The following is a 57671-nucleotide window of genomic DNA, read 5'->3' on the forward strand; positions in this document are numbered from 1 at the left end:
GCGCAATACGGCACGCAGTTGGCGTTCGATTCGGCGGGGTTGGCACTGTCTGTAGCCGGCATAGGCGCCGGCCTGGCCGGTGCCAGTACGGCGGCTGCGTTTCTTGGCGGGGCCGGTGTGATTCTGGGCGGGTTGGCCATTGGCGTGAGCGCGCTGGTCGAAGGGTTCAACGGCACATTGGAGCGAGGACGGCGGATCGGTCAGTACCTGAACCGCGTCGATAAGGCGTATCGCTCGGGCGGTCACTCGATCAGGGAGGGCGTGTTTTATCCGAACCCTTATGCGGTCATCCGCGAGATTGATTTACGCAACCAGCGACTGACGTTCGGCAGTCAGGAAATTTTATCGGCCAACACCTCTGCGCTGCACCCGCCGAATCACAATCTTGATCGTTCGAAAGCCATCAACATTCGACAACACCTCGAGTTGCCGGAGCATGCAGCTATTGGCGATCTGACGACCTTTCAGGCCATTGTCCTCCCGTGTGTGGCCAACACCTGGTTCGGTTTCGATTACTCGGCCCTGCCGTTTTCGACCACGCGTTCCGAGCATTTTGAAACTGCGCTGAAGCTGGAGTACGACGCAGCAGGCAATCGCCAGTTCTGGTTTACCTTTTACAAGTTCCCCTCCGAATACATCATGCGCGACTTGAATCCGATAGAAGCCGAGACGACGATCAGTGTCTTGCTGGATCAGGAGCCGCGTTCGTTGCTGGTACCCGAGCTGCCCAAAATGTTGCACGGCAAGCTGTCCTACAGCGTTGAAGGGGTGGGTGGTCATTGCGCGCTGACACTCGCTCCGGGCGTGCGTTCGGTCAATCTGTCACTGGCACAGAAGGCTCGCCCCATGGCCTGGACGCTGCGTGCGCTCTGGTTGAGCGAAGAGGATATCGTTGTCGGCGAAGGCCTTTTGAAGGTAGGGGCTGTCGACGTTCACGTCATGGGTACGCCTGAATTGGTTATCCAGACTTCGCATCACTCGTTTCGAGTCAACTGGGCGAAACAGCAGTTGCTGCTCGAAGAGCTGGAGAGCGACCCGACTGTCGACACGGCGATGATCCAGGCCCGAGTCAGGAAACTGGCCCGCACCAATCGTTTGGCCAGCCCGTTCACAGCGGTACAGAATTTCCCGGTTCCGTTCACAGACCCACAAGAACCACAACTCGCCACGGCTTTTTATGAGCAGGCCCGTGATCGTTTTATCTACGCTCGCGACCTCCCATCAGCACTGGCGAACCAAGCCAGGCTGGGCGCGGTTATCGCTGGGCAGGCGTATTTCTATTGCTCCCAGGAAGCACTCATCTGGCGCTCTGACGTGGTCACCGGGCGGGTCAATCGATTCTATAGGCTGATGGATCCGGTGCCCGGTTCGAGCATTTCGGTGTTTCAGGTCCTGGGGCAGGGGGTCATCCGGATTGTCCAGCAAGTGATCCAGCGCACTGGGCGTGAAGCCGAGGTGGTCTACCTGTTGGGAGGGGACGAAGTCTTGCTGCTGGCGATTGCAGGTCATCTGACCGACCGTCAGCAAGACCTGCTGCTCAAGGGCGCCATGCCAGGGTGGTCGAATTTCTTGTGGGATTACGAACTGTTGGTCAAGGACTCGAAACTTTGGCCTTTGACCCAAGTGAAAGTCGTGGATTATCAGCCTGCGGCGTTTGTCTCGATAACACCTTTGACACAGGGCAGAAAGGATCCGGTCAGCACGTGGGTCCGTGCTGCCGATGGCCTGCTGATTCGTCCCAATGTGCCGCAGATTGAGGGGCCGGGCGGCACGGTCAGCCCGATGTTGCTGACACCCGCGACCAGCACGGGCGATACCGTCCTGTTCTTTGACAAGCGCAATCGCACCCTCTATCGCCAGAAGATCGGGATGACCGTCACCGGTGTGGATGCCCAGGCTGAGCCTATCGGGCCCTGGAATGTGATCGAAGTCATCGCCAATGAAAAACGCTACGTTGCGTTGACCAAGGAAGGGCTGTATTTCGATATCAACGAGCAAGGGCAGTCGCAACTGGCCGGAGTCTCCGAAGACTGGCTGGAGGATGCCAGAGGACCGTTGGGCATTGGCTTTGAGTTTTGGGCCGACGTTGAGGCGCTTGCGAAGGCGCATCAAGCGTCGAGCTTTTCGATTCTTGGTCTGGGTAACGGCGTACGGGATGAAAAACTGTGTGCCTGGTACGTCGACCATCGATTGCTGATTGCTGATGTGGGCCCTGGCAAGGTAGCGCAGTTGGTGGCAACGTCGCCAGATGAGGAGGCGGGTTGGCTGCTGGATGTTTCCGTTGGGCAACTTTACCGCCAAGCGTTCCTTGAGCCTGAAAAACTACCGACACTCTTTGATAATGGTCTGCAGCTTCTGCGGCAGGACCTGTTGCCTGTGCCACAAAAGGTCTGGTCCGAATGGTCTTTTGCGCAAGTATGGACACATGGCGCCGGTCTGCGAGGACGGACGCTTGAAGGGGTTGAACTCGAGATGATGTTCGGTGAACCGGCACGTATTGTCGGCGTCACGGGAGATTGGGTTCTGGCGCAACAGGGTACGAATGACCCTTACGATGCGGGCGTGAGGCAAGCGTTGAAGGCGCTGGTGAGCAAGCATCCCCACGAAGCATTTGTATCGGTTGGCGGTTACTTGGGCTACCAATGGTACGTCGATGACATCGATCGAGTGGTGGGTGAAGTCAATACGAGCCTGGAAACCCGACTGCTGGGTGTTCGAAACAAAACTGTTGCCTTGCTCCATGAAACGCCCAGCCAATTGACCTACAGCGCTTCGAGGGATGTGTGGCTGGAGAACAGCGTTGCACGTCGTGAAGCCGAGGTGTTGATGCTGGAATTTCAGGGTGAGCTCAATGACGTTATGCCGTTGATACCTGACGGCGTTACCCAGTTGATCTTGAGTTATGGACCCAGAGCGATCAGCTGCAGCGTATCGAGCACTGTCTGGCAGCGGCTTGAATGCATTGTGGTTGATTGTCGTCGTTCGTTGAGTGCTGAGTCACTGATGCCGGGCACATTGATTCTGGATACCGGGGCGCAGGATGCGTGGCGGGTCAGCCTGGTTGAAAGGCAGTTGCTGCTCACCGACCCGAATACCGGGCACAGCCTGATCTTGCGCAATCACTCCGACGATTTGACCGCGCGCCGCTCGATGAGCCTGAGTCTTCAGGTTCATGGCGCCACAATGACCGTAACCCTTGATGAGTTAGTGCAGGCACTGGCCATTGATGGCGAGGACAGGCAGCTCGCCGCGCTAATGACGAAGGTGGGCGTTACGGAACCAGATAGCCCTTCACCCCGGTAAAGATGATCTGCGCCGCCAATGCGCAGACGAACAACCCCATCAACCGGCTGACGATCTGCAAGCCCTGGTCACCGAGAATCCGCTCGATGCGGTTGGACAGATAAAGCACCACGCCGACCGTGAAACTGGCCAGGGCAATACTGAGAATGGCCGTGAGTTTGTCGTCCCAATGCGGCTGACTCACGCCCATCACCAGCAAGGCGCCGATGGTGCCGGGGCCGACCGTCAGGGGAATGGTCAGCGGGACGATGGTCACGTCCTGCTGCACGTTGTCGGTTTGCACCGCCGACTTGCCCTGGGCCATGCCCAGCGCCGAGATGAACAACACACTGCCGGCGCCGATGCGGAACGCATCCACGGTGATGCCGAAGACACTGAAAATCACTCGCCCGAACAAGTACAGCAAGACGCTGGAGACCAGGGTGGCTGTCGCCACTTTCCAGGCCAGTCGGCGTTGTTCCTTGCGCGAATAACCGCGGGTCAGACTGATGAAGCAGGACAATACGAAGAACGGGCTGTAGAGCACCAGCATCTTCAGGTAAACGCTGAACAACACGTGGAGCATGGTTTCGGCTCGCATCAAGAGAGAGGATGAAGAGGAGTCTATCAGTCTGTTAATTGCTTGTGGATGTGAGTTATGAGATGCACGTCAGTTAATTTTCCTGTCAGGTGTTTTTATTAGTTAATTCGGGGTTGTTTTAACTTGTATGGGTGGGTGGATATAATGTTACAGGTTTAAGTTTGCGGTAGTTCGTTTGTTTGGTTATTGTTTTATCGCAAGTTCATGAGGAGCTTGTCTGATATTTTTATAAGGAATTCATTGTGTATAATCAAGCTATCCGTGAAAGTTATGTTGCTGCCTGTATTGAAGCGATTGAAGAGTGTGAGATCGACGAACAGGTAATTATTCGTCCTCGTGGCCTGGTGATGGTGGGCGACGAGATCGAAGCACCGTCGAAAGGCTCCATTGTGGGTGAAGGCGTGTTGGGCTTTTCTGGCAAACTCAATGCCGAAAACAGGTCGGATGCTCAAAACGCGTTTCTCTTTGCAACCCGTGCAGCGAACAAAAAATACCCGGAAGAACATCAGGGCAAAGAGTGGTATTTGAGGTTTCGGGAAGTCATGACCATTGCAGGCTGGACGCCTGTCAGCAAGTACTACAGTGACCTGGAAGTCGGCGGCACCAGCGTTCGTATGGACAAACTGGTGCTGGAGATTCTCGGTTCGGTGGTTGCCGGCGTTGCATTGCCTGGTCCGTCGACTGCGTTGATGCTCAAGGTCGCGAGTGATGCGATCGCGGCCCTGCAAAAGCGTGACACGGCTGCCCTGACTGTTTATGAGCGAAATCTGCTGCAACACGGCGTCGGCGGAGTCTCGGCCGCTGCGTGTGTCGAAGTCGAAGGTGAGGCAATCATGGCCGTGGGTGCCGTGCGTTTTCTTCGCAAGAACAGCTCCACCAAAGTAATGTTCGTGGATGTGGATATCCGAAATGTGAACCTGTATCGCGGCGAAACGGTATTTGCCAAAAATACATTGGTCGCTGATGCAGTTCGTGAGTCCATCAAGAGCAAACTTATCCCGCATAAAGACCAGATCGTAGACATTGAAATCTAATTGATCTGAATCGGCAGCCGGTTATCGGCTGCCTTTTTTTATTGTCGAGGGAGTTGATATGAGTTGCGAGTATTCTGTATTGATCGTTGGGGCTTGTGTCGTGATTATTCCGGCCGCGGATGAGGCGACCCAATATAAGGATCTGGTCGATTCCGTGTTGCTGGCGCAATTGATTGCCAATAAGAAAATCGAAAAAGCTCCGGATATCGACTGGTACAACGCTTATGTAGAATTTCTGGATGACTACTGGCTGCGACGTACAAGAGCGCGACTGGAATGGCCTGTCGCCCAAGACAGTGTCGAGTCTGTCAGCGACTGGGTCATTGCAGCGATTTCAAAAGATGCTGTGGATAAAGGCGGCGCTACGGCGGCAACATTGCAGCGGCTGGCAAGGTTGTCCGGCAACGAGCCCGCAATGGGTTTGCTGCGCGGTCACATGCAGAAAATATCCACGGACGAGTCGGGTGATGTTCTTGCGCCCGCAAAGGCTGTGCGTCTGCTGGTGGTTATAGCGCAGACGCCGACATCGCTCACAAGCGTGTACATCGAGCTTAAGACCCGCCAGATCATCAGTGCCAATCCGCTGGCCCAGCGACATCTGGCCGAGGATGTACAAGGCAGCGTTTGCATGCGCTACGCCAGTGCTAACTTGTCCGGAACCCTCTACGGACCCGTGCGCGACGCCATTGCCTTGAAGGTCAGGGAAAAGTATCAGGACAACGTAGCGATGGTGACGCTGACCGATGATGCTTCGACCATGGAGATCTGCGCAGCAGATTGAGTCATGCCGGAGTTGATTGCCCTACACGCCTGCCTGGAGCGTTGAGGCCGTGCGATTCTGCTGATCACGCTGGGCCACCCAATGCTCGATCAGGTCGCGCAGTTGCGACAGCTCCACCGGTTTGGCCATATGCCCGTCCATACCGGCCTGGCGTGCACGCTCTTTGTGCTCGGCGAGGATGTGCGCGGTCAGCGCCACCACCGGCGTGCGAGTCCGCTGATTACCGACTTCCCAGGCACGCAATTGCTGAGTTGCGGAGAAGCCGTCGAGGATCGGCATTTCGCAGTCCATCAGGACCAGGTCATAACGCTGGGCTTTCATCGCCTGCAAGGCTTCTTCGCCATTGCTGGCGGTATCCGGTTGCAGGTTGAGCTTGCCCAGCATGCCGCGAATCACCTTGGTCGAGATGCTGTTGTCTTCGGCCACCAGGATACGGAAATCACTTGGTACCTTCACCGGTAAGGTAGGGCCGGTGGGCAGGTGCTGCGAGATGGAAAGGCCCTTGTTTCGCTGGTTCAGTTCATCGGCCAACGTCGTCTTGAGGGTGTAGCCGGCCACCGGTTTGGCGAGGATGCGTTTGATCCCGGAGTTGCGCGCGATGATCTTGCTGGGCGCATTGCTGATGCCGGTGAGCATGATCAGCAGGATGTCGTGGTTCAGGCTCGGGTCTTCCTTGATCTTGGCGGCCAGTTGCATGCCGGTCATGCCAGGCATGTTCTGGTCCAGCAGGACCACGTCGAAGTAATCACGCAAGTGGGCCTTGGTGCGCAGCAGCGCCAGCGCTTCCTTGCCGGACGCTACGGCGCTGACATTCAGGCCCCAGGCGCTGCACTGTTGCACCAGCACTTTGCGACACGTGTCGTTGTCGTCCACCACCAACACCCGTGCACCCTGCAGCGGGCCATCAAGGTCAGACGTCGGGTGTTCGAGGCGGTCAGGGTCCAGCGGCAGGGTCAGCCACAAGGTGCTGCCCTGATTGGCGCCGCTCTTGACCCCGAACTCCCCTTGCATCAAGCGAATCAGCTGACGGGCGATCACCAGCCCCAGGTTGCCTCCCAAACGGGTGGCCGAGAGGAAGTGCTTGCTGTGCAGTTCGGCGTGCATCAATGCGTCGCGTTCTTCGGTGTCCATCGGCTCGCCGCTGTCCTGCACGGCAATGCGCAAGCGCGGTTTGGCACTGCGCTCATCGAGCGCGACGACGATCAGGATTTCGCCTTCGTCGGTTTTCTTCAGGGCGTTTTCCAGCAGACTCAGCAGGGTCTGACGCAGGCGAGTGGGGTCGCCGCTGATGACGCGCGGCACTTGCGGCTGGATAAAGCTGATCAGCTCGACGTTCTGCTGTTCGGCCTTGGCGCGGAAGATGCTCAAGCAGTCTTCGATCAGCGCGTTGAGGTCGAACTGCACATCGTCCAGTTCGATCTGCCCGGACTCGAGCTTGGAGATGTCGAGAATCTCGTTGATCAGTGTCAGCAGTTCGTTGCCGGCACTGTGGATGGTCTGTACATAGTCGCGCTGCTTGACCGAGAGCGGCGTGCCCAGCAGCAGCTCGGTCATGCCCAGCACGCCATTCATCGGGGTGCGGATTTCGTGGCTGATTTTTGCCAGGAATTCGGCCTTGGCGTTGATCTCGGCGTTGCTGGCGGCCAGGTCGCGGCTGACGCTGAAACGGTCTTCGGTGATGCTGCGCTGACGTTCGCTCAAGGCAATGCTCATTAACACGCCGCTGATGCAGATCAACCCCAGCAGCGTCATGATCAAGCCCTGCGGGGCGACCAGGGTCAATCCCAGCAGTGCCGGCAACATGATCAGAGTGCCAATGTTGAACACCACCATCGCCGCGACGAACAGGCGCGCCGGGCGATAACCTTTTTGCCAGTGATAGGCGCTGACGAACAACATGCTCAGACCTGCCAGAGCGACCAGGGCGTAGGTCATGATGTTCAGCGGCAGCGTGTTGACGAATAACAGCAGCAAGCCGCAGACCACGATGAACAGAATGTCCCCCAGCAGCAGCTTGTTTAGCGGGTGCGGGCCGAGTGGGGCGAAGAAGCGATAGGCGAACATCAGGCCGCATGGCGCCGTCAGCAGCAAGGCGAGGTAGGCGCCGGGTGTCTGCACCGCGTGCCAGTTCGGCAGCCAAGGCCCTGCCAGATTCAGCAACAGCAACAGGCTGAGCATCAACAATACTTCGCATCCGGCCAGCCAAAAACTGCTGCGTGAGCGGGTATAGGCGTAGCGGACGAGGCTGTGCAGGATCAGCATCGCGATACAGCCGAACAACAGTCCGTAGATCAACGTCTGATTCTGATTGGCCGCGGTCATGACCGCCGACTGCAGGGTGATGTAAGGCCGCAACTGATGGTCGGAGACCAGTCGCAGGTAAACGTCGAGAGGTTTTTCGTTTTGCGGCAGCGGCAACATGAAGTCGCTGCTGGGCAGTGGCCGTTCAGCCTGGGGCTGGCCGGTGCCGGTGTTCAGTTGCTCGATCAGCGTGTCGCCGTCCAGCACATACAGATTGAGGTGCGACAGGTCGGGAGCGAATACCCGCAGCAACTGTTCATGCTTGCCGGGAGCGAGTCTGAAACGCAGCCATAACGCGCCATCGGGCTCGGCGGCGGTGAGGCGGTCGAGTTCAATGGGGCTGAATTGATTGGTGTAGCGAGCGGAACGGATGTCGCTGAGCTGCAGGTCACCCTGTTCGTCGAGCAATACCGCCCAGCCACTGCCTTGCGCGGCCTGGGCCGGGAGCATGCAGAGCAAGGTCAGCAGAGTGACGGTGAAACCTATGGCAATCCTGAGCCAGCGCACGGCGAAATCCCTTCGTAGGTTAATGCCAGAATATAACTATGCGCGGCGCCGGAATAGTCCGGCAAGGGCCCGAAGCCCTTGCCTGGCCGAATGGCGTTCTTATTCCTGATTTTCGCCACGCTCGCGGGCAATGGCACGGTAGCCAATGTCCTTGCGATAGAAACAGCCTTCCCAGTCAATTTTGGCCGCCAGCTTGTAAGCCTGTTGCTGAGCGGCATCGACGCTGGCACCCATTGCCGTGGCGCAGAGTACCCGACCGCCGGCCGTCACCACTTGACCGTCCTTGAGTGCAGTACCGGCGTGGAAGACTTTGCCTTCCAGTGCTGCAGCTGCATCGAGGCCGTTGATGGCAACGCCTTTAGCGTAGTCACCAGGATAGCCGCCCGCCGCCAGTACGATGCCGACGCTCGGACGCGGATCCCATTGTGCTTCGACCTTGTCCAGGGCTTGCGCCAGCGCCGCTTCGACCAGCAACACCAGGCTCGACTGCAAACGCAGCATCACCGGTTGGGTCTCAGGGTCGCCGAAACGGCAGTTGAACTCGATAACTTTTGGGTTACCAGCCTTGTCGATCATCAGACCGGCGTACAGGAAACCGGTGTAGACGTTGCCTTCATCGGCCATGCCGCGCACGGTTGGCCAGATCACCAGGTCCATGACGCGCTTGTGCACTTCAGCGGTCACAACCGGGGCAGGGGAGTAAGCACCCATGCCGCCGGTGTTCGGACCGGTGTCGCCGTCGCCGACGCGTTTGTGGTCCTGGCTGGTGGCCATCGGCAATACGTTCTTGCCGTCGACCATGACGATGAAGCTGGCTTCTTCGCCATCCAGGAACTCTTCGATCACCACGCGCGAACCGGCATCACCGAATGCGTTACCCGCCAGCATGTCGCGTACGGCGTCTTCGGCTTCGGTCAACGTCATGGCAACGATCACGCCTTTACCGGCGGCCAGGCCATCGGCCTTGATCACGATCGGTGCGCCTTTTTCACGCAGGTAAGCCAGGGCAGGCTCGATCTCGGTGAAGTTCTGGTAGTCGGCGGTCGGGATCTTGTGGCGCGCCAGGAAATCCTTGGTGAAGGCTTTCGAACCTTCCAGCTGAGCAGCGCCAGCGGTTGGACCGAAGCAATCCAGGCCACGGGAGCGGAACAGATCGACGACACCAGCGACCAGCGGCACTTCCGGGCCGACGATGGTCAGGGAAACATTCTTCTCGGCGAAGTCTGCCAGCTGTCCAAGGGCCAACACGTCGATAGCGACGTTCTCGCACTTGGCTTCAATGGCGGTGCCGGCGTTGCCCGGAGCCACGAAAACTTTCTGCACACGCGGATCCTGAGCCACTTTCCAGGCCAGGGCGTGTTCACGGCCACCGCTGCCAATGATCAAAACATTCATTTCAAAAACCTCGGATGACGCTAATTCTGGAGGCAGCGTTGAAGCTGCTTTTCTGTGGGAGCGAGCTTGCTCGCGATGGCGGCGGCACATCCAGCATCAATGTGTCTGAAAGGGCGCTATCGCGAGCAAGCTCGCTCCCACATTTGATCGTCGTATCAGTGACGGAAGTGGCGCATGCCGGTGAAAACCATGGCGATGCCGGCTTCATCAGCAGCGGCAATCACTTCCGCATCACGCATCGAGCCGCCTGGCTGGATCACTGCGGTAATGCCAACCTTGGCTGCGTTGTCCAAGCCGTCGCGGAACGGGAAGAACGCGTCGGAGGCCATCACCGAGCCTGCCACCTGCAAACCAGCGTGTTCAGCCTTGATCGCTGCAATACGAGCGGAGTTCACGCGGCTCATCTGGCCAGCGCCGACACCGATGGTCTGACGGTTCTTGGCGTAGACGATGGCGTTGGACTTGACGTATTTGGCGACTTTCCAGGCGAAGATCAGGTCGTGGATCTCTTGCTCGGTCGGGGCGCGTTTGGTCACGACTTTCAGGTCGTCGGCACCGATCATGCCGATGTCGCGGCTCTGTACCAGCAGGCCACCGTTGACGCGTTTGTAGTCCCACGCAGCAGCGCGATCAGCCGACCACTCGCCACAGGCCAGCAGGCGCACGTTGGCTTTTGCCGCCACGATGGCGCGAGCTTCTTCGCTGACGCTTGGGGCGATGATCACTTCGACGAACTGACGCTCGACGATGGCCTTGGCGGTTTCAGCATCCAGTTCGCGGTTGAAGGCGATGATGCCGCCGAACGCCGACTCGGTGTCGGTGGCGTAAGCCAGTTCGTAAGCCTGACGGATGCCGCCTTCGGCGTCCGGGCTGACGGCCACGCCGCACGGGTTGGCGTGCTTGACGATCACGCAGGCCGGTTTGACGAAGCTCTTCACGCATTCCAGCGCGGCGTCGGTGTCGGCCACGTTGTTGTACGACAGCTCTTTGCCTTGCAGTTGGGTCGCGGTGGCGATACCAACTTCGGCAGGCTTGGTTTCAACGTAGAACGCCGCGCTCTGGTGCGGGTTCTCGCCGTAGCGCATTTCCTGAGCCTTGACGAACTGGCTGTTGAAAGTGCGCGGGAACTCGCTGCGACCTTCGGTGCTGAGGGTGTCAGCCGCCTGGTTCACGGTGCCCATGTAGTTGGCGATCATGCCGTCATAGGCTGCGGTGTGTTCGAAGGCCTTGAGCATCAGGTCGAAACGCTGAGCGTAGGTCAGGCCGCCGGCCTTGAGGCTTTCAAGGACGCTGGCGTAGTCGCTGGCATTCACCACGATGGCCACGTCTTTGTGGTTTTTTGCAGCTGAACGGACCATGGTCGGGCCGCCGATATCGATGTTCTCGATCGCGGTCGGCAGGTCGCAGCCTGGTTTGTTGATAGTCGCTTCGAACGGGTACAGGTTGACCGCTACCAGGTCGATCGGCTTGATGCCGTGCTCGTTCATGATGGCGTCATCGATACCGCGACGACCGAGGATCCCTCCGTGGATTTTCGGATGCAGGGTTTTCACCCGACCGTCCATCATTTCTGCGAAACCGGTGTAATCCGCGACTTCCACTGCGGCAACACCGTTGTCGCGCAGCAGCTTGAACGTTCCGCCGGTGGAGAGGATCTCGACGCCCAGGGCTTCAAGCTCTTTGGCGAATTCGAGGATCCCGGTCTTGTCGGAAACGCTGATCAAGGCGCGGCGGATCGGCAGGCGGGTAGTCTGGTCGGTCATTTCAATTTCCATCAAAAGCAAAGGAGTCAGCAAAAAAGGCGACCGTTTTTACGCGGGCGCCTTTCTGGTTTGATTGAATGCTTACAGCAAATCGTACTGCTTGAGTTTCTTGCGCAGCGTGCCTCGGTTCAGCCCGAGCAGCTCGCTGGCCTTGGTCTGGTTGCCCTTGACGTAGTTCATCACGCACTCGAGCAGGGGAGCCTCGACTTCGGAGAGCACCAGGTTGTACACATCCGTGACGGCAGCGCCTTCAAGGTGGGCGAAATAATTGTGCAGCGCCTTCTCGACACTCCCGCGAAGGGTCTGACCTTCTTCGCTCGGCGTATTGAGGTGCTGTTTCAAATTCACGTTGTCGCTCACGGGTGTTGTTCCACTCACTAAAGTCTCGGTCATCATCGTCATGCGGCCACCTCGTCTCCGTCCCCTGTCAGGCTCTTGTAACGTTCGGCGAAGAAGCCCTGAACGTTGGCGCATTGTGCTTCCGTATCTTCCAAACGATTGAAGTGGGCGCGAAACTCCCTGGCGCCCGGCAAGGTTGCGAGATACCAGCCCACATGCTTTCGAGCAATGCGTACGCCCATGACGTCTCCATAGAAGACGTGCAGCGCAGCCAGATGCTCTAGAAGAATGCGTTCCACCTCGATCAGTTCCAGTGCCGGGAGTTTCTCGCCGGTACGCAGAAAATGATCGATCTCACGAAAAATCCATGGCCGCCCCTGGGCGGCCCGGCCTACCAGCAGGCCATCGGCACCGGTCGCATCGAGCACGTACCGGGCTTTCTCTGGCGAATCGATATCGCCATTGGCAAAGACCGGAATCGACACGGCCTGCTTGATCGCGGCAATGGTGTCGTACTCGGCTTCGCCGGTGTACAGATCGGCACGGGTGCGGCCATGAACCGCCAACGCCGTAATGCCTGCCTGCTCGGCGATCTTCGCCACGGTCAGGCCGTTCTTGTTGTCCCGGTCCCAGCCGGTGCGGATCTTCAGGGTGACCGGCACATCAACCGCAGCCACTACGGCCTGCAGGATCTCGGTCACCAGTGCTTCATCTTTCAACAGTGCGGAACCGGCGGCCTTGTTGCAGACCTTCTTCGCCGGACAGCCCATGTTGATATCAATAATCTGTGCGCCCAGTTCAACGTTGGCCCGGGCCGCATCCGCCAGCATCTGTGCATCACCACCGGCGATCTGTACCGAGCGGGGCTCGGGATCACCTTCGTGGATCATGCGCATCCGCGATTTGCGGGTGTTCCACAAGCTCATGTCGCTGGTGACCATTTCCGAGACTACAAGTCCTGCGCCCAGTCGCTTGCACAGCTGACGAAAGGGTTGGTCTGTGACCCCCGCCATCGGGGCGAGAATCAAGCCGTTGTGCAATGTGTAAGGACCGATGCGTACCGCCGACATAGGACTTCCCTGTTGTGGGGTCGGATCATGAGAGTTCGAAAAAGGGTTGGCATGATACCCGCTCTCGATGACTGGATAAAGGCTGAATTGAACAAAATCTGAACAGTTATTCTGTTATCGCCAGCGGTTTGGTGTGAGCGGTCAAAGTCAGAAATATGCCGTCAAAGCCGTAACACTGAACCGTTTCACTCGGGCGAATGGAAGCTCAGGCTGTAATTCACCGCTTTGGAGCCTGGATCGAGGATATCCAGTGCGATGTGGATTGGCGTTTGCGGAGGCATCTCCGCCATCCCTTCGAGATCGCCGTTGAGGTACTCGCCGGGCTTGAAGCGACGGCTGGCGATCAGGTGGCCGTTGAGGTCGGCAAAACGCAACTCCAGCAGCGGGAAAGGCTGGGAGAAGGGCGCGCGGTTGTAGATGATCGCGTCGACCACCAGTGCGCCGTTGAAGTCCGGGTGACTGCGGACCACCAGGTTGCTGCTTTTGATTTTGGCGATGTCGACTTTGGATGGCACGGTGCAGCCGATTTGTGGGCACAGTTGCTGGAACCACGGACGGTACTGGTCCTGACGCGCCAGCTCCTCGAAATGGTAGGCGATGTACTGGCCGGCGAGCGCGGCGGCGCCGAGCAGGATCAACAGCAGCCAGAAAAATCGGCGCCCCCAGGGTGAACGGCGTTTTTGCCAGTCCAGTTGCAATGGGTCATCGGTCAGGTCTTGCAGGGCTTCGGCGCGGACAGCCGGCTCACGCTTTTTGCGCACAGGCTCGATCGAGGGCAGATCGTCGTCGATGTCATCGGTCGCCGACAGGCGTTCGTGATGCATCGGTACGTCGAGTGGGTCGTGCAGGCGCAGCTGTGGCGGCAGAGACTCGTCGTCCAGTTCCACCGGTTCCAGGGACAGCGAAGGTTCGGTGCGCGAGTATTTGCTCGGATCGAGTTCCAGCTCTGGCAAGTCGGCTTCAGTGGTCTGCGCACGATCGGCAGCCGATTCGCTGAACAGGCTGTCGGGCCACGGCGCTTCTTCGTGCTCGACGGTATCCCGGCTGGCACTCAGGTTGTCTTCGCGGGGCCGGCTGAATTCCGTGGTCGGCTGGATCTCCCGTTGTTCGAGGCGGGCGAGTTCTTCGTCCAGGTCCAGACTGTCCAGATCCAGCTCGGCGGCGGTCCATTGCTTTTGGCTGATGGCCCGCGGCTCCGGCGGTTCGACGATGGCCGGGGCAGCCGGCGTGATCGCGTCTTTGCCGGCCCGTTGCTCAAGTAGCTGCTTGGCGGCGTTGAACACCTGCAAACACGAGCCGCAACGAACCACCCCGCGGGCCACGCTCAATTGAGCATGGCTGACGCGGAAGCTGGTTTGGCAATGCGGGCACTGGGTGACGAAGCTGTCGGTCATGCGGCGATCCGGTTTATGCAGGCGCTCATTCTAGCGCCGACGGCCAGTGATGCGCACCCAGCCATCGCGATTGGCGATCGGGTCCAGATCGAAGTCCTGAGCGTAGGCTTTGGCGACTTCGTCACCTTGCTCCGCGAGGATGCCCGACAACGCCAGACGACCGCCCGGCTTGACCAGGCTGGACAATTGTGGCGCCAGGGAAACCAGCGGGCCGGCAAGAATGTTGGCCACCAGCACGTCGGCCTGAACCTGCGGCAAGTCTTCTGGCAGATACAGCGGGAACAGCTCTTCGGCAATGTTGTTGCGCCCGGCGTTATCGCGGGAGGCTTCCAGGGCTTGCACGTCGATATCGGTACCGACGGCTTGCTTGGCGCCCAGCAGCAGGGCGGCGATGGCCAGAATCCCTGAGCCGCAACCGAAGTCCAGCACGTTGCAGTCTTTCAGGTCCTGACCGTCAAGCCATTCCAGGCACAGCGCGGTAGTCGGGTGAGTGCCGGTGCCGAACGCCAGGCCCGGATCCAGCAGCAAATTCACCGCGTCAGGCTCGGGTGCGGCGTGCCAGCTCGGAACGATCCACAAGCGCTGGCCGAAACGCATCGGCTGGAAACCGTCCATCCAGCTACGTTCCCAGTCCTGGTCTTCGATGACTTCGCTGTGATGCTCGGGCAGCGGGCAGCCGGTCAGCAACTCAAGGTGGGCCAGTACGGTGGCGGCTTCGGTGCCACCTTCGAACAGGGCCAGCAGGTGCGTGTGCGACCACAGCGGCGTGGTGTTGAGTTCCGGCTCGAAGATCGGCTGATCTTCGGCGTCCATGAACGTCACCGATACGGCGCCCACTTCAAGGAAAGCGTCTTCGTAGGTTTCGGCTTGTTCTGGGCTGATGGCGAGACGGACTTGCAGCCAAGGCATGGCGGGCACCTTTGAAAAATATTGATTGCAGCCTAGCGGGCTGCGAGAAGCGCGCAAGTTTACGCGAGCGCGCGGCTTTTGTGGGAGTGAGGTAGCTCCGAACGCAGCAGCGATGTTGCAACGCGCACCTGTAGCAGCTGGCGAAGCCTGCGTTCGGCTGCGAAGCAGTCGTGAAATCAAGCGATGCGGTATTTCTGGAAGACCGCGCACTCAGGTTTTACGACTGCTTCGCAGCCGAACGCAGGCTTCGCCAGCTGCTACAAGTATGCGCGGTGGTCCATAGATCGAAACCTTCAGAAACAACAAAGCCGCCCGAAGGCGGCTTTGTTGGTCTGGATCACATATTAATGCTGATTCCCTGCATTATTGGCTGTGAGCCATTGCAGGCCTTTGTTTGTCAGACGATAGCGTTGCAGGCGGCTGTTGGGGCGTTCAGGCAGTGTCATTTCAAGCACCCCGGCGGCCATGGCCGGCAGTATGTAAGCCTTGCGGAAGTGGTCGGCGTTTTTCAGGCCCATTCTGGTTTGAAGTTCCAGCCTGCTCATGTTGCCTTCAATGGCCCTTAGCACCGAAGCGACTTCCATGTTGACTTCCATGTTGACTTCCATGGTTGTTGCTTCTGCTCTCTGTGACTGAGGGTGCGCTGGAAGCCGTACGACATACGAAATCCGATCATCGTCGGTTTCAAATAGTGGCGCAGGTGAGCCATTGACCGCCATGACCTTGAGAATTTTCGGGATGCCTGTCGAGCGGCCTTCGGTCAGACTCAGTTCTTTCAGGAACTCACCAATTCGCCGGTTACGGTAGCGGCGGCTCATGGCGCGGCCTATTCGCAGGTCCTCCATTCGAATCGAGCGGTCTGGCCCCGGAAAGCTCAGAATCACCAATTCTTCCTGGCTGATGCGGACCTCAATAGGTTCGCGTTCTTCATAGGACCGGTGATAAACGGCATTGACCAGCGCCTCTTCAATTGCTGCGAAGGGGAAATTCCAGATCCGTGTAGCTTCGGCGCGGTCTGCGTGTTTGATCACTGTTTCATGCAGGTAGTTGCGCTGGATATAGGCCAGTGATTCGCGGGTTATGGTTGCCAGTGGCCCCTTGAAGATCTTTTCGTCAAAGCGATCACCACCAGCACCCTCCGGAAACCACAGCACATCAATCTGTGTGCCGGGGAAGAATCGCTCTGGGGCTGGGCTAAAGAACATCAGGCCAGCATTTTTAGGCCATGGCGACTCGATCGGGCCTCCCACGACGTTCATTTGTCGCCCTAGCGCTTCGGTAGACAGAACTGCTGCATCCTCGGCCAAGGCACTGCCCACTTCTTGCAGAAAGCTTTGCATTAGAGGTTTGGACAGATCACTGACACGAGCGCCCAGATTGAAGCGATCATCAAAAGGCACCTTGGCAGTAAGGCTCAAGAGTTCTTGTTCGGTTTCGCCATTGGCTTCCACCGTGCTGCTGTAGCGACGGATGTAGTAATGCAAGCTTCTATGTTTGGCTGTCACAGCCGCCGGAGCTTTATAGGGGCGATTTTGCCCACCGGGCGCCCATAGCACGATTAACTTGCGACCCTCGACCTCTTCCATACTCAACACTGGAAAGTAAGCAGGCTGAATTGATTGGCAAGCCGCTAGCAGTTCGAGCTGGATCTTATCGAGCGCCTGATCGGAAAGCCCCTGTGGAGGAAAGATCGGCTGACCATTGGCATCGCAATCCTGCCCAATCACAACGTAACCACCGCCCAGGTTTTCGAAGTCGTTGGCGAAAGCGCAGAGCGTGCGAATGATCGGATCAGGATTCCAGCCTGATTTGTATTCGACTCGCTCACCCTCGACTGTCCGCTGGCGCAAGAGATCGTTGAGATTGATGGGCAGTTTTACAGGCATGGGCTGGCTCTGGTTCATCGGCGTTGCGCTGATAAGAGGGCGATTATAGCCAGCCCGGACAGACCGGTGCCTGTCAGATTAGCCCCGTAGGGATGGGTGAAACCTTCAGAAACAACAAAGCCGCCCGAAGGCGGCTTTGTTGATGGGGTCGAAGCTTAGTGCTTTTCGCCAGCCAGCTTGTGTTCCAGGTAGTGGATGTTGATTCCACCTTTGCAGAAGCCTTCATCGCGGACCAGATCGCGGTGCAGCGGGATGTTGGTCTTGATCCCGTCGACAACGATTTCGTCCAGCGCATTGCGCATGCGCGCCAGGGCTTCGTCACGGGTTGCGCCGTAGGTGATCAGCTTGCCGATCAACGAATCATAGTTCGGCGGAACGGCATAGCCACTGTACAGGTGGGAATCGACGCGAACGCCGTTGCCGCCTGGAGCGTGGAAATGCTTGACCGTGCCAGGGCTTGGCATGAAGGTTTTCGGGTCTTCGGCATTGATCCGGCATTCAAGTGCGTGACCGCGGATGACGACGTCTTCCTGGGTGTACGACAGCTTGTTGCCAGCGGCGATGCTGAGCATCTCCTTGACGATGTCGATGCCGGTGACCATTTCCGAAACCGGGTGCTCAACCTGAACGCGGGTGTTCATTTCGATGAAATAGAACGCGCCGTTCTCGTACAGGAACTCGAAAGTACCCGCGCCACGGTAGTTGATGTCGATGCAAGCCTTGACGCAGCGTGCAAGGACTTCAGCCCGTGCCTTCTCGTCGATGCCCGGTGCCGGCGCTTCTTCGAGAACCTTCTGGTGACGACGTTGCAGCGAGCAATCGCGGTCGCCCAGATGGATGGCGTGGCCTTGGCCGTCGGAAAGTACCTGAACTTCCACGTGACGTGGGTTGGTCAGGAATTTTTCCAGATAGACCATCGGGTTGCCGAACGCCGCGCCTGCTTCGGTGCGGGTCAGTTTGGCGAAGGAGATCAGGTCTTCTTCTTTATGCACAACGCGCATGCCGCGACCACCGCCGCCGCCAGCGGCTTTGATGATCACCGGGTAACCGACTTCGCGACCGATGCGCAGAGCGGTTTCTTCGTCTTCAGGCAATGGGCCGTCGGAACCCGGAACGGTTGGAACGCCAGCCGCGATCATGGCGTGCTTGGCCGATACCTTGTCGCCCATCAGGCGAATGGTGTCGGCTTTCGGGCCAATGAACGCGAAGCCGGAGTTCTCGACCTGTTCAGCGAAATCAGCGTTTTCCGCAAGGAAACCGTAGCCTGGGTGAATGGCGGTAGCGCCGGTCACTTCAGCCGCGGCGATGATTGCCGGGATGTGCAGATAAGAATGCGCGGCCGAGGCCGGGCCGATGCAGACGGATTCGTCTGCCAGACCCAGGTGCATCAGCTCTTTGTCGGCCTTGGAGTAAACGGCGACAGTCTTGATGCCCATCTCTTTGCAGGCACGCAGGATCCGCAGGGCGATCTCACCGCGGTTGGCGATCAGAACTTTTTCCAACTTCGCAGTCATCAAAGTTTCTCCGCGGTTCAAACGATGGTGAACAGCGGTTGGTCGTACTCAACCGGCTGGCCGTCTTCGACGAGGATGGATTCGATCACACCGCTGGATTCAGCTTCGATGTGGTTCATCATCTTCATGGCTTCGACGATGCACAGGGTGTCGCCTTTCTTCACGGTCTGGCCGACTTCAACGAAGGACGGCGAGGATGGCGAAGACTTGCGATAGAAGGTACCGACCATAGGCGAACGGGCAACGTTACCGTTCAGAACTGGCGCGGCCGGAGCAGCAGGTGCGGCGGCAGCAACCGGGGCAGCAGCGACAGGCGCAGGCGCCGGAGCATGCATTGGAGCCGGTGCGTAGTACTGCTGAGCCGGGGTCTTGCTGTGACGGCTGATGCGTACGGACTCTTCGCCTTCCTTGATCTCGAGCTCGTCGATGCCGGACTCTTCCAGCAGTTCGATCAGTTTCTTAACTTTACGGATATCCATGAATCATCAACTCCCAAGGGTCGGTCAGGGGCGTTACGCTTGTTGTTCAAGCTGTTGCCGGTCTTTCAAGCTGTTCTAGGGCGGCCTCCAGGGCCAGTCGATAACCGCTGGCGCCAAGGCCGCAGATCACTCCCACCGCTACATCGGAGAAGTAAGAGTGATGGCGGAAAGGTTCGCGTTTGTGCACGTTAGACAAATGCACTTCGATGAATGGGATGCTCACCGCCAGCAGCGCGTCACGTAATGCGACACTTGTGTGCGTAAAAGCTGCTGGGTTGATCAGAATGAAGTCCACACCTTCGCTGCGGGCAGCGTGGATGCGGTCGATCAATTCGTACTCGGCGTTGCTTTGCAGGTGCAGCAAATGGTGGCCGGCTTCACGGGCACGGCGTTCCAGGTCCTGGTTGATCTGCGCCAGTGTCGTAGCGCCGTAGGTGCCCGGTTCACGGGTGCCGAGCATGTTCAGGTTGGGTCCGTGCAGAACCAGTAGCGTCGCCATCTGCTGTTCCTTGTTATCTGTGTGCAATTGTCAGAACCCGGCGACTATGCCGCAAAGCCTTTGTGACTGTCCAGTTCTATGCAATAGCCAGCACGATGGCCGATGTTTGCGCGAAATATGTGACCGGGTTATTAAATCCGGTCATTTGCTTTGGCAACACGTTCGGCGAAGTCGGTGGCGTTGATCTCGCCGATCACTCGCACATCGGCGTGTTCGACGCCGTCCTTGCCGAAAAACATCAGCGCTGGCGGGCCGAACAGTTTGTAGCGGTCGAGCAGGGCGCGTTGCTCGGCGTTGCTGGCAGTGATGTCGAAGCGGATCAGGCGATAGCCTTTGAGGCGTTCGACGACCGTGGCGTCGTTGAGCACCTTATGTTCGATGACTTTGCAACTGATGCACCAGTCGGCGTACCAGTCGAGCAGCAGCGGGGTGCCCGATGATTTGGCTTCGGCGAGGACGCGGTCCAGGTCTGCCGGGGTGCTGACGGTTTGCCAGGCGCTGGTGTTTTGCGGTTGCTCGTTGCCGGCAACCGTGCGCGGCTGACCAATCGGATTGAGCAGGTCGGTCTGGCCGCTGAACGCTCCATACCAACACGCCAGCGCATAAAACAGCAGGAACATTCCCAGCAACTGGCCCAGGCGTTTTCTCGGCGGTTTGTAGACGAACTCCAGCGCACCCATGAACAAGCCAACGCCACCGGCCAACAAGCCGATCAGCAGCAGCGTGATCTGGCCCGGCAGTACTCGACTGAGCAGACCGATCGCCAGCCCCAGCAACAAAACGCCAATCGCGTTTTTCACATAGATCAGCCAGGGGCCGCTTTTCGGTAGCCAGGCGGCGCCACCGGTGGCGACCAGCAACAGCGGTGCACCCATGCCCAGGCCAAGCATGAACAATTTCAGACCACCGCCCAATGCATCGCCGCTGGCGCTGATGTACAGCAGCGCGCCGGCCAGCGGTGCCGAGACGCAGGGCGACACCAGCAGGCTGGAAACCACGCCCAGCACCGCGGCGCCCCACAACGAACCACCCTCGGTGCGACCGGCGATCCGATCCAGCCGACTGCTGATGGCGTGAGGCAGCTTGAGTTCGAAGACGCCAAACATCGCCAAGGCAAACAGCGCAAAAAACATCGCGAACGGCACCAGCACCCACGCCGATTGCAGCCGCGCCTGAAGATTGAGTTGTGCGCCGAACATCCCCATCAATGCCCCGAGCAGGGCGAAGCAGGCGGCCATTGGCAGCACATAAGCGAGGGACAGATTGAAGCCGCGTAAACCACCCACTTGGCCGCGCAACACCACGCCGGACAGGATCGGCAGCATCGGCAGCACACACGGAGTGAACGTCAGGCCCAGGCCTGCGAGGAAAAACAGCGCCAGTTCGCGCCAGCTCCAGGCTGGAGTCGTACCAGCGCTGCCATCAATGCTCAGGCGTTCGGTCTCGGGTGGATAGCACAAGCCTTTGTCGGCGCAACCCTGGTACGTAACCACTAGGATGAAAGCGCGTTGATCGGTGCGCGGCACCTCTACATCGAGAACCCCGTGGTAGACCTCGACATCACCGAAATACTCATCGTGTTTCTGTTCTCCCTTGGGCAGTTGCGCGGCGCCCAGGCCTGCATCGGCCGGGTCGGCGCGAAACTGAAAGCGGTGCCGGTAGAGGTAGTAACCCTCGGTGGCGACGAAACGCAGTTTGATCGATTTCGGTGTGCTTTCTACCAGGCTCAGCTGAAATGCTTCGCGCACCGGCAGGAAGTCGGCGCTGTTGTTGATCGAGCCCAGCGTCGAACTGGGCCGACTGTCCAGCAAGCCAGCGGCGGTGGCCGGCAGGGCGAGCACTAAAAACAACAGGCAGAGCAAACGGCGCATGACAATCTCGCGTATCGAAAGTGAGGGCATGATAGCGGACAGTCGCGGGGTGTGCAGGGTGGGGAGTCTTGCGGTGATTGTTCTGGCGCCATCGCGAGCAAGCTCGCTCCCACATTTGGAATGCGTTCCCCTGTGGGAGCGAGCTTGCTCGCGATGGCGATTTATCAGACGCGGAAGGCTTGGACGGCGGTATGCAGTCGTCCACCCAACACCAGCAAATTCTCTCCCTGTACGCGCCCTTCACCAATGCGCAGCAAATTATCCCCACCCAATTGGTGAATCCGCTCACTGTGATCGCGGATCTCGCTGACGGCGCCGCTCTGCTGGGCGGTGACATCGGCGATGCGCACGGCGGTGTCGGAAATGGTCTGGATCGCGCCGACGATTTTATCCAGCGCACCGTCGGCGGCCTGGGCCTGATTGGCAGTGGCTTCGGCGTGTTCGACCTGGGCGCGCATGCCTTCCACCGATTGTCGCGCCGCGGTTTGCAAACCGGCGATCAGGGTCTGGATCTCTGCTGTGGCGCCAGCGGTGCGTTGTGCCAGTGAGCGAACTTCTTCGGCCACCACCGCAAACCCTCGACCCATTTCCCCGGCTCGGGCCGCTTCGATGGCAGCGTTCAGGGCCAGCAGGTTGGTCTGGTCAGCAATCGAGCGGATCACCGTCAGCACGCCACCGATGGTTGCCGACTCTTCGGCCAGGTGTTCGATCATTTGCGCGTTGCCTTGCACTTCGCCAACCAGCGCGTGCAGACCGGTGAGGCTCAAACCGATGACTTTCTGGCCATGCTCCACCGCCAATCCGGCATGACGGCTGGCGTCGGCGGCCTGGCTGGCATCACCGGCAACCTGTTGAATGGTCGCTTCCAGTTCGCCGAGAGAATCACGGATCAGCGCTGTGTCGCCGGCCTGATGTTCGGCGCCGCTGTGCAGGTCATTGCTCAACTCGGCCAGGGTTCGGCTGCTACCGGCGACCTGCTCAGCGTTGAGGCGAATGGTCCCGACCAGGTCGACCAGATAGGCGCGCAAGCGATTGAGCGAAGCTTGAATGTCATGCAGTTCGCGATTGGTTTTACCCAGTTGAATGTCCTGGCTGAAATCGCCCTCGGCCCAGGTCGAGAGGGCCGGGGCGAGGTTGGTCAGCGTCCGGGCCAGTTTCCGTTGCAAGGTGTCGATCAGCAAAGCAATCAGCAGAATCAGGCCAATCATCACGCCTTGCATCAACCGCACTTCGCCCTGGATCTGTCCGTGCTGGGCGCGAACCACCGGCTCCAGTCCAGCGATGGCCTGCTGCACGGCGGCGATTTTCAGGTGAGTGGCGGCGCTGAGGTCGGTGCGTTTCTGGATCTGGTCACGTGTGCGCGCCAGTTCGGCCGGGTAGCGAGTGAGGAGGCTGTTCAGTTCACGCTTGAGGCCGACGCCAGCATCCTCGGCAACGGCTTTTTCAGTGTTCTCCAGGCCCATCATCGCCGCGAAATCATCCGTGCCCGATTCACTTTTGCTCGTCACACCCAGCAGCGGCAACGTTTCCAGAAGCTCAGCCTGGGTGCGGATGTTGGCGACTTCACGCTCGACATCGGCGGCCAATTCGCTGCGGCCGCTGCTGACCAGTTTGTCCCGGGCCAGAGACAACTTGCCCAAGTGCTGGGAGGCGGCGAGCAACGGCGTCAGATACGCCGCGTTAGCGCTGGCGTATTGGCTGAGCTGATCGAGGCTGGCGCCGAGTTCCCGTTCAGCCTGCAGCAGCAGCGCTTGCGGATCACCGGCCAGTTTGCCGGCCGCCAGCAGATCGGTTTTGCTGAATTCTTCGAGGTTCGACAAGCTCGGGCGCAAGGTGTCGGCCAACGCCGGCGGCAACTCGCCGAGTTCCTTTTGCACGCCGTCGATGGCCTGGCTGGCACTACTCAGGCGCAGGGCATCGCCGCTGGCGAGGTAGTCCTCGATGTTGCGTGCGACTTCATTTTGAAATTGCTGGGACAAGCCCAGGTAACGCTCCATCAATAGATAGGGGCGTTCCAGGGCCTTCTGCGACCACCAAAGCGTGGCGCCAAGGGCCACGCACACGGCGACTAAAAGGAGGGTATTGAGATTGGTCAGCAGCTTCAGGCGCATCGCGGGTCTACCAGCGGCAGAATGGTAAGCGCCTGAATTTATTGCGTTTGTGTTACAGGGTTATGACCGAATGGGTCGATTCCGATGAAAAAGTGGCACTTTGCTTTGACGTCCGCGCAGCCTGCACGCGGTTGCGTCCGGCGTCCTTCGCGCGGTATAGCGCTTCGTCTGCCTGGCTGGCCATCATCACGCTGTCGGTGTTTTCACACAGTTCCACCACCCCGGCGCTGAACGTGCACCAGAGATCCTGCGGTTGCGCCGGGTAGTGAATTTCGGCAAAGCGTCGACGGATTTCGTCGAGCACTTTGTGGGCCGATTCGAGATCGGTGTCCGGCATGACGATCGCGAACTCTTCACCGCCGTAACGGCCAATGAAATCGGTCTTGCGCAAGCGTTGCTTGAGAAACAGCGCCAGGCTCTTGATCACCCGATCGCCCATGGGGTGGCCGTGGCTGTCGTTGACCCGTTTGAAGTGGTCGATGTCGAGCATTGCAAAGCTCAGCGGCTTGTTTTCGCGGCGGGCGCGGAACGAACAATCTTCGAGCAATTGCAGAATGTGGGTGTGGTTGTACAAGCCGGTCAGGCTGTCGCGCACCATCCGCGCCTTGAGATTGCGCGCCCGCGCCGCGCGGTTGCGCACGGTGGTGATCAGGTGTCGTGGCTTTATCGGTTTGGTCAGGAAGTCGTCGCCGCCCTCGCTCATGGCGTCGAGCTGCTTGTCCAGATCGTCTTCGGCCGACAGGTAAATGATCGGCACGCTGACATAACGGTCGTTATGACGGATCACCTTGGCCAGTTCAGTACCGGTGCAGGCCGGCATGTACATGTCGAGGATGATCAGGTCTGGCTGGAAATCCGCGAGCTCTGCCATGGCCTGGATCGGCTCGATCAAGGTCCGCGTGACGATCCCGGCGCTGTTGAGCAGGCGTTCGGTGTGCAGGGCCTGGGCGCGGGAGTCGTCGATGATCAGCACTTTATAAGGTTCGTACTGGGCAACGCAGGTCAGGACTTCGATTTTCTCCAGCAGGCTCGAGGCTTCGAGGGTGCCGGTCAGGAATTCCTGGCCACCGGCACGCACGGCGGCGAGACGGGTCGGGGTGTCGGTTTCGTGCAAGCTGAAGAACAACAGCGGCAATTGATGATCGAGGCCTTCCTGGGCTTCGGCAGCCAGTTTCAGGCCGATGCCGGCGCCACTGAAGTCCACGTCCATGACGATCGCCGCAGGCAAGCGCTCGACCATCGAAGAGCGGAACGCCGCAACGCTGTCGAGGGCTTGCGCGCTGAGCCCAAAAAATTCCAGCTGCTTGGCCAGGCGCTCGGCGCGGTCGTAATCCTGCAGCATCACGTAGATCGGCTTGCGCAGCGGCGGCAGAAAGGTCTGGTCCAACTGATCGCCATGGCGCAAGCCGGTGCGAGACAGGCGCTGCATCAAACGATTGAGGTCAGTGATCAGTCCGCTGCTCAGGCGTCCGCGATTGGCGTCGACCGCCTCCAGCGACTGACCGATGTGGCGTGCCAACTGCGTGTGTTCAGGTTGTTCGAAGCGTTCGGCGAAACGCAGCAGGCGCAGGTTGGCCTCGCTCAGTTCCGATAAGTCGGTGGTGGACCACTCGCTGCGTTGCAGGCGCTGCCATATCTCAAGAATTTGACGTGCCTGATGAATTACCCGCTGGGCAAAGTGGTGCTTGAGGCGCTCACGGCTGGGGTCTTCTGGCTCGGTCATATCCTGACTACTAGTTAGGGTGCATGCTGAGATCGACTGGTGGCTCTATGCTAGCACCTCTTTTCCATCGTATGAGTGTCGTACGTCAATTAACTGCAAAGCGACCTGATTCAGTTACTGACCGGTTGGTCGCATAGGATCGAAGCTGTGCTTCATTTATAGTGGCCGTCGATCGTGGTCATTGTGCGGGTAGTGTTTACGCAGGATTTAATGCGCGGCAAACGAGGCACGATGAGATAGGGTTGTGGTCGAACCGATGAACTCAAGTGATTGAAAGGATATCGCCATGCTGGACTGGAAGAACCGCGCGGGCAGCGCGCCTGAACGTGCCGCTGAACCGAAATCGGCCACCCGCAGTTACTTGGGTGGCGTATTGTTCAGCCGGGCGCTGGCCACTCTGATTGCCATTTACTTGCTGGTGGCTATTGCGCTGGGCTGGTACTGGAGCCAGGAACCTGCGCTGTTTCCGGTTCAGCAGAATGCCCAGATGGCCGCCGAGAAAGAAGGCAAGCAAATGGTCATCGGCTACACCACGGTTGAAACCCTCAAGACCGTCGCCGGTACTTTGCTGACCAAGCCGGGTGGCTATATTTCCAACGACCGTTTTCCGCCGGGCCTGTGGATGGATAACACGCCGAGCTGGGAATATGGCGTGCTGGTCCAGGTCCGCGACCTGAGTCGTGCCATGCGTAAAGACTTCGCCCGTTCGCAGTCGCAGTCCACCGAAGACGCTGACCTGGCCAAGGCCGAGCCGCGCTTCAACTTCGACAACAAGAGCTGGGTACTGCCCTCCAGTGAGTCCGAATACCAGGAAGGCATCAACTCCCTGAGCCGTTATCAGGCGCGGCTCTCCGACCCGAGTCAGAAAAGCGCGCTGTTCTATGCGCGCGCCGACAACCTGAACAACTGGCTGGGCGATGTCGGTACTCGTTTGGGTTCGCTGTCGCAACGGCTGTCGGCCAGCGTAGGCCGGGTCAAGCTCAACACCGCGCTGAAAACCGAAGTCCTGGCCCCGGGTCAGGTGCCGCAGGTAGACGAAGAAATCGTCGAAACCCCGTGGATGCAGATCGACAACGTGTTCTACGAAGCTCGCGGTCAGGCCTGGGCCTTGTCCCATCTGCTGCGCGCCATCGAAGTCGACTTCGCCGATGTGCTGGCCAAGAAGAACGCCACGGTCAGCGTGCGTCAGATCATTCGTGAACTGGAAGCCTCGCAGGAACCGGTCTGGAGTCCTATGATCCTTAATGGCAGCGGCTTCGGGGTGCTGGCCAACCACTCGCTGGTCATGGCCAACTACATCTCCCGGGCCAACGCCGCAGTGATCGATTTGCGTCAATTGCTCAATCAGGGCTAAGTCATGGTCGATAGCGCCAGAGAGGTCGCGCACCGCGCGGCCTCGGATGCCGAACAGATCGCCTGGGTTGACGAGCAGGACAACCTGCTCGGCGCCCTGGTCCGCTCCGACCTGCGTGAGCGCGGGCTGATCGGGCGCGGCACTTACATCATGCTGTTCAATTCTGCCGGTGAACTCTGCGTGCATCGACGCACGCTGAGCAAAGCCATTTATCCTGGTTTCTGGGACGTAGCGGCAGGGGGCATGGTGCTCGCCACCGAAAGCTACGCCGAATCCGCTGCCCGCGAGCTGGAAGAAGAGCTGGGCGTGAGCGGTGTGGAATTGACTGCCCATGATCACTTTTTCTTCGAAGACACCGGCAACCGGCTCTGGTGTTCGGCGTTTTCGGCGGTGTGGGACGGTCCATTGATCCTGCAACCCGAAGAAGTCCTTGAAGCGCGCTTCATCCCCGTCGATCAGGTCCTGCTGGAAATCCAGCAAAAGCCTTATTGCCCGGACTCTCTGGCCGCATTGAAGCGCTATCTCCGCGCCCGTGGGTCGGACGTCGCAAAAGAGGCATAAATTGGCGCCGATTGGCTCTTAGCAAGTCGGCTTTTTGCCGTTACACTGCGCGACCTTGTAGGAGCTGTCGAGTGCAACGAGGCTGCGATCTTTTGATTTTACCGTTGAATCAAAATCAAAAGATCGCAGCCTCGTTGCACTCGACAGCTCCTACACGCATACACAGTGTTGTACGTTTTCAGTAGCGCTGCCCCTGCCTGAGTGGGGCTTCGCGGTCGATGGCACTTGCCCAAGTTGCCGCGACCAGTCTTTGTCCTCCCAAGAGGATTGCCGGTGGCCAAAAAAGCCGCATCCTTCGCCGCCCTTGGTGGCTTGGTATTTTCCACCGACGCAGGTCGTCATTGCCCGGATTGCAGTAAACCGGTGGATGCCTGCATCTGCAAACAGACCGCTATCCCGGCCGGCGACGGCATCGCTCGCGTGCGTCGCGAAAGCAAGGGCCGTGGCGGCAAGACGGTGACCACCATCACCGGCGTGCCGTTGGCCGAAGACGCACTCAAGGACCTGGCTACCACGTTGAAGAAACGTTGCGGGACCGGTGGTGCGTTGAAAGACGGAATCATTGAAATCCAGGGCGATCATGTCGAGCTACTCTTGGCCGAGCTGATCAAACACGGTTTCAAAGCGAAGAAGTCCGGCGGCTAGCAGCCTCTGTGAAAACCACCCTCGGCTTGATCCAGCCCTGATCCGATTCAGGTCTGGCGTCGTCTACATGGTTTTCACAGAGCCTGTTCTGACCGGTTTCTAAACTCACTGCGGTCAGCGAGGTCTATCCCCTCGTTGACGAACCGTCATTTTCATTCTTTAGACTGCGCCGGCCTGAACACAGGCGACGCTCTATGACTTCTTTATAGGGGACTTCAATGTCCGTACGACGCACACGCAAAGACGATGGCAGCCAATGGACAGTTGCGGACAGCCGCAGTGTTTACGGGATTCGCCATTGGGGGGCCGGGTACTTCGCGATCAATGACGCCGGTCGCGTCGAAGTTCGTCCGAACGGTCCGACCAGTTCGCCTATCGACCTCTTCGAGCAAGTCGACCAGCTGCGTAAAAGCGGCCTGTCCTTGCCGTTGCTGGTGCGTTTCCCTGACATTCTGCAAGACCGCGTGCGTCAGCTGACCGGCGCCTTCGACGCTAACATCGAGCGTCTGGAATACCAGAGCAAGTACACCGCGCTGTACCCGATCAAGGTGAACCAGCAAGAAGCGGTGATCGAGAACATCATCGCGACCCAAGACGTGTCCATTGGTCTTGAAGCCGGCTCCAAGCCTGAGCTGCTGGCCGTGCTGGCCCTGGCGCCGAAGGGCGGCACCATCGTCTGCAACGGCTACAAGGATCGCGAGTTCATTCGTCTGGCGCTGATGGGCCAGAAGCTCGGCCACAACGTGTTCATCGTGATCGAGAAAGAATCCGAAGTCGCGCTGGTGATCGAAGAAGCCGCCTCGCTCAAGGTCAAACCACAGGTTGGTCTGCGCGTTCGTCTGTCGTCCCTGGCGTCGAGCAAATGGGCTGACACCGGTGGCGAGAAATCCAAGTTCGGTCTGTCGGCGGCGCAATTGCTGTCGGTGGTCGAGCGTTTCCGCGCGGCTGGCCTGGATCAGGGCATTCGCCTGTTGCACTTCCATATGGGCTCGCAGATCGCCAACCTGGCGGACTACCAACACGGCTTCAAGGAAGCGATTCGTTACTACGGCGAACTGCGCAACCTCGGCCTGCCGGTGGATCACATCGACGTCGGCGGCGGTTTGGGCGTGGACTACGACGGTACGCACTCGCGTAACGCCAGCTCGATCAACTACGACATGGACGATTACGCCGGTGTTGTGGTCGGGATGCTCAAGGAATTCTGCGACGCGCAGAACCTGCCGCACCCGAACATCTTCTCCGAAAGCGGCCGTTCCCTGACCGCTCACCACGCGATGCTGGTGGTGCAAGTGACCGACGTCGAGAAGCACAACGACGACGTGCCGCAGATCGACAACAAGGAAGAACTGCCGGAAACCGTGCAGTGGCTGGTTGACCTGCTGGGCCCGACCGACATCGAGATGGTCACCGAAACCTACTGGCGCGCCACTCACTACATGAGCGACATCGCGACCCAGTACGCCGATGGCAAGCTGACCCTGGCCGAGAAAGCCCTGGCCGAGCAATGCTACTTCGCCGTGTGCCGTCGCCTGCACAACTCGTTGAAGGCTCGTCAGCGTTCGCACCGTCAGGTGCTCGACGAACTCAACGACAAGCTGGCCGACAAGTACATCTGCAACTTCTCGGTATTCCAGAGCCTGCCGGACACTTGGGCCATCGGCCAGGTCCTGCCGATCCTGCCGCTGCACCGTCTCGACGAAGAGCCGCTGCGCCGTGCCGTGCTGCAAGATCTGACCTGCGACTCCGACGGCAAGATCAAGCAATACGTCGACGAGCAAAGCATCGAAACCAGCCTGCCGGTTCACGGTTTGAACGACGGTGAAGACTACCTGCTGGGTATCTTCCTGGTCGGCGCCTACCAGGAAATCCTCGGCGACATGCACAACCTGTTCGGTGACACCGACTCGGTGAACATCTATCAGAACGCTGACGGCAGCGTGTACCACGCGGGTATCGAAACCCACGACACTATCGAAGACATGCTGCGTTACGTGCACTTGTCGCCGGAAGAGTTGATGACCCACTACCGCGACAAATGCGCCAGTGCCCGCATCACCGCCGCCGAGCGTACCCAGTTCCTCGACGCGCTGCGTCTGGGTCTGACCCGTTCCTCTTACCTGTCTTCTTGAGGTAAGGCACTGCTCTCATCAGGTTGTCTGAAAATGTTCCGCACGTAGCGGAAATTTCAGATGACTTGGTGGGATGCCTCTCTGATTTCAAGCGAAATGACTTACATTCTTGGCCATCCAAGCGACGTGGTCTTCTTTTCGCGTAGGTCATTTCCTAAGTTGTACTTCGGCACTCTACTCGGCCAACTCTCTCGGAGAGAATCCCCGACCGCCCCTCCTGTAGAGAATCGCCGATGTTCGATCCAGCCAACGAGCCGTCATTTCGTCTGGATGTAGAGGGTCTGCCCGACCCCTTTGAGGTCTTGGCGTTTACCGGTAGTGAAGCCATCAGCGAGCCTTTTGTGTTCAACGTGGATCTGCTGATCGATGACCCGACACTCGACCTTGCAAGCCTGCTGTACCGTCCGGCCTTTCTGCATGTCGGGCCTGCGGGAAACGGCTTTCACGGACAATTGCATGAACTCGTCCAGCGTGATCATGACCCGGCTGTCAGGCTCTGCCGCGTACGTCTGGGGCCGAAGCTGGCGTGCCTTTCCCTGCGCTTTAGCCAGCGAATTTTCAGCGCGCGCTCGGTGCCGCAAATCCTCAGTCAGGTGCTCAAGGAGCACGGTATTGCCGGCAAGAATCGGCGTTTTGAGCTGGGGGGCAATTACCCGCGCCGTGATTTCTGTACGCAGTACCACGAATCGGATCTGCAATTTATCCAGCGTCTATGTGCTCAGGAACGGCTTCACTACCATTTCGAACACGGCGAGCGCGGGCATTGCGTGGTTTTCGGTGATTGTCAGGGGCACTTTCGATTCGGTGAGAGCGCGGTCTTTCAGGTCGAGAGCGAGCAACCGGCCGTGCGTCAGTTCAAGCTTCTGGGGTGCGCTGGGCAACGAACCGCGTCGATTGCCGAAGGTCGGACGGACCTGACGACACTGCGCAGCGGTCAGTTGATGCCGCTGTCCGGCCATCCGATTGCCGACTGGAATGATCTCTGGCTGCTGACTCACGTCGAGCATCAGGGTAGCCAGGATTTAACGGCGTCCTACAGCAACCAGATCCGCGCGATTCACTGGCAGGTGCCTTTTGTATCGCCTCATTGCGCAGTGCAACCCAGGATGCACAGCCTGCAACGGGCCTGGGTGGTCAACATTGATGAGTCATGCCCCGATCCGTCCAGACCGGTTGCCGTGCAATTTGACTGGCTCTATCAGGGCGAGGGCGCGGTGCCCAGCCACTGTTGGCTGCCGTTGGCCGCTGAACTGGGCGACGCGGCAGTCACGCAGTTGAGTGAGGGGGTCGAGGTGGTGGTTAGCTTTATCGAGGGGGATCCGGATCAGCCGCTGATTACCGGATTTCTTCACACCCCTGCGTCCGTTGAAAAGGCTGAGGAGGTCGGCCCGCCGCGCACATCCGCGACAGATGATGTCGAGGGCTTGCTGGAGTTTCTGCAATCGAGCGAGCCATTGATGTTGCTATGTCTGCTGCCCGGTGGCGGCAGTTTCAACCATTGCACGCAGGCCCTCTGCACCTGCCGGGCGGCGATGCAGTTTGGCCAGAGCGGTGCGGCATGATCGCCGCGACCCCGCAATGGCTATTGCTGGATGTGCCGGGTGCGCCACAGGCGGGGGCGATGCTGCAACAGAAGTTTGCGCATGCCCGGTGGTTCTGGTTGTTCGAAGGCACTGAGTGGCATGCGTTGCGTGAACACGGCCCGGCCCTGATCGACCTTCGGACATGCCCTGCGCTGGTCGGGTTATGTGACAGCGAAGTGCCCCTCTGGCGCGGCTTGCTGATGGCCAGCGAAGCGTTGTCGCCTCTGTTGCTGGAGCATTTGCGCCGCATGCTCACGGTCACTTTCGGTCTGCATCACCGAGCCTTGTTGAGTTACTACAACCCGCACACGGCCAGTTACTTTTTCGATGCCTGCGATGCGCAGGAGCTGAGTCGCTGGCTGGGTCCTATCAGCCAATTGCGCTGGTTCGGCGGGACGTGGGCCGACCGCGCGATCGGCAGTCAGGGCTGGCAGCAGCTGGTCAATCCGGGGCTTGCCGTCAGCCCTTTGGCGGTTGAAGAAAACCTCAGTCCTCGTCAGCAGGAAAAACTGCAAACCTGCCTGCTGGAGCAACATGCCTGGCACTGGAGTCGATCTACAGGGACTGACTACAACACGCTGTGGTCCTACGTGCAGGAAGGGCTGGCGCTGGATTTTACCGAGCGCCCGGTACTCGATGACTGGTTATGGCTACGCTTGCAGTACCCCGGCGCATTGCCTGGGCACGCATTGCCAGGACTCACCCAGCAGGAACGTCTCGATAGCCTGCGCAACCGGTGGCAGAACGATCAGCCCTGAACACGAGGTTCAACTTCGATGGCGAGCACCAAGCGGCGGTTGTTCAGCCTGATAATCGGCGGCGTAATGCTGGCTGTGATGACGGCGTGCTCGCCGCTGAAGTTGCTCAATGCGCTGACCCCCGACGCATTCTGCGACAAGGCCGAGGGCATTGCCTATGGCCCTGATCCGCGGCAAAAACTCGATGTGTATGTGCCACGCCCTCCCAAAAAAAACGCCCCGGTGGTGGTGTTTTTCTATGGCGGCAGCTGGAACAGCGGTTCACGCAGCGATTACGCTTTTGTCGGCGAAGCCTTGGCGTCCCGGGGAATTGTGGCGGTGCTGGCGGACTATCGGTTGTATCCGCAGGTGCGTTATCCACTGTTCCTTGAAGATGGCGCCCGAGCCGTGGCCTGGACCCATGAACACATTCGGCAGTATTCCGGTAATCCGCAGCGGTTGTACCTGATGGGCCACAGTTCCGGGGCTTACAACGTCGCGATGCTGGCGCTGGATCCCGGGTTACTGGGGGCGGTGGGTCTGTCGCCGCACAACCTCAGCGGCTGGATCGGTCTGGCCGGGCCTTATGATTTTCTGCCGATCAAGAATCCGCAGGTGCGCCCGGTGTTTTTCTGGCCGGACTCACCACCCCGGTCGCAGCCGATCAATCATGTCAGTCGTGGCTCGCCGCCGGCCTTGTTGATCGCGGCGAGCGACGATGAACTGGTCAACCCGGCCCGCAACACCGGTGGTCTGGCGCGCAAACTGCGCGAGGCGGGCGTGCCGGTGCAGGACCTGTATTTCTCGCGCCCCAGCCACGCCACGCTGGTGGCGACGCTGTCGCGGCCGATGCGCGGTTTGGCTCCGGTGCTGGATGTGGTCACGGCCTTCGTCAAAGCCACGCCGATTCAGTGAGCTTTGCCTGCGAACCAGCCGTCGTTTTTGTGCAGATACCAGGCAAACGCGCCGAGGGTCAGGCTGCGCAGCAACATGAACAATAGAAAGGTTATCCACAGTCCATGGTTGCCCAAACCTTGCAGCGCCCAAGCGAACGGCAGCAACAAAACCACCGTCAGCAGCATGCCGTTGCGCATTTCCCGGGCACGAGTGGCGCCGATAAACAGCCCGTCGAGCAGGTAACTCCCGACCGCGATCAGCGGCAGCGCGGCGAGGTAGGGCAGGTAGATAAACGCCGTGTCGCGCACGCTCTGAATGTTGGTCTGCATCTCGATAAACAGATGCCCGGCGAACAGGAACAGCACGGCAAAACCCAGGCTCGCCAGCAACGACCAACCGCAAGCCACCACCAATGAGCGACGCAGGGCCTCTCGATCACGAGCACCAATGGCATGCCCACAAAGGGCTTCCACCGCGTGGGCCAGGCCGTCCAGCGCATGGGCGGTCAGCAGCAAACCGTTGAGCAGCAGCGCGTTGGCGGCGACGGTCGCGTCACCCAGTCGCGCGCCTTGCACGGTGATCAGGAAAAACACCGATTGCAGCGCCAGGCTGCGGATGAAAATGTCGCGGTTGACCGCCAAAAGCGGCCGCCAGCTCTGCCACAACGCCAACGCGGCCCAGGCGATGTGGCCGGGATAGGCGCGCAGGGCGTTGCGGGTCATCAGCAGGCCGATCAGCGCGCCGGTCCATTCGGCAATTACCGACGCTCGGGCCGCACCGACTACGCCCCATTCCAGCCCGAGGACGAACCACAGGTTCAGCGCGATGTTCACCAGGTTGGTGCTCAGCAGAATGGCCAGCGGCGCCCGGGCGTTCTGAGTGCCGAGGAACCAGCCGACCAGCGCATAACTGGCCAGCGCCGCCGGCAGACCGAACAGGCGGGTGTGGAAAAACTCGCGGGTCAACTGATCCAGCTCCGCCGACGGCTGCATGAAATGCAGCGCAACCCCGCTCAACGGCACACCCAGTGCTCCCAGGACAATGGCCAGTCCCATGGCCAGCAACAGGCCCTGCAGCAAGATCTGCCGCAATGCCGCGCCGTCCTCACGCCCGGCGGCCTGTGCGGCGAACCCGGTGGTGCCCATGCGCAGAAAACCCATGGCCCAGGCGAGAAAGGTATACAGGCTGGCCCCGACCGCGACGGCGCCCAACTGATGGGCGTGGGGCAAGTGGCCGATGACGGTACTGTCGACCAGCGCCACCAGCGGTACGGAAATGTTCGAGAGAATCATCGGCGCAGCGAGCGCCCAGACTCGACGATGGGTAGGGCGGTCGCGCCAGTCGGCGATCAGGTTGGACATGCAGGCTCCTTGGGGGAGCGGCATTGTAGCGACACATTGGAAATCTGCAGCGATCCATTGTGGGAGCGAGCTTGCTCGCGATGGCGGTCTGACCATCAACATGGATGTTGAATGTGCCGGCCTCATCGCGAGCAAGCTCGCTCCCACAGGGGTTAAGGGGCTGCCTTAATGAATAATCCAGCTCAACAACCACAACCCCAGCAGCAACCAGATAATCCCCATGATGATCGACGCATTCATGAACGCCCGAATCGCCGACCACAACAGCATCAACCCCAAAATCAGCGCAATGATGCTGATGATCGACGCGTCCATGCCCAGCGCACGGGACAGCCCTTCGACAAAGTTGCTGCCGGCGTGGCTCAGCAGATTGAACAAGCCGCTGAGGCCGTCAACGATGAAACGGATAACCGAACCAAGTGCCTGGCCGAGCCATTCGAAAAAACTTTCTACCTGCATGTCGTGAGCGTCCTTGATGAAAGTGGTGGCGTGGTTGCCGGACTTGAGCCTTGGGCTATCGAGCAGGGTACCGAGTTCCCGTAGGAGCTGCCGCAGGCTGCGATCTTTTGATTATGGTGTAAAGATCCGCACCGCACCGAGACGCTTGCCTTCCCCCGTCATCCCCCCGAAGCTATACGCCTTCAGGAGAGCCCGATGAACCTTGTTGAACTGACCGAACGCCTGCACGCCATCCGTGACCGCAATGACTGGCGGCAATTTCACAGCCCGAAAAACCTGGCCATGGCCGCGAGCGTGGAAATGTCCGAGCTGGTGGAGATTTTCCAGTGGCTGACCGAAGACCAGTCGCGCCAGTTGCCGGCGGACACACTCGCCCATGCCGGGCAGGAAATCGGTGACATCGTGCTCTATCTACTGCTGCTGTGCAGCGAGTTGGGGTTGGACATGAATGAAGTCGTGCGCAGCAAACTCGCGGACAGCGAACGGAGGTTCAGCTGATGAGCGACCGTCATTTCGATCAACTGGCAACCCGCTTCGCCGAAAAAATCTACGGCGGTGCCAAAGGCGCGATCCGTCTGGCGGTGCTTCAGGCCGACCTGGCCGAAACCTTGCCGGACCGGCCGTTGCGCGTACTGGACATCGGCGCCGGTCTGGGCCACATGTCGTTGTGGCTGGCCCAACGTGGTCATGAGGTCACGCTGGCCGAGCCCGCCGAGCCGATGCTCGAAGGCGCCCGCCAGCGCTTTGCCGACGCCGGGCAAACAGCAACGTTCATTCAGGCGCCGTGGCAGGATCTGCTCGGCCAACTCACCGAACCCTACGACCTGGTGCTGTGCCACGCGGTGCTGGAATGGCTGGCCGAACCTCACGCGATCCTGCCGGTCCTGCATCAATTGACCAAGCAGGATGGCTGGTTGTCCCTGGCCTTCTACAACCGCGATGCGTTGATCTATCGCAACCTGCTCAAAGGCCACTTCCGCAAGATGCGCAAGAACGACATGGCCGGCGAAAAGCAAAGCCTCACTCCGCAACAGCCCCTTGATCCACGGGAACTGGCGGCGCAACTTGAAGGCCTGTGGCAGGTCGAAACCCAGAGCGGGGTGCGGGTTTTTCACGACTACATGCCGGTGGAATTCCAGGCCCGCGCCGAACTGGTGGACTTGCTGGAAATGGAACTGGCCCACCGTCGTCACCCAAGCTTTGCCGGGCTTGGGCGCTACTTGCACTGGATCTGTCGGCCGGTCTGATCGGAGCGCGAAATGAACAGTAGTCTGGGGTTATTGGTGATCTGTCTCGGGTTGGCGGCCTGTCAGGGCAGCAACCCTTATGTGGCGTCATCCAACCCCTTGCCACCCGCGCCGCCTCAGGCGGCCAACACCTTTGACCGCAGCGCCTACCCGGCCGCGCCGCGCGACTACGGGCGTTACCGCAGCTGGGCCTGGCTCAACGGGCAACTGCCGCCGGGCAGCGCCTGGGCGGATTCGGCGCAGGTCGCCGAAGCCGTCAGCAATGCGCTCGATCAACGTGGCTTGCGCCCGCTGCACGATAACCGCCCGGCCGACCTGTTTGTCAGCGCTGAACTGCACCTGGAAACCCGCCTGCGTCAGGTTCGGGATGACTATGGTTATTACGGCGGCGGCTATGGCGGTTACAACCGCTACGGCAGCGGTTACGGCATGTATAACACCGTGCCGATCGTTCGGACTTATCAGGAACAGGTCGTGGTGGTGCGGGTTGATTTGTTTGACGCCCAGAGCGGTCAACCGGTGTGGAGTGCCAGCGCCGAAACCAGCAATCGCGGCAGCCAGAGCGAGCGTGCCGATGCGATACGGGAGGCTGTAGAAAAGGCGATGTCGGCGTATCCTCCTAGTTAGCTTCTGTAGTTAAGAAGCATTACGCAGGTTCATGTCTTCAACCGGAGAAATATCATGTTCCGCCGTCTCGCTTTACTGGCTGTGGCCGTACTGCTCAGTGCCTGCGCCGGCAGCCAGGTCAATCATGACTTCGATGCCAGCCGCGACTTCGCCGCCTATCGCAGCTGGAGCTGGAAAGAACCCGCCCTGCAATATCGGCCCGATGATCCACGGATCAAGAGCGACCTGACTGAACAACGCATCCGCCAATCGGTGACGGAACAGCTGGATCAGCGTGGTCTGCGTCCGGCTGCGGGTGGGCAAAAGGGCGATTTGAGCGTGCAGACCTATCTGATCGTCGAACAACGCCAGCAACAAGTGACCACCAACTACGGCGGCGCTTGGGGTAATCCATGGAATGGCTACTGGGGTGGGCCGATGTACAACGAAACCCGTAACGTCAGCTACAAAGTGGCGATCATCCAGATCGACCTGCTCGACGGCAAGGACGGCAAACTGGTGTGGCGCGGCAGTGACGAGCAGATACTCAGTCGCACACCAAACCCGTCGGATCGCAGCACGGCGATACGTGAAACGGTGGGACGGATATTGGCGAACTATCCACCGAAGTAAGTCAGGTGGGGGGTAAGCGACTGTGTGGCGAGCGAGCCTGCTCCCTCGCCACAAGGTGAGGGCAATGGCAGATCAGGCAACCGGCCGCCAATGCCCCACCATATGCTCAAGATCCCCCGCACCCACCAACAGCAAATCCCCGCTCGACCCTGCCGCACTGGCCAGCAATGTCACCTCACTGGGCAACCGCACCGGTTTCCTGAACTGCACCGCAATCTCGACATTCGCCGCGGGCAGATGATCGGCAAGCGCCGCAAGGGTTCGGGCCTTGTTCCACAACCCATGAGCGATGGCCGTCGGAAAACCGAAGAGTTTGGCGCTGACGGCACTCAGGTGAATCGGGTTGTAGTCGCCGGACACTTTGGCGTACTGCCGCCCAATGTCCGACGGCGCTTTCCAGCGGGCGACTTCCGACATCTCCAGTGTCGACGCCAACACGTCCTCGACGGGCTCGCCTGCGAGTTTGACCCCGCGACACAACATCTGGCTTTCAGCTTCCCACAACGCCCCCAACTGATCGTCGAGTGTCGTCACCAAATCGAACGTCGCGCCCTTTTCATGGGGCTGAAGGTTTTGCACTTGAACGCTTACCCGCACGCGATTCACGCCGCCCATTGGGCGAAAGATGCGAATGCGGTTGCTCAGGTGAATCAACCCCAGCAGCGGGAACGGGAACTCCTTGGCCGTCAGCAATTGCATCTGCAATGCGAACGCAAGGATGTGTGGATAGGTCGGCGGCAGCAAACCGTTTTCGGCAAAACCGCAGACCTTGCGATAATCCGCCAGGCGCTTAGGGTCGACATTGATCCAGCAGCGCAATCCCGAATCGGGCAGGGTGGTGCCGGTGATTTTGCGTCGCGTTGCGGCCCGCACGTACAGTCCCGACAGGCTCGGTTCGCGGTTGAGTATGTGCCAATCGATGATCATGCCTAAGCCCCCAAAACACTTTGTCCGCACACTCGCAACGCTTGCCCGGTGAACGCGCCGGTGCCCGGTTGAGCCAGCCACGCCACCGCTTCGGCGACGTCTTGCGGCAGACCGCCCTGGCCCAGCGAACTCATGCGCCGCCCGGCCTCACGCACGCCGAACGGAAGATGCGCGGTCATCTGGGTTTCGATGAAACCGGGTGCTACCGCATTGATGCTGATGCCGCGCTCATTCAGCAGCGGCGCCCAGGCCTGGGCCAGACCGATCAGCCCGGCCTTGCTCGCTGCGTAATTGGTTTGCCCGCGATTGCCGGCGATGCCGCTGATGGACGCCAGCAGGATCACCCGGCCGTTGTCGTGCAAGGTGCCGCTGTCGAGCAGCGCCTTGGTCAGCACTTGCGGGGCATTGAGGTTGACCGCCAACACCGCGTCCCAGAATTCCGGGGTCATGTTGGCCAGGGTTTTATCCCGGGTGATGCCGGCGTTGTGGACCACGATGTCGATGCCGTCGGGCAGTTGCTCGACCAACTGCGCGGCGGCGTCTTCGGCGCAAATATCCAGGGTGATGCTGCGCCCGCCGAGGCGTGCGGCGAGGGCTTCGAGATCAGTCTTGGCCGGTGCTACGTCGAGCAGGATCACTTCGGCCCCGTCACGGGCCAGGGTTTCTGCGATGGAGGCGCCGATGCCGCGTGCCGCACCCGTGACCAGCGCCTTGCGGCCGGACAACGGACGAGTCCAGTCCAGCACCGGCGTGTTGCAGGCATTCAAGCGAATCACTTGCCCGGAAACGAATGCACTTTTGGGCGAGAGGAAAAACCTCAGCGGGCCTTCCAGTTGATCCTCCGCTCCTTCGCCGACATAGATCAGCTGCAAGGTGCCGCCGCTGCGCAGCTCCTTGGCCAACGAACGGCTGAAACCTTCCAACGCTCGCTGGGCACTGGCGGCGAATGGATCGCTCAAGGTCTCCGGCGCGCGCCCCAGAATCACCAGGTGCGCGCTGTGATCAAGGTTTTTTATCAGTGGCTGGAAGAACTCGCGCAGCTGTTTGAGTTGATCGGTTTGCACCAGGTCGCTGGCGTCGAACACCACGGCTTTGAGTTTGGGGCCGTGGCCGGGAATCCACGCGGTGGCCAGTGAAGGCTCGGTGCCGTAGGTGTAAATTGCGTCGGTCAGGCGGTTGGCGAAGGTGCCGATTTTCTCCGTCAACGGGCCTCCGCCTAACAACAGCGCCCCCTCGACAGGCCGCAGCCGGCCTGCTTGCCAGCGCTCCAGCCGAACCGGCAACGGCAGACCCAGGGCCCCGACCACACGATGGCCGATGGACGAATTGGCGAAGTCGATATAACGGTCAGACATGGAACGCGCTCCAGCAGCTGGGGTTCAAAGTGTGGACCATGAATGGCGATCAGTCGTTCGATCCACGAGATTAGGCCTACGCTTGGCTATTGTAGGAGCTGAGCTTGCTCGCGATGGCAGTGTGTCAGTCGACATCAATGTAGCTGATACACCGCCATCGCGAGCAAGCTCGGCTCCTACAAGGGGGCGGTGTTCTCAATTTGGTTATTTCATCAGGAGCTTTTCATGACTCAGCTGCGCCGCGTTGCGATTATTGGTGGTAACCGTATCCCCTTCGCCCGTTCCAACGGGCCGTACACCACCGCCAGTAATCAGGCGATGCTCACCGCCGCGCTCGAAGGTCTGATCGAACGCTACAACCTGCACGGTTTGCGCATGGGCGAGGTGGCGGCGGGGGCGGTGGCCAAGCACGCCCGGGATATGAGCCTGACCCGCGAATGTGTGCTCGGCTCGCGGCTGTCGCCAACCACCCCGGCTTACGACATCCAGCAAGCCTGCGGCACTGGGCTGGAGGCGACGTTGCTGGTGGCGAATAAAATCGCGTTGGGCCAGATCGAATGCGGAATCGCCGGTGGCGTCGACACGGCCTCGGACGTGCCGATAGGTGTTAACGAAAGCCTGCGCAAGATCCTCCTGCAGGCCAACCGCGCCAAAACCACTGCCGACAAACTGAAAGCCTTACTGCAACTGCGTCCCCGCCATTTGATGCCCGACTTTCCAAGCATCAGCGAGTCGCGCACCGGTCTGTCGATGGGCGAGCACTGCGAGTTGATGGCCCAGGCCTGGAACATTCCGCGCGACGAACAGGACCAACTGGCGTTTGAAAGTCACCAGAAAATGGCCGCGTCCTACACCGAAGGCTGGCACAACGATTTGATGACACCGTTCCTAGGCCTGACCCGCGACAACAACCTGCGCCCGGACCTGACCCTGGAAAAACTGGCCTCACTGAAACCGGCCTTCGAGAAAAGCGCCAAGGGTACCCTGACGGCGGGCAACTCGACGCCGCTCACCGATGGCGCATCGCTGGTGTTGCTGGGCAGTGAAGAATGGGCCAAGGAGCGTGGCCTGCCGATCCTTGCCTATTTGCGCGACGGCGAGACGGCGGCGGTGGATTTCGTCAACGGTGCGGAAGGATTGTTGATGGCGCCGGTGTATGCAGTGCCGCGTTTGCTGGCGCGCAATGGCCTGACCTTGCAGGACTTCGATTACTACGAAATCCACGAAGCCTTCGCCGCGCAGGTGCTCTGCACGCTGAAGGCCTGGGAGGATCCGGAATATTGCAAAACCCGCCTCGGGCTTGATGCACCGCTGGGCTCCATCGACCGCAGTCGCCTCAACGTCAAAGGCAGTTCACTGGCAGCGGGGCATCCGTTTGCCGCTACCGGCGGGCGCATCGTTGCCAACTTGGCGAAGTTGCTGGATGCGGCGGGCAAGGGTCGAGGCTTGATCTCGATCTGCGCCGCCGGTGGCCAGGGCATTACAGTGATTATTGAGCGCTGAGGACTGCGGCGCTTTGCTGTGCGGCTAACTGCCGGTTGCGGTTGGCGTAACTCTCGGCCATGACCGAGCAGACGATCAGCTGCAACGGGTGGTAGATCATGATCGGCAACAGGATCAGCCCAAGCCCCGGGTTGGCGCCGAAGATCAGCGCGGCCATTGGCGCACCGGCGGCCAGGGATTTCTTGCTGGCGCAGAATACCGCGGCGATTTCATCGGCCGGGCTGAATTTCAACGCGCGAGCGGTGCGGGTGGTCATCCACAGGATGATCGCCAGCAGGATCGCGCTGCCGATCAGTGCCGTGAGGATCACGCTGTTGCCCTGCTTTTGCCACATCCCCGAGACCATCGAATTGCAGAACGCTGCGTAGACCAGCAACAGGATCACCAGCTTGTCGGCGATGTTGGTGTAGCGCTTGTGGCGGGCGAAGAACTTGCCGAGGAACGGCCGAACCAATTGGCCGAGTACCAGTGGCAACAGCAACATGGCGCAGAGGTCGAGCAGGGTTGAGCCTAGATCGATACCGCCCGCGCCGCTGCCGACCACGAAACTCACCAGCAATGGCGTCAGGAAAATCCCCAGCACGCTGGACAGGCTCGCGTTGAGAATCGCCGCCGGTACGTTGCCGCCCGCGCTGCCGGTCAGGGCCACGGACGAGGAGATGGTCGAGGGCAGGGCGCAGAGGTACAGGAAGCCCAGCATCAGCAGTGACGGAATGTGCGAACCCAATAGCTTGTCGCTCAGCAGCCAGATCAGCGGAAACACCGCGAAGGTGAAACCCTGGACCATCACGTGCAGCTTCCAGTTTTTCAGGCCGTGAGTGATCTGCTCGCTGGACAGGTTGACCCCGTGCAGGAAGAACACCAGGAACACGCCGATGTTGATCACGTATTCAGCGTGCATTCCGCCGCCGGTGGCACCAAAGGTCGGGAAGAAATACGCCAGCAGCGTGGCGATCAACATGCCGCACAAGAACCAGTCGGTGACCACGCGTTTGAGGTGTTTGAAGGCATGCATAACAGGCACCGAATACATTTGTAAGAATTGGTGACTTAGCCTAACGTCGGCTTCACCAGCCGTCTTGCGACATAAGGCCAATCAATGCCGACTAACGGACAACTTTCCCTCGAGCGGACGATTCCGACGCTGACGGCGTTGCCGCGTCCGCTGTATGCCCGTGCGGAAAGTCTCAACGCCGGTTCATGGACGCCGCCGCATCGACACGATTGGGTGCAGTTTTCCTACGCGATCAGCGGTGTTCTCGGTGTGCACACCGCCGAAGGCAGTTTCTTTGCGCCGCCGCAGTGGGGCATCTGGATTCCGGCTGATCTCGAACACCAGGTGGTGACTTCGATGCGCGCTGAGATGCGCAGCCTCTATGTGCGCCGCGAGGATTGTGAATGGGCGGACGGGCGTTGCCGGGTGCTGGAAGTGACGCCGCTGGCCCGGGAGCTGATCAAAAGTTTTTGTTTGCTGCCGGCTGAATATCCACAGGGCGACAGCCAGGAATCGCGGCTGGTGAGTGTGTTGCTGGATCAGCTGGCGCATCTGCCGGAGGTCGGCTTCTCGCTACCGTTACCGCGCCATGAACGGTTGCTGGGGTTGTGCAACGAGCTGATCGAAAGCCCTGAGCGCAATGTGACGTTGCAGGCGTGGGCCGAGCGATTGGGGACGTCGGAGAAGACCTTGATGCGGTTGTTCCAGCGGGAAACCGGGTTGAGCTTTCGAGGGTGGCGCCAGCGGATGCGGTTGCTGTCGTCGTTGAGTTTGCTGGAGGAGGGGGACAGCGTGACGAATGCCGCGCTGTCTTGTGGGTATGACTCGACTTCGGCGTTTATTGCGGCGTTCAAAAGCCTGTTCGGGTTTACCCCCGGTGAATTGTTCAAGCAGTGACGACGCTAAAAGATCGCAGCCTGCGGCAGCTCCTACAGGATGTACGCCGATCCCCTGTAGGAGCTGCCGAAGGCTGCGATCTTTTGATCTTTAGGTTCTGAAGCGTCGAACCAACCCATCCAGCTCATTCGACAACCCCGCCAGACTCTGCGAATCCAGACGCGCCGAGTTCGCCAGTTCCGCCACCAATTGCGCATCACCATGAATCTGGCTGATGTGCCGATTGATGTCTTCCGCCACCTGATGCTGTTCTTCCGCCGCGGTAGCGATCTGGGTATTCATGTCGCGAATCACATCCACCGACTCCCGAATCAGCCCAAAACTGCTGCGCGCTTCACCGATCCGCGTCACCGATTGCTGGGACACTTCCAGGCTGGCGTGCATTTGCTGAGTCACCTGACTGGTGCGCTTGGCGAGGTTGCCCAGCAAGCCGTCGATTTCCGCCGTGGAATCCGCCGTGCGTTTGGCCAGCGCCCGAACTTCATCGGCGACCACCGCAAAACCACGACCCTGTTCACCGGCCCGTGCCGCTTCGATGGCCGCGTTCAGCGCCAGCAGGTTGGTCTGTTCGGCAATCGAGCGAATGGTCCCGAGGATTGACTGAATGTCGTTGCTGTCGCGCTCAAGCTGTTGCATCGACTGGGCCGACTGTTCGATTTCCTGGCTCAAGCGATCAACGCTGGTCACTGCCGCATCAATCTGCTGCTGACCTTCACGCGCCTGGCGCTGGCCGCTGTCGGCCGATTCCGCCGCCTGGCTGCAAGAGCGTGCGACTTCGTTGGCGGTGGCGACCATTTCGTGGAACGCCGTGGAGACCATGTCCACTGCTTCACGCTGACGCCCGGCGGCTTCGGCCATGTCGCTGGAGACCTGGGTCGAGCTCTTGGAAGTGGCGAGGATCTTGGTCGCGGCGCCGCCAATGCTCTGGATCAGGTTGCGAATTGCCGCCAAGAACTGGTTGAACCAGTTGGCCAGTTGCGCGGTTTCGTCGCTGCCACGGATTTGTAGGTTCTTGGTCAGGTCGCCTTCGCCTTGGGCGATGCCTTCCAGACCGCTGGCCACGCTGCGGATCGGTCGCACGATAAGGCTGGCGAAACTGGCGCCGACGATGGCGAAGAACACAGCCAGCACGGCGGCGATGATCGCGATCAGCCAGGTCAGCTGAGTGGCCGAACTCATCACGTCGGTCTGCTTGATCAGGCCGATAAAGGTCCAGCCCAGCTGCTCAGACGGCCAGACGTTGGCCATATAGCGTTCGCCGTTCAACTCGACTTCCACCAGCCCTTTGCCGGCCTTGGCCAGTTGTGCGTAGCCTTCGCCGAGGCTGCTCAGCGCTTTAAAGTTGTGTTCCGGTTGCTTCGGATCGACCAGCACGGTGCCGGTGTTTTCCAGCAGCATCAGGTAGCCGGTTTCACCGAGCTTGATCTGTTTGACGATTTCGGTGAGCTGCTTGAGCGTCACGTCGATGCTGACCACGCCGCCATTGGTGCCCAATTTGTTGTCGATGGTGCGCACGGTACTGACGTACGTCGCGTCGTCCTGGGCCCAGTAATAGGCCTCAGTGCGGAACGGCTTGCCCGGTTTGGCCTGGGCAGCCTTGTACCACGGGCGCTGGCGCGGGTCGTAATTGCTCAGCTTCGCATCGTCCGGCCAGGACACATAACCGCCCGCCGCGGTGCCGAGGATGGCATAGGCGTAGGACGGGTGACTGTTGCCCAGGTCCTGCAGGAGGCCAAAGACCTTCTTGTCCATCTCGCCTTGAGGAATGCTCTCGGCGTTGGCGCTCATGTAGGTCTTGAGGCTGTCGTCGGAATTCTTGATCAGCGGTTGGGTTGCCAGGTAATCCACGTTCTGGCTGATGCCGTCAAAGAACAGTTGCATGGCGTTGCTGACCTGACGAATTTCGCGGCCACTGCCGTCAACGAAACTGTCCTTGGCATCACTGCGCAAGTTCAGCACAACCAGGGTAGCGACCAGCACCACCGGCAAGCAGGCGATGATTGCAAACGCCCAGGTCAACTTCTGTTTGATGTTCATCCGCGCTCCAGATTTTTCTTGTAGGCCCACGCAGTGCAGATGACTCGCGGATATTGGCAGAACGATTGTCGGACAAATCACTTTGTCTCTGATGACTTCGGCTGGCCGAGGCGGAAATTGAGGCCTATTGAGAAAAATCCTACGAAGGGTATGAATCGAGATGTCAGCTTCTGTCGCAAATACCCGCTTAGCCCTTCAGCACCAAGTGACGCAGGGTCAGCTATGATCTGTGGCGGCCGATGACGACCGGCGGTTGCTGACCGATTAATCCGGCACATTGTGTGCTTGTTGACGGTCACTTGAACGTTCATAGGTCGGCAACCCCTCCCCCGAATGAGTGGATTGCCGTATAACGAATGACTTTCGCGTGTTTGGTAATAAAGGACCCTCAATAAAAGCTGATGAAGACTCCAAAACGCATTGAACCCCTGATCGAGGACGGTCTGGTCGACGAGGTGCTGCGCCCACTCATGAGTGGTAAAGAAGCAGCTGTTTATGTGGTGCGCTGCGGCAACGAGTTACGTTGCGCGAAGGTCTACAAGGAGGCGAATAAACGCAGTTTCCGTCAGGCGGCCGAGTATCAGGAAGGCCGCAAGGTGCGCAACAGCCGTCAGGCTCGTGCGATGGCCAAGGGCTCCAAGTTCGGCAAGAAAGAAACCGAAGACGCCTGGCAGAATGCCGAAGTGGCGGCATTGTTCCGTCTGGCCGGTGCTGGCGTTCGGGTCCCTCAGCCTTACGACTTCCTTGAAGGCGTGCTGTTGATGGAGCTTGTGGCCGATGAGTACGGTGATGCCGCGCCGCGTCTGAACGACGTGGTGCTGGAACCGGATCAGGCGCGCGAGTATCACGCGTTCCTGATTTCGCAGATCGTGCTGATGTTGTGTACCGGTCTGGTGCACGGTGACCTGTCGGAGTTCAACGTACTGCTGACCCCGACCGGCCCGGTGATCATCGATCTGCCGCAAGCGGTCGACGCGGCGGGCAACAACCACGCGTTCAGCATGCTGGAGCGGGATGTCGGCAACATGGCGTCCTACTTCGGGCGGTTTGCGCCGGAGTTGAAAAAGACCAAGTACGCCAAGGAAATGTGGGCCCTGTTCGAAGCCGGCACCTTGCACCCGGCCAGCATCTTGACCGGCGAGTTCGACGAGCCGGAAGAGTTGGCCGATGTTGGCGGGATCATGCGCGAGATCGAGGCGGCACGCCTTGATGAAGAGCGCAAACAAGCGGTGCGCGCGGCAGATGATGCGCCACCAGGCAAAACCGAAGAGCCGCCTCCGCCTTGGATGCAGTGATTGGTTAACGAAAAACCCGGCCTTGGCCGGGTTTTTTGTAAATGCTTGTCACCTGATCTCCAAACGCTGGAGATCAAAGGTGGGAGCGAGCTTGCTCGCGATAGCGGTGTGACAGCCAAAATTGATGGGACTGACACACCGCTATCGCGAGCAAGCTCGCTCCCACATAGATATCCGTAGTTCGATAAATCGCGACACCCACACTCAAGGACTGAATGTGAATTCTCCCCGCAACGCCCAACTCATCATCACCGCACGTCTGGTCTCGGACTTCGGCGCCTTCCTCAACATGGTCGCCCTGGCCACCTACGTCTACCTGCTCAGCAACAGCGCCATGAGCGTCGGCATCTTCCTCGCCAGCCGTGTGGCCGGTGGAATCTTCGCCAGCCTCATCGGCACGACGTTTTATCGCCGTTGGGCCGGGCGCCTGCCGCTGATTGCCTTCGACCTGTTACGCGCCGGACTGCTGGGTCTGCTGCTGGTGCTGCCGGTCACCCAGCAGATGTTGCTCTTACCGGTGATCGCTTTCGGCCTGGGATTCGGCAACTCGATGTTCGCCATCGGTCTCAACAGCCAATTGCCACACCTGATCGAAAGCGAACACCTGCTCAAGACCAACGCCTGGATCACTTCGGCGTCATCGGCCGCCATGGTCGGTGGAAGCCTAGTGTCGGGGCTTTTAGTGGCAGCATTCGGCTTTGAAACAGTGTTTGCATTGAACGTGGTCACTTATTTGCTGGCCGCGTTGTTCATCTTGCCGCTGCGTTTTTCACACCCTGCGCCCAGTGACGAACCCACCCACGAACGTGGCGAATGGGCGGCCCTGCGCCAAGGGCTGCGCAGCACACCGGTGGTGGCGGCGATGCTCGCGGTGGCCATGGCTGACACCCTTGGCAGTGCCGCGCACAACGTGGGGTTTCCGATCATTTCCAGACTGCTGACACCCGAGTCGGCCAGCACCACGCTGGGCCTGATGTTGGCGGTCTGGGCCAGCGGAAAACTCATCGGTGCGCGCATCGCCAGCCGGCTGAAAGGTTCGGACAACCTGAACCTGGAGCGGCGATTCTTCTTCGGTGTATTGCTGATGTTCTGCGGCTTCATCCTGATGTTTCAGCAGCAGACCCTTTACGGGCTACTGCTGTTCGCGCTGCCGGCGGGTCTAGGCGACGGCTTCTCGGAGGTCGGTCTGATGTCGCGTCTGCAGCGCGAACCGGACAGCCTGCGCCTGCCGATTTTCAGCTTCCTGACGCTGTTGCAAATGACCGGGTTCGGCGTCGGTATGCTGATCGCCGCGCCGTTCTATTCATGGTGGACGCCGGGTGCCGTGGTGCTGTTGTTCCACGGCATTCCCCTCACCACCTTGTTGGTGGTGAAGGGGCTGGCGATCAGGGGCGAGCGGGTTGTGCGCAACAGCCCGACTCCAGGTTCTTGAGGATCGGGCAGTCGGGACGGTGATCACCGTGGCAGTGTTCGACCAGGTCCTGCAGGGTGTCGCGCAGTTGGCCGAGTTCGCGGATTTTCTGGTTCAGCTCGTCGATGTGCTGACGGGCCAGGGCCTTCACATCGGCGCTGGCTCGTTGGCGGTCCTGCCAGAGGGTCAGCAGTTTGCCGACCTCTTCCAGTGAGAACCCCAGGTCCCGGGAGCGCTTGATGAACGCCAGGGTGTGCAGGTCGTCGTCGCCATAAACCCGATAGCCGCTGTCGGTACGATGGGCGGCCTTGAGCAAGCCGATGGATTCGTAATAACGGATCATCTTCGCGCTCAGGCCGCTTTGGCGGGCCGCTTGGCCGATGTTCATCGGTTGTCCTCCAGATCCTTGGGTTTCCAGGTTTTCAACAGTAGCGCATTGCTCACCACGCTGACGCTCGACAACGCCATGGCCGCACCGGCCAGCACCGGGTTGAGAAAGCCGAACGCTGCCAGCGGAATACCGATCAGGTTGTAGACGAAGGCCCAGAACAGATTCTGACGAATCTTCGCGTAGGTCTTGCGGCTGATCTCCAGCGCCGCCGGTACCAGCCGTGGGTCGCCGCGCATCAGGGTGATCCCGGCTGCGTGCATCGCAACGTCGGTGCCACCGCCCATGGCGATGCCGATGTCGGCGGCGGCCAAGGCGGGAGCGTCGTTGATGCCGTCGCCGACCATCGCCACGACCCCGTTTTTTTTCAGTTCGGCGACGGTGGCGGCTTTGTCCGCCGGCAGTACTTCGGCGTGAACATCCGTGATGCCCAGCGCCTCGGCGACCACTTTGGCACTGCCGCGATTATCGCCGGTCAGCAGGTGGCTGCTGATGTTGCGTGCGCTGAGTTGTTGCACGGCTTGCAGCGCGCCGGGTTTGAGGGTGTCGCCGAAAGCGAAGAGGCCCATTACTCGTGGCTCGGAGCTTTGCTCGATCAGCCAGGACAGGGTCCGGCCTTCGGTTTCCCACGCGGCAGCAGACTCAGCCCATTCACCGGCGCTCAAGCCGCTCTCTTCCAGCAGACGACAATTGCCCAGCGCCAATCGACGACCGTCGAGAGTGCCCGCGATGCCACGGCCAGTCAGTGATTGACTGTCGCTGACATCGGCCACGGTCAAGCCGCGTTCGGCGCAAGCGTCCAGAACCGCCTTGGCCAGCGGATGTTCACTGCCGCGTTGCAGGGCGCCGGCCATTTGTAGCAAGGACGATTCGTCATTGTTGATTGCACTCAAATGAGCGATTCGCGGAGTGCCCGAAGTCAGCGTGCCAGTCTTGTCGAATACCACCGCACTGACTTCATGGGCACGCTCCAATGCTTCGGCGTCCTTGATCAGAATCCCGTGGCGCGCTGCCACGCCGGTGCCGGCCATGATCGCTGTCGGCGTGGCCAACCCCAGGGCGCACGGGCAAGCGATCACCAATACCGCCACGGCATTGATCAGCGCCGTTTCCATCGGAGCACCGTACAACCACCAACCAATCAAGGTGGCCAATGCAATCAGCAGAACCGCAGGGACAAAAACCTGACTGACTTTATCCACCAGTTTCTGGATCGGTGCCTTCGCCGCTTGAGCGTCTTCGACCAGGCGGATGATGCGGGCGAGCACGGTTTCCGCGCCCAAGGCCAGGGTGCGAACGAGCAACCGGCCTTCGCCATTGATCGCGCCGCCGGTGACCTTGTCGCCGGGTTGTTTGGGCACCGGCAGGCTTTCGCCGCTGATCAGTGCTTCATCGGCGTGGCTCTGGCCTTCGACCACTTCACCGTCCACCGGGAAGCGCTCGCCGGGTTTGACCATGACCAGATCATTCAGACGCAATGCGCTGATGGCGACATCTTGCTCGCGACCGTCGATCACCTGAATCGCTCGCTCGGGTCGCAAGGCTTCGAGGGCGCGAATGGCACTGGCGGTCTGGCGCTTGGCGCGGCTTTCCAGGTATTTGCCCAACAACACCAAGGCAATCACCACCGCCGAGGCTTCGAAATACAGGTGCGGCATGCGCCCGGCGGCGGTGGCCCATTCATAGAGACTCAAGCCATAACCGGCGCTGGTGCCCAACGCGACCAGCAAATCCATGTTGCCCGCACCGGCGCGCACGGCTTTCCAGGCAGCGACGTAAAAGCGCGCACCGAAGATGAATTGCACCGGCGTGGCCAACGCGAATTGCACCCAGGCCGGGAGCATCCAGTGCACGCCGAACGGTTGCAGCAACATCGGTAGCACCAACGGCGCGGCGAGGAAGATCGCCATGATCAAGGCCCAACGCTCGCGGTGCAGGCGCTGTTGTTGATTATCGGTTTGCGGGTGTTCGACTTCCCAGACACTGGCGTTATAGCCCGCCTTGGTCACTGCGCCGATCAGGGTTTGCGGATCGATCTGGCCGAGCAGCTCAAGGTGGGCTCGTTCATTGGCCAGGTTGACGCTGACACTTTTGACTCCCGGCACCTTGGCCAGCGCTCGTTCGACCCGGCCGACACAGGAGGCGCAGGTCATGCCGTCGATGCTCAATTCCAGACTCTGCTGCGGCACGCTGTAACCAGCCTGCTGCACGGCGTCCATCAAGGCCGGCAGGCTGCCGCTGGGCGCTTGAACCCGGGCCTGTTCGGTGGCGAGGTTGACGCTGACGGCAGAGGCGCCGATGACTTTGCTCAAGGCACGCTCGACACGCCCTGCGCAACTGGCGCAGGTCATGCCGGCAATCGGCAGATCGAAAGTGGTGGATTCGGACATCGGTCACGCTCCCTGTAGAAGATACCTACAGGATCAACCTTGCCATGCTGGCAAGGTCAAGCGCCATGTCTCAGATCAAAAGATCGCAGCCTCGTTGCACTCGACAGCTCCTACAGGGGATACGAAACCTTGTAGGAGCTGTCGAGTGCAACGAGGCTGCGATCTTTTGATCTTTGTTACCGGCGACTCAATATTCCAGAGCAGCGGGTTTGAGGTACATCCCTTCCTGCGTCATCGCAATCCGGAACTTCAGCACATCACCGGCCTTGAGCGTGATGGTCTGCGAACCCGGTGCGAGCATGCCCGGATTGCAACCCGGCGCCTGGCCCGGCAGCAGCTTCAGGCGCAAGGACACATTGCCCGGCGGCAGGTTGAACGAGGTGCTTTGTTCCTGGAACAACCGCGCCGACAGCTGATCGTGAATGTAAACGCCAATCTCGCAGGAGGTCGCGACTTCCAGGCGCTCGCGGGAAATGATCAGTACGCCATAGTCCTCCCCGGCGGCTTGAACCGAAGGTGTCGCGGCAAATAGGCTGAGAAAGCCAAACAGGCTGAGAACTGACCAGCGCATGGCTGAATCTCCTGATGTCGAGTCATTGATGGACGCAGCTTGGCCGAGCGCGGCGCTGATTGCCAGCCCGGCAGCTCACTTCAGAACTTGACCTTGCCACGGTGGCAAGCTCGAGACTGCACACAACTTCACGAAAGGAGTCATCCCATGCAAGTGTTCAACGTTCAAGGTATGTCCTGCGGTCACTGCGTCAAAGCCATCACCCAGGCGCTGCAAGCCAAGGATCCGGCGGCCAGCGTGCGTATCGATCTGGCCGCGAAGGAAGTCGGCGTCGAGAGCGCTTTGTCGGCGGATCAGGTGATTGCCGCGATCACCGAAGAAGGCTACGAAGCAAAACTCGCCTGAAGCGATTGTTGTAGGAGCCGAGCTTGCTCGCGATAGCGGTGGAGCACTCAACATCTCAGTGACTGTTCTATCGCTATCGCGAGCAAGCTCGGTTCCTACAGATCTGTGTTTTAACTGACAGGCATCAATCGCCTGAGGGTTTTTAATAGTTAGCGACCTAACGGAATGTTCAAGGCGTCCATGCGCGGCTAGACTGTGGGGCTGCTGACCCTGTCCAACTGGATGCCTGATGAATTTCCGTACCATTTTGATTCTTGGCGCCTTGAGCGCCTTCGGTCCACTGGCGATCGATTTCTATCTGCCGGCCTTCCCGGCGATGGCGCTCGCCTTCGGCACCGATGAAAAACACGTTCAGCTGACCCTGGCGGCGTATTTCCTTGGCTTGTCCATCGGTCAGCTGGCTTACGGCCCGGTGGCGGATCGTTTCGGGCGACGGATTCCCTTGCTGACCGGCGTCGGGCTGTTCACCGCAGCCTCCCTGGCCTGCGCCTACGCGCCGAACCTCGAATGGTTGATGGGCGCACGTTTCATTCAGGCGCTGGGTGGTTGCGCAGGGATGGTGATCTCCCGCGCGATTGTCAGCGATAAATGCGATGCAGTGGGTTCGGCGAAGGTCTTTTCGCAGCTGATGCTGGTGATGGGCCTGGCGCCGATTCTTGCGCCGATGCTGGGCGGGCTGTTGGTCAACACCACGGGCTGGCAGTCGATCTTTCTCGTGTTGACCGGTTTCAGTGCGCTGGCAGGTTTGGCCGTGGCACTTGGGCTGCCGGAAAGTCTGCCGGCCCATGTGCCGCGTCAACCGTTGTCCGGCGCGTTGCGTCAGTACGGTCGACTGTTGTCGGATCCGGTGTTCCTCGGCCACGCCTTGACCGGTGGCATCGCCATCGCCGGGATGTTTGCCTACATCGCCGGTTCGCCGTTCGTCTTCATCAAGCTGTATGGCGTGCCGGCCGAGCATTTCGGCTGGCTGTTCGGTACCAATGCTGCGGGCTTCATTCTGGTGGCGCAGCTCAACGCGCGACTGCTGGCCAAGCGTGGCCCGGCGTTCTTGCTGGCGCGCACCGTGTGGATCTACGTCGGCGCCGGTCTGGCGCTGCTGGCCGTCAGTTCGTTGCACACCACGCAGCTATGGCCATTGCTGATTCCGCTGTTTGTTTGCATCGCCAGCCTCGGTTGCATCCTCCCCAACGCCTCGGCCTGCGCCATGAACGGGCAGGGCGCGCGGGCCGGCAGTGCGTCGGCGATGCTCGGTTGCCTGCAATTCAGCGTCGCCGCCGGGGCAGCAGCACTGGTAGGCGTTTTACACGATGGCAGCGCCATGCCGATGGCCATGGTCATCAGCCTGTGCGGAATTCTGGTGGTGAGCGTGGCGATGCTCACCCGGCGTTTGCAAAATGCCCGGGCGCTGGCGCAAGCCCAGGTCTGAGGAGGTACTCAGCCAGCGGCACGCTGCTGGCGGTCAATAATTTGATGAGGTGCTTGTAGTCGCGCTTCAAGGGTGCGGGTGAAGGCGCGGGCTTCGGCTTCGCTGCGGAATGTCACGGCGTGTTGGTCCAGACGGACTTGCCACTGGGATTTTGCCAATTCTTTTATCAGGATCTTCATTGCTGATCTCTCCTCTCGTAAAAGACGTTACGTAAAAGATTTTGCCGCAGAGGCCTCGATTGTAGACCCGAATACGATCGCAATTGTGACAAGGGGCAACTCTCGGACTGACGGTGTCGCCCATCAGGGCGACAACTGTGTCAGTTTGTTTCAGAACCCTTCGAGCACAATCTTGCCCTTGGACTTGCCGCTTTCCAGCAGTTCATGAGCACGGCGCAGGTTTGCCGCGTTGATGGTCCCGAAGTGCTCGCCGACCGTGGTCTTCAGCGTCCCCGCGTCGATCAGCCCGGCAACGCGGTTGAGCAATTTGTGCTGCTCGATCATGTCTGCGGTTTCGAACAGCGAGCGGGTGTACATGAACTCCCAGTGCAGCGACAGGCTCTTGCGCTTGAGCTTGGTCACGTCCAGCGCCTTCGGATCATCGATCAGGGCCAGCTTGCCTTGCGGCGCCAAAGCCTCGACCAACTGATCCAGGTGGTGATCGGTCTGGGTCAGGCTGGCGACGTGGGTCACCTGATCGACACTCGCGCGTTTGAGTTCTTCGCTCAACGGCTGGCTGTGATCGATCACCAAGTCGGCCCCGAGTTCGCGAACCCAGCTCTGGGTTTGCGGGCGGGAAGCCGTGCCGATGACTTTCAGCCCGGTCAGTTGACTGGCCAATTGCGTGAGGATCGACCCCACACCGCCAGCGGCACCGACGATCAAAAGGCTCTGGCCCTCATCGGTTTTACCTTCACGCACTTGCAGACGCTCGAAGAGCAATTCCCACGCGGTGATCGCGGTCAGCGGCAGCGCGGCGGCTTCGGCGAAACCGAGCGTCTTCGGCATATGGCCGACGATCCGCTCGTCTACCACGTGCAGTTCGCTGTTACCGCCAGCGCGGGCGATGGAGCCGGCGTAGAACACCTTGTCGCCGGCCTTGAACAGCGTCACTTCACTGCCGACGGCCTTGACCACACCGGCCACATCCCAGCCCAGCACTTTCGGCGCGCCAGCTTCAGGCTGGACGTTCTGACGGATCTTGGTGTCCACCGGGTTGACCGAGATGGCTTTCACTTCCACCAACAGGTCGCGCGGGCCGGCAACCGGTTCTGGCAGTTCGATGTCTTGCAGAGATTTTTCGTCGCTGATTGGCAACGAGGCGTAGTAGGCAATGGCTTTCATTGGGGCTCCTGAAAGTAATAAAGAAGGAAGAAATCAGACGATGGAGCGCAGGCGCTTGAGGTCGAAGTGTTCGAGAAAGTCGCCAGCCTTGGCGCGGAAGTTCTGGACATGCGCGCTGGCGTCATGGGCCTGCAGGGCTTCGTCACTGCTCCATTTTTCGATCATGTAGAAGGCATGAGGATTGGCGAGGTCCTGGTGCAAGTCGTATTGACTGCAACCGGCCTCGGCGCGGGTCGGTTCCAGCAGCGCTCGCAGATGCTGTTCGAGGGCGTCCTGCTGGCCGGCTTTGGCGATGAGGGTGGCGATAGCGGTGAAAGGCTGGGACATGTTCGGCTCCGGGAACGGGATGAATTCGATGGGACGGATGATTGGCTATTTCTCTGCAAGATAAAACCCGCTAAAAGAGCAGTCTCTTTCAATATTTTTTTGATAATCGAGGCTGAACAATGCTGCGTTTCGATGACTTGCAGTTGTTTGTCCGGGCGGCGGACCTGGGCAGTCTGTCAGCGGCGGCGCGCGGGATGGACATGTCGGCCGCGGTGGCCAGTGCGGCGTTGAAGCGCATCGAACAGCAGCTCGGCGCCCGGTTGCTCGCCCGTTCTACCCGTAGCCTGCGGCTCACCGCTGAAGGCGAGGGATTTCTCGAATACGCTCGGGCCGCCTTGAGCAATCTCGATGAGGGCCGCCGTTTATTGGCCAGCGGTCAGGACCAGGTCAGCGGGATTTTGCAGCTCTCGGCGCCTTCGGACTTTGGCCGCAACCTGCTGCTGCCCTGGCTGGACGAGTTTCAGCGAGAGCATCCGAAGCTTACGGTGCGTTTGCTGCTGGGCGACCGCATCGCCGATCTGTTCCGCCAACCGGTAGACATCGCCCTGCGTTACGGCGAGCCGGAAGACTCAAGCCTGGTGGCGCTGCCCATCGCCCCGCAGAACCGCCGCGTCCTCTGTGCCGCCCCGAGTTACCTGGCCCGGCATGGCGAGCCTCGGCAACTGGAGCAACTGGCTCAGCACAACTGCCTGCTGTTTATGCTCGGCAGCCGGGTCCACGATCATTGGAGTTTCCACGACGGCAAACGCGAGGTCAGCCTGACCGTCAGCGGCGATCGTTTCAGCGATGATGCCGATGTCGTGCGGCTGTGGGCGGTGGCGGGCGCCGGGATCGCCTACAAATCGTGGCTCGATGTCGCGGCCGATGTGCTGGCCGGTCGATTGCAAGTGCTCATGCCGGAACTGCTCTGTGAGCGCGCACCGCTGAATTTGCTGTGCGCCCATCGCGCACAATTGAGTAAGCCGGTGAACCTTTTGCGGGAAATGCTCGCCAGCCGATGCGCCCGGTTGAGTAGCCAATTTCCGACGTTATCGGGCCCCGATCATTAGTCGCAGGCAAATAGCGAAATTTCACTCAGGAACTATCACCACCAATGGTTTCCCAAGGGCAGGAACCGGCGGTTAACCCGCATATACTAGCGCTCGCCTCATGTTCGCACCGTCGATCTCGCAATGGCGAGTCCACGTCCGAGTCAGCCAGACCCCATGGTCAATCGCCGCGGCTTTGCGAAACCTGCGAAGCAATAGCCCGTGCGATTGGCTGGCTTTGCCCGGTTTATGGCGGTTTCCACGCCTTGGCCGACGACACATTACTGGTCAAGATGTCTCTGAGCAGTAGACGAAACGATTCAACAGGGAGTGAATACATGGAACATGCACCTTGCATCAGCCAGATCGCCACGTTGCTGGCTGACCCAAAGCGCAGCGCAATGATGTGGGCCTTGATGGACGGCTCGGCGCGGCAAACCGAAGAACTGGCCTTGTTGGCCGGCCTGTCACCGTCTTCGGCCAGTGCGCATCTGGGGCGTTTGTCCGCCGGAGGTCTGTTGAAAGTCGAAGTCCGCGGCCGCAAGCGGTTCTTCCGTCTTGCCGCCCCTGAAGTGGGTGCCGCGATAGAGGCACTGGCCAGCGCCACCCTGGCCAGCACGTCTCGGGAAGTCCCGGACGTTTTCAAGCGCACGCCCCCCCTCGCCAAACCTCAGGCAGCACCTTCGTCACTCTTGCGCGCCAGGCTTTGCGACGACCATTTGGGCGGCACCCTTGCCGCGGATCTTTACCAGCGTCTGCTGGATGCAGGCTGGATCGAACAGTTCGATCAGCGGGTCATGATCACCCACAAGGGCGCCACGCAATTGGCGACGCGGGGTGTGTTCATCCAGGCGCTGGCTCATCGCAACAGCCGAGTCGCCTGCGCTTGTCCGGACTGGAGCGAAAGACGCCCACACATGGGCGGATCTCTGGGTGCGGCGTTGCTGCAATTGTTCATGCAGTCAGGTTGGTTGAGCCTGCCCAACGATTCACGAGCCTTGCAGATCACCGCCGCGGGTCAGCGTGAAATCCATCGATTCGCCAAGGAAACCGAGCTGGAAATGGCGTTGTAGACGCATCGAGATCGACGTCCGAAGCTTCGGGCGTCGCTCAGAGCTGCGAACAGGTCGCATCCAGCAGTAACCCCCAGCAGCTATCGCGCACACTCGTCCGGGGACTTTCGGATTGGGGGGATGTGGCATGGAAACACGAGGCTTCAGCGCGGCAGAACGACTGGAACGGCTGCCCATCAGCGGTTATCACCGGATCGTTTTCATCATTATTGCCCTGGCGTTTTTCTTCGACTCCATGGACCTGGCGATGATGACTTTCCTGCTCGGCTCGATCAAAACCGAGTTTGGCCTGAGCACGGCGCAGGCCGGATTGCTGGCCAGTTCGAGCTTTTTCGGCATGGTCGTGGGGGCGTCGCTGTCCGGCATGCTGGCCGACCGCTTCGGTCGCAAACCGGTGTTCCAGTGGAGCATCGTGTTGTGGGGGATCGCCAGTTATCTGTGCTCCACGGCGCAGAACGTCGAAACGCTGACGTTGTTTCGAATCCTGTTGGGGATCGGCATGGGCATGGAGTTTCCCATCGCTCAGTCGATGCTTTCGGAGCTGATTCCAGCCAAAGGGCGCGGGCGTTACATTGCGTTGATGGACGGCTTCTGGCCGCTGGGTTTCGTCGCTGCTGGCGTGCTGTCGTACTTCCTGCTGCCGGTGATTGGCTGGCGGGACATCTTCCTGGTGTTAGCGGTGCCGGC

Annotated in this window: 49 protein-coding genes and 2 pseudogenes (2 of these 51 running past the window's edge); 23 read left to right on the plus strand and 28 right to left on the minus strand. The window is 59.9% G+C overall.

Features of this window, described 5'->3' with window-relative positions; genetic code table 11:
- Nucleotides 1-3303: the end of a TcdA/TcdB pore-forming domain-containing protein gene (locus ACA079_RS02960; protein ID WP_497702523.1), read on the plus strand. 3783 nt of this gene lie to the left of the window's left edge; only the last 3303 of its 7086 coding nucleotides appear in the window; its start codon lies beyond the left edge, outside the window; its stop codon occupies nucleotides 3301-3303.
- On the opposite strand, the gene ACA079_RS02965 is transcribed toward ACA079_RS02960, so the two are convergent.
- Nucleotides 3272-3868: a MarC family protein gene (locus ACA079_RS02965; protein ID WP_007937197.1), complete on the minus strand. Its 597-nt coding sequence runs from the start codon at nucleotides 3866-3868 to the stop codon at nucleotides 3272-3274. The two genes, ACA079_RS02960 and ACA079_RS02965, sit on opposite strands and share 32 nt — an antisense overlap.
- A 257-nt stretch (nucleotides 3869-4125) precedes the next feature.
- Here ACA079_RS02965 and ACA079_RS02970 point away from each other — a divergent pair, with 257 nt between their 5' ends.
- Together ACA079_RS02970 and ACA079_RS02975 are read left to right on the plus strand one after the other, a co-directional pair.
- Nucleotides 4126-4917 carry a hypothetical protein gene (locus ACA079_RS02970; RefSeq protein WP_497702524.1) on the plus strand — a complete coding sequence of 264 codons (792 nt, stop codon included), beginning with the start codon at nucleotides 4126-4128 and terminating at the stop codon, nucleotides 4915-4917.
- 58 nt (nucleotides 4918-4975) lie between these two features.
- A complete protein-coding gene (locus ACA079_RS02975) occupies nucleotides 4976-5698 on the plus strand; it encodes a hypothetical protein (RefSeq protein WP_497702525.1) in 723 nt (240 codons plus the stop codon).
- Nucleotides 5699-5719: 21 nt separating this feature from the next.
- On the opposite strand, the gene ACA079_RS02980 is transcribed toward ACA079_RS02975, so the two are convergent.
- The 14 genes and pseudogenes from ACA079_RS02980 to gcbA all read right to left on the minus strand — a co-directional run bounded on the left by ACA079_RS02980 (nucleotide 5720) and on the right by gcbA (nucleotide 25459).
- On the minus strand, nucleotides 5720-8506 hold the full coding sequence (locus ACA079_RS02980; protein ID WP_497702526.1) for a hybrid sensor histidine kinase/response regulator: 2787 nt from the start codon (nucleotides 8504-8506) through the stop codon (nucleotides 5720-5722).
- A gap of 99 nt (nucleotides 8507-8605) precedes the next feature.
- Entirely contained in the window at nucleotides 8606-9901 is a 1296-nt protein-coding gene (purD, locus tag ACA079_RS02985; protein WP_497702527.1) for a phosphoribosylamine--glycine ligase, read from the minus strand.
- A gap of 155 nt (nucleotides 9902-10056) precedes the next feature.
- Nucleotides 10057-11664 (minus strand): bifunctional phosphoribosylaminoimidazolecarboxamide formyltransferase/IMP cyclohydrolase, encoded by a 1608-nt coding sequence (gene purH / locus ACA079_RS02990; protein WP_497702528.1) that lies wholly within the window; start codon nucleotides 11662-11664, stop codon nucleotides 10057-10059.
- Between the two features lie 81 nt (nucleotides 11665-11745).
- Nucleotides 11746-12066, minus strand: coding sequence for a DNA-binding transcriptional regulator Fis (gene fis / locus ACA079_RS02995; RefSeq protein ID WP_007907419.1), 321 nt, complete (start codon nucleotides 12064-12066; stop codon nucleotides 11746-11748).
- Nucleotides 12063-13073 (minus strand): tRNA dihydrouridine synthase DusB, encoded by a 1011-nt coding sequence (dusB, locus tag ACA079_RS03000; protein WP_008153758.1) that lies wholly within the window; start codon nucleotides 13071-13073, stop codon nucleotides 12063-12065. The genes fis and dusB overlap by 4 nt, the downstream gene beginning before the upstream one ends.
- A gap of 185 nt (nucleotides 13074-13258) precedes the next feature.
- The gene (locus tag ACA079_RS03005; protein ID WP_497702529.1) at nucleotides 13259-14467 is read right to left on the minus strand and encodes a DUF3426 domain-containing protein; all 1209 of its coding nucleotides are present in this window, start codon (nucleotides 14465-14467) and stop codon (nucleotides 13259-13261) included.
- A gap of 30 nt (nucleotides 14468-14497) precedes the next feature.
- Nucleotides 14498-15376, minus strand: coding sequence for a 50S ribosomal protein L11 methyltransferase (gene prmA, locus ACA079_RS03010; protein WP_497702530.1), 879 nt, complete (start codon nucleotides 15374-15376; stop codon nucleotides 14498-14500).
- 344 nt (nucleotides 15377-15720) lie between these two features.
- Complete coding sequence (locus ACA079_RS03015; RefSeq protein ID WP_497702531.1) at nucleotides 15721-17262, minus strand: RNA/DNA-binding domain-containing protein; 1542 nt, start codon at nucleotides 17260-17262, stop codon at nucleotides 15721-15723.
- A gap of 155 nt (nucleotides 17263-17417) precedes the next feature.
- Nucleotides 17418-18776, minus strand: coding sequence for an acetyl-CoA carboxylase biotin carboxylase subunit (gene accC / locus ACA079_RS03020; protein WP_008153754.1), 1359 nt, complete (start codon nucleotides 18774-18776; stop codon nucleotides 17418-17420).
- A 17-nt stretch (nucleotides 18777-18793) separates the two neighbouring features.
- On the minus strand, nucleotides 18794-19255 hold the full coding sequence (gene accB / locus ACA079_RS03025) for an acetyl-CoA carboxylase biotin carboxyl carrier protein (RefSeq protein ID WP_008153753.1): 462 nt from the start codon (nucleotides 19253-19255) through the stop codon (nucleotides 18794-18796).
- A gap of 46 nt (nucleotides 19256-19301) precedes the next feature.
- A complete protein-coding gene (aroQ, locus tag ACA079_RS03030; RefSeq protein WP_033059577.1) occupies nucleotides 19302-19754 on the minus strand; it encodes a type II 3-dehydroquinate dehydratase in 453 nt (150 codons plus the stop codon).
- A 131-nt stretch (nucleotides 19755-19885) separates the two neighbouring features.
- Entirely contained in the window at nucleotides 19886-21625 is a 1740-nt protein-coding gene (locus ACA079_RS03035) for a protein-disulfide reductase DsbD (protein WP_497702532.1), read from the minus strand.
- Between the two features lie 164 nt (nucleotides 21626-21789).
- A pseudogene (locus ACA079_RS03040) lies at nucleotides 21790-22296 on the minus strand (methyl-accepting chemotaxis protein); the annotation flags it as partial.
- Between the two features lie 1492 nt (nucleotides 22297-23788).
- A complete protein-coding gene (gene gcbA / locus ACA079_RS03045) occupies nucleotides 23789-25459 on the minus strand; it encodes a diguanylate cyclase GcbA (protein ID WP_497702533.1) in 1671 nt (556 codons plus the stop codon).
- A 286-nt stretch (nucleotides 25460-25745) separates the two neighbouring features.
- Between gcbA and ACA079_RS03050 the strand changes: the two genes are divergently transcribed.
- The 7 genes from ACA079_RS03050 (at nucleotide 25746) to ACA079_RS03080 (ending at nucleotide 33386) form a co-directional block, all read left to right on the plus strand.
- Nucleotides 25746-26813 carry a DUF2333 family protein gene (locus ACA079_RS03050; protein WP_497702534.1) on the plus strand — a complete coding sequence of 356 codons (1068 nt, stop codon included), beginning with the start codon at nucleotides 25746-25748 and terminating at the stop codon, nucleotides 26811-26813.
- 3 nt (nucleotides 26814-26816) lie between these two features.
- Nucleotides 26817-27374, plus strand: a complete 558-nt coding sequence (locus ACA079_RS03055) for an NUDIX hydrolase (protein WP_497702535.1) — start codon at nucleotides 26817-26819, stop codon at nucleotides 27372-27374.
- Nucleotides 27375-27647: 273 nt separating this feature from the next.
- The gene (locus tag ACA079_RS03060; protein ID WP_497702536.1) at nucleotides 27648-28019 is read left to right on the plus strand and encodes a translation initiation factor Sui1; all 372 of its coding nucleotides are present in this window, start codon (nucleotides 27648-27650) and stop codon (nucleotides 28017-28019) included.
- A 218-nt stretch (nucleotides 28020-28237) separates the two neighbouring features.
- On the plus strand, nucleotides 28238-30151 hold the full coding sequence (gene speA, locus ACA079_RS03065) for an arginine decarboxylase (RefSeq protein ID WP_095127310.1): 1914 nt from the start codon (nucleotides 28238-28240) through the stop codon (nucleotides 30149-30151).
- 233 nt (nucleotides 30152-30384) lie between these two features.
- Entirely contained in the window at nucleotides 30385-31713 is a 1329-nt protein-coding gene (locus tag ACA079_RS03070) for a contractile injection system protein, VgrG/Pvc8 family (protein WP_497702537.1), read from the plus strand.
- Complete coding sequence (locus tag ACA079_RS03075; protein WP_497702538.1) at nucleotides 31710-32492, plus strand: DUF4123 domain-containing protein; 783 nt, start codon at nucleotides 31710-31712, stop codon at nucleotides 32490-32492. The genes ACA079_RS03070 and ACA079_RS03075 overlap by 4 nt, the downstream gene beginning before the upstream one ends.
- Before the next feature lie 18 nt (nucleotides 32493-32510).
- A complete protein-coding gene (locus ACA079_RS03080) occupies nucleotides 32511-33386 on the plus strand; it encodes an alpha/beta hydrolase (RefSeq protein WP_497702539.1) in 876 nt (291 codons plus the stop codon).
- On the opposite strand, the gene ACA079_RS03085 is transcribed toward ACA079_RS03080, so the two are convergent.
- A complete protein-coding gene (locus ACA079_RS03085) occupies nucleotides 33380-34729 on the minus strand; it encodes an MATE family efflux transporter (protein WP_497702540.1) in 1350 nt (449 codons plus the stop codon). The two genes, ACA079_RS03080 and ACA079_RS03085, sit on opposite strands and share 7 nt — an antisense overlap.
- Nucleotides 34730-34894: 165 nt before the next feature.
- On the minus strand, nucleotides 34895-35188 hold the full coding sequence (locus tag ACA079_RS03090; protein ID WP_033059560.1) for a hypothetical protein: 294 nt from the start codon (nucleotides 35186-35188) through the stop codon (nucleotides 34895-34897).
- Between the two features lie 195 nt (nucleotides 35189-35383).
- Here ACA079_RS03090 and ACA079_RS03095 point away from each other — a divergent pair, with 195 nt between their 5' ends.
- From ACA079_RS03095 to ACA079_RS03110, 4 genes are read left to right on the plus strand one after another with little or no spacing between them, the layout of a single operon-like run.
- Nucleotides 35384-35686, plus strand: a complete 303-nt coding sequence (locus tag ACA079_RS03095; RefSeq protein WP_129438809.1) for a MazG-like family protein — start codon at nucleotides 35384-35386, stop codon at nucleotides 35684-35686.
- Nucleotides 35686-36435: a methyltransferase gene (locus ACA079_RS03100; protein ID WP_129438807.1), complete on the plus strand. Its 750-nt coding sequence runs from the start codon at nucleotides 35686-35688 to the stop codon at nucleotides 36433-36435. The genes ACA079_RS03095 and ACA079_RS03100 overlap by 1 nt, the downstream gene beginning before the upstream one ends.
- A gap of 12 nt (nucleotides 36436-36447) precedes the next feature.
- Nucleotides 36448-37062 carry a DUF4136 domain-containing protein gene (locus ACA079_RS03105; protein WP_497702541.1) on the plus strand — a complete coding sequence of 205 codons (615 nt, stop codon included), beginning with the start codon at nucleotides 36448-36450 and terminating at the stop codon, nucleotides 37060-37062.
- 54 nt (nucleotides 37063-37116) lie between these two features.
- Nucleotides 37117-37674, plus strand: coding sequence for a DUF4136 domain-containing protein (locus ACA079_RS03110; RefSeq protein ID WP_497702542.1), 558 nt, complete (start codon nucleotides 37117-37119; stop codon nucleotides 37672-37674).
- A gap of 72 nt (nucleotides 37675-37746) precedes the next feature.
- Here the strand turns inward: ACA079_RS03110 and ACA079_RS03115 are convergent, their stop codons facing one another.
- Nucleotides 37747-38601, minus strand: coding sequence for a MaoC family dehydratase (locus ACA079_RS03115; RefSeq protein WP_497702543.1), 855 nt, complete (start codon nucleotides 38599-38601; stop codon nucleotides 37747-37749).
- A gap of 2 nt (nucleotides 38602-38603) precedes the next feature.
- On the minus strand, nucleotides 38604-39956 hold the full coding sequence (locus ACA079_RS03120; protein WP_497702544.1) for a 3-oxoacyl-ACP reductase: 1353 nt from the start codon (nucleotides 39954-39956) through the stop codon (nucleotides 38604-38606).
- Nucleotides 39957-40181: 225 nt separating this feature from the next.
- On the opposite strand from ACA079_RS03120, the gene ACA079_RS03125 reads away from it, so the two are divergent.
- Nucleotides 40182-41459: an acetyl-CoA C-acetyltransferase gene (locus ACA079_RS03125; RefSeq protein ID WP_497702545.1), complete on the plus strand. Its 1278-nt coding sequence runs from the start codon at nucleotides 40182-40184 to the stop codon at nucleotides 41457-41459.
- Here ACA079_RS03125 and ACA079_RS03130 read toward each other — a convergent pair.
- Nucleotides 41446-42474, minus strand: a complete 1029-nt coding sequence (locus tag ACA079_RS03130) for a bile acid:sodium symporter family protein (RefSeq protein ID WP_497702546.1) — start codon at nucleotides 42472-42474, stop codon at nucleotides 41446-41448. The two genes, ACA079_RS03125 and ACA079_RS03130, sit on opposite strands and share 14 nt — an antisense overlap.
- Nucleotides 42475-42558: 84 nt before the next feature.
- Between ACA079_RS03130 and ACA079_RS03135 the strand changes: the two genes are divergently transcribed.
- Nucleotides 42559-43350, plus strand: a complete 792-nt coding sequence (locus ACA079_RS03135; RefSeq protein WP_497702547.1) for an AraC family transcriptional regulator — start codon at nucleotides 42559-42561, stop codon at nucleotides 43348-43350.
- A 90-nt stretch (nucleotides 43351-43440) separates the two neighbouring features.
- Here ACA079_RS03135 and ACA079_RS03140 read toward each other — a convergent pair whose 3' ends face one another.
- A complete protein-coding gene (locus ACA079_RS03140) occupies nucleotides 43441-44208 on the minus strand; it encodes a methyl-accepting chemotaxis protein (RefSeq protein WP_371916927.1) in 768 nt (255 codons plus the stop codon).
- Between the two features lie 90 nt (nucleotides 44209-44298).
- A pseudogene (locus ACA079_RS03145) lies at nucleotides 44299-45387 on the minus strand (cache domain-containing protein); the annotation flags it as partial.
- 401 nt (nucleotides 45388-45788) lie between these two features.
- On the opposite strand from ACA079_RS03145, the gene ACA079_RS03150 reads away from it, so the two are divergent.
- Both ACA079_RS03150 and ACA079_RS03155 read left to right on the plus strand, forming a co-directional pair.
- Nucleotides 45789-46682, plus strand: a complete 894-nt coding sequence (locus tag ACA079_RS03150) for a PA4780 family RIO1-like protein kinase (RefSeq protein ID WP_129438758.1) — start codon at nucleotides 45789-45791, stop codon at nucleotides 46680-46682.
- Between the two features lie 217 nt (nucleotides 46683-46899).
- Complete coding sequence (locus ACA079_RS03155) at nucleotides 46900-48114, plus strand: MFS transporter (protein ID WP_497702548.1); 1215 nt, start codon at nucleotides 46900-46902, stop codon at nucleotides 48112-48114.
- Here ACA079_RS03155 and cueR read toward each other — a convergent pair.
- The 3 genes from cueR to ACA079_RS03170 all read right to left on the minus strand — a co-directional run bounded on the left by cueR (nucleotide 48068) and on the right by ACA079_RS03170 (nucleotide 51442).
- Complete coding sequence (gene cueR, locus ACA079_RS03160; protein WP_008156539.1) at nucleotides 48068-48481, minus strand: Cu(I)-responsive transcriptional regulator; 414 nt, start codon at nucleotides 48479-48481, stop codon at nucleotides 48068-48070. The genes ACA079_RS03155 and cueR overlap by 47 nt on opposite strands.
- Entirely contained in the window at nucleotides 48478-50871 is a 2394-nt protein-coding gene (locus tag ACA079_RS03165) for a heavy metal translocating P-type ATPase (protein ID WP_497702549.1), read from the minus strand. The genes cueR and ACA079_RS03165 overlap by 4 nt, the downstream gene beginning before the upstream one ends.
- Nucleotides 50872-51058: 187 nt before the next feature.
- The gene (locus ACA079_RS03170) at nucleotides 51059-51442 is read right to left on the minus strand and encodes a hypothetical protein (RefSeq protein ID WP_497702550.1); all 384 of its coding nucleotides are present in this window, start codon (nucleotides 51440-51442) and stop codon (nucleotides 51059-51061) included.
- Nucleotides 51443-51589: 147 nt separating this feature from the next.
- Here ACA079_RS03170 and ACA079_RS03175 point away from each other — a divergent pair, with 147 nt between their 5' ends.
- Both ACA079_RS03175 and ACA079_RS03180 read left to right on the plus strand, forming a co-directional pair.
- Nucleotides 51590-51787: a heavy-metal-associated domain-containing protein gene (locus ACA079_RS03175; protein ID WP_497702551.1), complete on the plus strand. Its 198-nt coding sequence runs from the start codon at nucleotides 51590-51592 to the stop codon at nucleotides 51785-51787.
- A 229-nt stretch (nucleotides 51788-52016) separates the two neighbouring features.
- Nucleotides 52017-53213: a multidrug effflux MFS transporter gene (locus ACA079_RS03180; RefSeq protein ID WP_497702552.1), complete on the plus strand. Its 1197-nt coding sequence runs from the start codon at nucleotides 52017-52019 to the stop codon at nucleotides 53211-53213.
- An 8-nt stretch (nucleotides 53214-53221) separates the two neighbouring features.
- Here ACA079_RS03180 and ACA079_RS03185 read toward each other — a convergent pair whose 3' ends face one another.
- From ACA079_RS03185 to ACA079_RS03195, 3 genes are all read right to left on the minus strand, one after another.
- Nucleotides 53222-53392 carry a hypothetical protein gene (locus ACA079_RS03185; protein WP_165353242.1) on the minus strand — a complete coding sequence of 57 codons (171 nt, stop codon included), beginning with the start codon at nucleotides 53390-53392 and terminating at the stop codon, nucleotides 53222-53224.
- Between the two features lie 150 nt (nucleotides 53393-53542).
- Nucleotides 53543-54556, minus strand: a complete 1014-nt coding sequence (locus tag ACA079_RS03190) for a zinc-binding alcohol dehydrogenase family protein (protein ID WP_497702553.1) — start codon at nucleotides 54554-54556, stop codon at nucleotides 53543-53545.
- Between the two features lie 33 nt (nucleotides 54557-54589).
- Entirely contained in the window at nucleotides 54590-54883 is a 294-nt protein-coding gene (locus ACA079_RS03195; protein ID WP_497702554.1) for a putative quinol monooxygenase, read from the minus strand.
- A 119-nt stretch (nucleotides 54884-55002) separates the two neighbouring features.
- Here ACA079_RS03195 and vimR point away from each other — a divergent pair, with 119 nt between their 5' ends.
- The 3 genes from vimR to ACA079_RS03210 all read left to right on the plus strand — a co-directional run.
- On the plus strand, nucleotides 55003-55932 hold the full coding sequence (vimR, locus tag ACA079_RS03200) for a transcription regulator VimR (RefSeq protein WP_497702555.1): 930 nt from the start codon (nucleotides 55003-55005) through the stop codon (nucleotides 55930-55932).
- A gap of 317 nt (nucleotides 55933-56249) precedes the next feature.
- Nucleotides 56250-56984: an ArsR/SmtB family transcription factor gene (locus ACA079_RS03205; protein ID WP_497702556.1), complete on the plus strand. Its 735-nt coding sequence runs from the start codon at nucleotides 56250-56252 to the stop codon at nucleotides 56982-56984.
- 127 nt (nucleotides 56985-57111) lie between these two features.
- On the plus strand, nucleotides 57112-57671 hold the beginning of the coding sequence (locus ACA079_RS03210; protein ID WP_497702557.1) for an MFS transporter. The gene runs 823 nt beyond the window's last position; the window shows 560 of its 1383 coding nt (coding positions 1-560); it begins with the start codon at nucleotides 57112-57114; its stop codon lies off the right edge, out of view.

It is taken from the genome of Pseudomonas sp. LBUM1645 (assembly GCF_059716185.1).

Excerpts from the sequence above, each read along its gene's own strand:
- ACA079_RS03175 (WP_497702551.1), top strand. The coding sequence starts at position 51,590 with ATGCAAGTGTTCAACGTTCAAGGTATGTCCTGCGGTCACTGCGTCAAA.
- ACA079_RS03090 (WP_033059560.1), bottom strand. The coding sequence starts at position 35,188 with ATGCAGGTAGAAAGTTTTTTCGAATGGCTCGGCCAGGCACTTGGTTCG.
- ACA079_RS03170 (WP_497702550.1), bottom strand. The coding sequence starts at position 51,442 with ATGCGCTGGTCAGTTCTCAGCCTGTTTGGCTTTCTCAGCCTATTTGCC.
- ACA079_RS03105 (WP_497702541.1), top strand. The coding sequence starts at position 36,448 with ATGAACAGTAGTCTGGGGTTATTGGTGATCTGTCTCGGGTTGGCGGCC.
- ACA079_RS03005 (WP_497702529.1), bottom strand. The coding sequence starts at position 14,467 with ATGACCGACAGCTTCGTCACCCAGTGCCCGCATTGCCAAACCAGCTTC.
- ACA079_RS03140 (WP_371916927.1), bottom strand. The coding sequence starts at position 44,208 with ATGGCCGAAGCCGCCGGGCGTCAGCGTGAAGCAGTGGACATGGTCTCC.
- gcbA (WP_497702533.1), bottom strand. The coding sequence starts at position 25,459 with ATGACCGAGCCAGAAGACCCCAGCCGTGAGCGCCTCAAGCACCACTTT.
- ACA079_RS03050 (WP_497702534.1), top strand. The coding sequence starts at position 25,746 with ATGCTGGACTGGAAGAACCGCGCGGGCAGCGCGCCTGAACGTGCCGCT.
- ACA079_RS03055 (WP_497702535.1), top strand. The coding sequence starts at position 26,817 with ATGGTCGATAGCGCCAGAGAGGTCGCGCACCGCGCGGCCTCGGATGCC.
- ACA079_RS03135 (WP_497702547.1), top strand. The coding sequence starts at position 42,559 with ATGCCGACTAACGGACAACTTTCCCTCGAGCGGACGATTCCGACGCTG.
- ACA079_RS03195 (WP_497702554.1), bottom strand. The coding sequence starts at position 54,883 with ATGTCCCAGCCTTTCACCGCTATCGCCACCCTCATCGCCAAAGCCGGC.
- ACA079_RS03180 (WP_497702552.1), top strand. The coding sequence starts at position 52,017 with ATGAATTTCCGTACCATTTTGATTCTTGGCGCCTTGAGCGCCTTCGGT.
- dusB (WP_008153758.1), bottom strand. The coding sequence starts at position 13,073 with ATGTCGGCGGTACGCATCGGTCCTTACACATTGCACAACGGCTTGATT.
- ACA079_RS03185 (WP_165353242.1), bottom strand. The coding sequence starts at position 53,392 with ATGAAGATCCTGATAAAAGAATTGGCAAAATCCCAGTGGCAAGTCCGT.
- purD (WP_497702527.1), bottom strand. The coding sequence starts at position 9,901 with ATGAATGTTTTGATCATTGGCAGCGGTGGCCGTGAACACGCCCTGGCC.
- ACA079_RS03110 (WP_497702542.1), top strand. The coding sequence starts at position 37,117 with ATGTTCCGCCGTCTCGCTTTACTGGCTGTGGCCGTACTGCTCAGTGCC.
- ACA079_RS02965 (WP_007937197.1), bottom strand. The coding sequence starts at position 3,868 with ATGCTCCACGTGTTGTTCAGCGTTTACCTGAAGATGCTGGTGCTCTAC.
- accB (WP_008153753.1), bottom strand. The coding sequence starts at position 19,255 with ATGGATATCCGTAAAGTTAAGAAACTGATCGAACTGCTGGAAGAGTCC.
- ACA079_RS03080 (WP_497702539.1), top strand. The coding sequence starts at position 32,511 with ATGGCGAGCACCAAGCGGCGGTTGTTCAGCCTGATAATCGGCGGCGTA.
- ACA079_RS03095 (WP_129438809.1), top strand. The coding sequence starts at position 35,384 with ATGAACCTTGTTGAACTGACCGAACGCCTGCACGCCATCCGTGACCGC.
- ACA079_RS03190 (WP_497702553.1), bottom strand. The coding sequence starts at position 54,556 with ATGAAAGCCATTGCCTACTACGCCTCGTTGCCAATCAGCGACGAAAAA.
- ACA079_RS03165 (WP_497702549.1), bottom strand. The coding sequence starts at position 50,871 with ATGTCCGAATCCACCACTTTCGATCTGCCGATTGCCGGCATGACCTGC.
- ACA079_RS03070 (WP_497702537.1), top strand. The coding sequence starts at position 30,385 with ATGTTCGATCCAGCCAACGAGCCGTCATTTCGTCTGGATGTAGAGGGT.
- ACA079_RS03150 (WP_129438758.1), top strand. The coding sequence starts at position 45,789 with ATGAAGACTCCAAAACGCATTGAACCCCTGATCGAGGACGGTCTGGTC.
- ACA079_RS03100 (WP_129438807.1), top strand. The coding sequence starts at position 35,686 with ATGAGCGACCGTCATTTCGATCAACTGGCAACCCGCTTCGCCGAAAAA.
- purH (WP_497702528.1), bottom strand. The coding sequence starts at position 11,664 with ATGACCGACCAGACTACCCGCCTGCCGATCCGCCGCGCCTTGATCAGC.
- ACA079_RS03075 (WP_497702538.1), top strand. The coding sequence starts at position 31,710 with ATGATCGCCGCGACCCCGCAATGGCTATTGCTGGATGTGCCGGGTGCG.
- accC (WP_008153754.1), bottom strand. The coding sequence starts at position 18,776 with ATGACTGCGAAGTTGGAAAAAGTTCTGATCGCCAACCGCGGTGAGATC.
- cueR (WP_008156539.1), bottom strand. The coding sequence starts at position 48,481 with ATGAACATCGGCCAAGCGGCCCGCCAAAGCGGCCTGAGCGCGAAGATG.
- ACA079_RS03205 (WP_497702556.1), top strand. The coding sequence starts at position 56,250 with ATGGAACATGCACCTTGCATCAGCCAGATCGCCACGTTGCTGGCTGAC.
- ACA079_RS03035 (WP_497702532.1), bottom strand. The coding sequence starts at position 21,625 with ATGCGCCGTTTGCTCTGCCTGTTGTTTTTAGTGCTCGCCCTGCCGGCC.
- ACA079_RS03015 (WP_497702531.1), bottom strand. The coding sequence starts at position 17,262 with ATGCCTGTAAAACTGCCCATCAATCTCAACGATCTCTTGCGCCAGCGG.
- ACA079_RS03125 (WP_497702545.1), top strand. The coding sequence starts at position 40,182 with ATGACTCAGCTGCGCCGCGTTGCGATTATTGGTGGTAACCGTATCCCC.
- speA (WP_095127310.1), top strand. The coding sequence starts at position 28,238 with ATGTCCGTACGACGCACACGCAAAGACGATGGCAGCCAATGGACAGTT.
- ACA079_RS03120 (WP_497702544.1), bottom strand. The coding sequence starts at position 39,956 with ATGTCTGACCGTTATATCGACTTCGCCAATTCGTCCATCGGCCATCGT.
- fis (WP_007907419.1), bottom strand. The coding sequence starts at position 12,066 with ATGACGATGATGACCGAGACTTTAGTGAGTGGAACAACACCCGTGAGC.
- ACA079_RS02975 (WP_497702525.1), top strand. The coding sequence starts at position 4,976 with ATGAGTTGCGAGTATTCTGTATTGATCGTTGGGGCTTGTGTCGTGATT.
- ACA079_RS03085 (WP_497702540.1), bottom strand. The coding sequence starts at position 34,729 with ATGTCCAACCTGATCGCCGACTGGCGCGACCGCCCTACCCATCGTCGA.
- prmA (WP_497702530.1), bottom strand. The coding sequence starts at position 15,376 with ATGCCTTGGCTGCAAGTCCGTCTCGCCATCAGCCCAGAACAAGCCGAA.
- ACA079_RS03130 (WP_497702546.1), bottom strand. The coding sequence starts at position 42,474 with ATGCATGCCTTCAAACACCTCAAACGCGTGGTCACCGACTGGTTCTTG.
- aroQ (WP_033059577.1), bottom strand. The coding sequence starts at position 19,754 with ATGGCGACGCTACTGGTTCTGCACGGACCCAACCTGAACATGCTCGGC.
- vimR (WP_497702555.1), top strand. The coding sequence starts at position 55,003 with ATGCTGCGTTTCGATGACTTGCAGTTGTTTGTCCGGGCGGCGGACCTG.
- ACA079_RS03115 (WP_497702543.1), bottom strand. The coding sequence starts at position 38,601 with ATGATCATCGATTGGCACATACTCAACCGCGAACCGAGCCTGTCGGGA.